52 protein-coding genes, 1 pseudogene and 1 riboswitch are annotated in these 48,761 nt (G+C 65.0%); of the genes and pseudogenes, 16 read left to right on the top strand and 37 right to left on the bottom strand.

The window, feature by feature from the left end; translation table 11 throughout:
* Positions 1–551: 551 nt before the first annotated feature.
* The 15 genes from P5705_RS19030 to cobO all read right to left on the bottom strand — a co-directional run bounded on the left by P5705_RS19030 (position 552) and on the right by cobO (position 13,113).
* Positions 552–1,103 (bottom strand): glutathione peroxidase, encoded by a 552-nt coding sequence (locus P5705_RS19030; protein WP_277462505.1) that lies wholly within the window; start codon positions 1,101–1,103, stop codon positions 552–554.
* 46 nt (positions 1,104–1,149) lie between these two features.
* On the bottom strand, positions 1,150–1,272 hold the full coding sequence (locus P5705_RS19025) for a hypothetical protein (RefSeq protein ID WP_277462504.1): 123 nt from the start codon (positions 1,270–1,272) through the stop codon (positions 1,150–1,152).
* On the bottom strand, positions 1,269–2,471 hold the full coding sequence (locus P5705_RS19020) for an MFS transporter (protein ID WP_011532683.1): 1,203 nt from the start codon (positions 2,469–2,471) through the stop codon (positions 1,269–1,271). Before P5705_RS19020 ends, P5705_RS19025 begins: the two co-directional genes overlap by 4 nt.
* 64 nt (positions 2,472–2,535) lie before the next feature.
* The gene (locus tag P5705_RS19015; protein ID WP_277462502.1) at positions 2,536–2,940 is read right to left on the bottom strand and encodes a MarR family winged helix-turn-helix transcriptional regulator; all 405 of its coding nucleotides are present in this window, start codon (positions 2,938–2,940) and stop codon (positions 2,536–2,538) included.
* Between the two features lie 54 nt (positions 2,941–2,994).
* A complete protein-coding gene (locus tag P5705_RS19010; protein WP_277462501.1) occupies positions 2,995–4,173 on the bottom strand; it encodes a glycoside hydrolase family 5 protein in 1,179 nt (392 codons plus the stop codon).
* A 174-nt stretch (positions 4,174–4,347) separates the two neighbouring features.
* Positions 4,348–5,082, bottom strand: coding sequence for an adenosylcobinamide-GDP ribazoletransferase (locus tag P5705_RS19005; RefSeq protein WP_277462499.1), 735 nt, complete (start codon positions 5,080–5,082; stop codon positions 4,348–4,350).
* Between the two features lies 1 nt (position 5,083).
* The gene (locus tag P5705_RS19000; protein WP_277462498.1) at positions 5,084–5,650 is read right to left on the bottom strand and encodes a histidine phosphatase family protein; all 567 of its coding nucleotides are present in this window, start codon (positions 5,648–5,650) and stop codon (positions 5,084–5,086) included.
* Positions 5,647–6,702, bottom strand: coding sequence for a nicotinate-nucleotide--dimethylbenzimidazole phosphoribosyltransferase (cobT, locus tag P5705_RS18995; RefSeq protein WP_277462497.1), 1,056 nt, complete (start codon positions 6,700–6,702; stop codon positions 5,647–5,649). The genes P5705_RS19000 and cobT overlap by 4 nt, the downstream gene beginning before the upstream one ends.
* Positions 6,699–7,220: a bifunctional adenosylcobinamide kinase/adenosylcobinamide-phosphate guanylyltransferase gene (gene cobU / locus P5705_RS18990; RefSeq protein WP_277462496.1), complete on the bottom strand. Its 522-nt coding sequence runs from the start codon at positions 7,218–7,220 to the stop codon at positions 6,699–6,701. The genes cobT and cobU overlap by 4 nt, the downstream gene beginning before the upstream one ends.
* Positions 7,213–8,676 carry a cobyric acid synthase gene (locus tag P5705_RS18985; protein ID WP_277462494.1) on the bottom strand — a complete coding sequence of 488 codons (1,464 nt, stop codon included), beginning with the start codon at positions 8,674–8,676 and terminating at the stop codon, positions 7,213–7,215. Before P5705_RS18985 ends, cobU begins: the two co-directional genes overlap by 8 nt.
* Entirely contained in the window at positions 8,673–9,665 is a 993-nt protein-coding gene (gene cobD, locus P5705_RS18980) for a threonine-phosphate decarboxylase CobD (RefSeq protein ID WP_277462492.1), read from the bottom strand. Before cobD ends, P5705_RS18985 begins: the two co-directional genes overlap by 4 nt.
* Entirely contained in the window at positions 9,658–10,566 is a 909-nt protein-coding gene (gene cbiB / locus P5705_RS18975; RefSeq protein WP_277462490.1) for an adenosylcobinamide-phosphate synthase CbiB, read from the bottom strand. Before cbiB ends, cobD begins: the two co-directional genes overlap by 8 nt.
* Positions 10,563–11,213 (bottom strand): 5,6-dimethylbenzimidazole synthase, encoded by a 651-nt coding sequence (bluB, locus tag P5705_RS18970; protein ID WP_277462487.1) that lies wholly within the window; start codon positions 11,211–11,213, stop codon positions 10,563–10,565. Before bluB ends, cbiB begins: the two co-directional genes overlap by 4 nt.
* Complete coding sequence (locus P5705_RS18965; protein WP_277462485.1) at positions 11,210–12,505, bottom strand: cobyrinate a,c-diamide synthase; 1,296 nt, start codon at positions 12,503–12,505, stop codon at positions 11,210–11,212. The genes bluB and P5705_RS18965 overlap by 4 nt, the downstream gene beginning before the upstream one ends.
* Positions 12,502–13,113: a cob(I)yrinic acid a,c-diamide adenosyltransferase gene (cobO, locus tag P5705_RS18960; protein WP_277462484.1), complete on the bottom strand. Its 612-nt coding sequence runs from the start codon at positions 13,111–13,113 to the stop codon at positions 12,502–12,504. The genes P5705_RS18965 and cobO overlap by 4 nt, the downstream gene beginning before the upstream one ends.
* A 111-nt stretch (positions 13,114–13,224) precedes the next feature.
* A riboswitch (cobalamin riboswitch) is annotated at positions 13,225–13,444 on the bottom strand.
* 151 nt (positions 13,445–13,595) lie between these two features.
* Here cobO and P5705_RS18955 point away from each other — a divergent pair.
* The gene (locus P5705_RS18955; protein WP_277462483.1) at positions 13,596–14,174 is read left to right on the top strand and encodes a hypothetical protein; all 579 of its coding nucleotides are present in this window, start codon (positions 13,596–13,598) and stop codon (positions 14,172–14,174) included.
* A 20-nt stretch (positions 14,175–14,194) separates the two neighbouring features.
* Here P5705_RS18955 and P5705_RS26260 read toward each other — a convergent pair whose 3' ends face one another.
* The 8 genes and pseudogenes from P5705_RS26260 to P5705_RS18920 form a co-directional block, all read right to left on the bottom strand.
* The gene (locus P5705_RS26260) at positions 14,195–15,475 is read right to left on the bottom strand and encodes an ADP-ribosyltransferase (protein WP_346780511.1); all 1,281 of its coding nucleotides are present in this window, start codon (positions 15,473–15,475) and stop codon (positions 14,195–14,197) included.
* Between the two features lie 486 nt (positions 15,476–15,961).
* Positions 15,962–16,513: pseudogene (locus tag P5705_RS26255) on the bottom strand (dermonecrotic toxin domain-containing protein); the annotation flags it as partial.
* Positions 16,488–16,649 (bottom strand): hypothetical protein, encoded by a 162-nt coding sequence (locus tag P5705_RS18945; protein ID WP_277462479.1) that lies wholly within the window; start codon positions 16,647–16,649, stop codon positions 16,488–16,490. The pseudogene P5705_RS26255 and the gene P5705_RS18945, both read right to left, overlap by 26 nt.
* A 111-nt stretch (positions 16,650–16,760) precedes the next feature.
* Positions 16,761–17,297, bottom strand: a complete 537-nt coding sequence (locus P5705_RS18940) for a C40 family peptidase (protein ID WP_277462477.1) — start codon at positions 17,295–17,297, stop codon at positions 16,761–16,763.
* Positions 17,298–17,443: 146 nt separating this feature from the next.
* Complete coding sequence (locus P5705_RS18935; protein WP_044487806.1) at positions 17,444–18,079, bottom strand: C40 family peptidase; 636 nt, start codon at positions 18,077–18,079, stop codon at positions 17,444–17,446.
* 126 nt (positions 18,080–18,205) lie between these two features.
* Positions 18,206–18,910 carry a DnaA regulatory inactivator Hda gene (hda, locus tag P5705_RS18930; protein ID WP_277462476.1) on the bottom strand — a complete coding sequence of 235 codons (705 nt, stop codon included), beginning with the start codon at positions 18,908–18,910 and terminating at the stop codon, positions 18,206–18,208.
* 231 nt (positions 18,911–19,141) lie between these two features.
* A complete protein-coding gene (locus P5705_RS18925; RefSeq protein ID WP_248919041.1) occupies positions 19,142–20,215 on the bottom strand; it encodes an AI-2E family transporter in 1,074 nt (357 codons plus the stop codon).
* Positions 20,216–20,227: 12 nt separating this feature from the next.
* Positions 20,228–21,280, bottom strand: a complete 1,053-nt coding sequence (locus P5705_RS18920) for a DUF2066 domain-containing protein (protein WP_277462475.1) — start codon at positions 21,278–21,280, stop codon at positions 20,228–20,230.
* Positions 21,281–21,624: 344 nt separating this feature from the next.
* Between P5705_RS18920 and purM the strand changes: the two genes are divergently transcribed.
* The 4 genes from purM to P5705_RS18900 all read left to right on the top strand — a co-directional run bounded on the left by purM (position 21,625) and on the right by P5705_RS18900 (position 24,514).
* Entirely contained in the window at positions 21,625–22,683 is a 1,059-nt protein-coding gene (gene purM / locus P5705_RS18915; RefSeq protein WP_277462472.1) for a phosphoribosylformylglycinamidine cyclo-ligase, read from the top strand.
* Positions 22,683–23,336, top strand: a complete 654-nt coding sequence (purN, locus tag P5705_RS18910) for a phosphoribosylglycinamide formyltransferase (RefSeq protein ID WP_277462470.1) — start codon at positions 22,683–22,685, stop codon at positions 23,334–23,336. Before purM ends, purN begins: the two co-directional genes overlap by 1 nt.
* Before the next feature lie 8 nt (positions 23,337–23,344).
* Entirely contained in the window at positions 23,345–24,055 is a 711-nt protein-coding gene (locus P5705_RS18905; protein WP_277462469.1) for a DUF3108 domain-containing protein, read from the top strand.
* A 276-nt stretch (positions 24,056–24,331) separates the two neighbouring features.
* Positions 24,332–24,514, top strand: a complete 183-nt coding sequence (locus tag P5705_RS18900; RefSeq protein ID WP_277462468.1) for a hypothetical protein — start codon at positions 24,332–24,334, stop codon at positions 24,512–24,514.
* 46 nt (positions 24,515–24,560) lie between these two features.
* On the opposite strand, the gene P5705_RS18895 is transcribed toward P5705_RS18900, so the two are convergent.
* From P5705_RS18895 to P5705_RS18865, 7 genes are all read right to left on the bottom strand, one after another.
* Positions 24,561–25,100: a DUF2058 domain-containing protein gene (locus P5705_RS18895; protein WP_277462466.1), complete on the bottom strand. Its 540-nt coding sequence runs from the start codon at positions 25,098–25,100 to the stop codon at positions 24,561–24,563.
* Between the two features lie 26 nt (positions 25,101–25,126).
* Positions 25,127–25,960, bottom strand: coding sequence for a nucleoside triphosphate pyrophosphohydrolase (gene mazG, locus P5705_RS18890; RefSeq protein WP_277462465.1), 834 nt, complete (start codon positions 25,958–25,960; stop codon positions 25,127–25,129).
* Positions 25,961–26,067: 107 nt separating this feature from the next.
* Entirely contained in the window at positions 26,068–28,308 is a 2,241-nt protein-coding gene (relA, locus tag P5705_RS18885) for a GTP diphosphokinase (RefSeq protein ID WP_248919035.1), read from the bottom strand.
* Between the two features lie 99 nt (positions 28,309–28,407).
* Entirely contained in the window at positions 28,408–29,766 is a 1,359-nt protein-coding gene (gene rlmD / locus P5705_RS18880; protein ID WP_277462464.1) for a 23S rRNA (uracil(1939)-C(5))-methyltransferase RlmD, read from the bottom strand.
* Positions 29,766–30,665, bottom strand: a complete 900-nt coding sequence (cysM, locus tag P5705_RS18875) for a cysteine synthase CysM (protein ID WP_277462463.1) — start codon at positions 30,663–30,665, stop codon at positions 29,766–29,768. The genes rlmD and cysM overlap by 1 nt, the downstream gene beginning before the upstream one ends.
* A gap of 213 nt (positions 30,666–30,878) precedes the next feature.
* The gene (locus tag P5705_RS18870; RefSeq protein ID WP_277462462.1) at positions 30,879–32,222 is read right to left on the bottom strand and encodes a sensor histidine kinase; all 1,344 of its coding nucleotides are present in this window, start codon (positions 32,220–32,222) and stop codon (positions 30,879–30,881) included.
* 3 nt (positions 32,223–32,225) lie between these two features.
* The gene (locus P5705_RS18865; RefSeq protein WP_277462461.1) at positions 32,226–32,942 is read right to left on the bottom strand and encodes a response regulator transcription factor; all 717 of its coding nucleotides are present in this window, start codon (positions 32,940–32,942) and stop codon (positions 32,226–32,228) included.
* Between P5705_RS18865 and P5705_RS18860 the strand changes: the two genes are divergently transcribed.
* The 5 genes from P5705_RS18860 (at position 32,926) to P5705_RS18840 (ending at position 37,936) form a co-directional block, all read left to right on the top strand.
* Positions 32,926–33,156, top strand: a complete 231-nt coding sequence (locus P5705_RS18860; protein WP_277462460.1) for a hypothetical protein — start codon at positions 32,926–32,928, stop codon at positions 33,154–33,156. The two genes, P5705_RS18865 and P5705_RS18860, sit on opposite strands and share 17 nt — an antisense overlap.
* A 78-nt stretch (positions 33,157–33,234) precedes the next feature.
* On the top strand, positions 33,235–35,991 hold the full coding sequence (locus P5705_RS18855; RefSeq protein WP_277462458.1) for a response regulator: 2,757 nt from the start codon (positions 33,235–33,237) through the stop codon (positions 35,989–35,991).
* Positions 35,992–36,078: 87 nt separating this feature from the next.
* A complete protein-coding gene (locus tag P5705_RS18850) occupies positions 36,079–37,065 on the top strand; it encodes a 2-hydroxyacid dehydrogenase (protein ID WP_277462457.1) in 987 nt (328 codons plus the stop codon).
* A 31-nt stretch (positions 37,066–37,096) separates the two neighbouring features.
* Entirely contained in the window at positions 37,097–37,531 is a 435-nt protein-coding gene (locus tag P5705_RS18845) for a hypothetical protein (protein ID WP_277462456.1), read from the top strand.
* Positions 37,532–37,936, top strand: coding sequence for an META domain-containing protein (locus tag P5705_RS18840; protein ID WP_213659933.1), 405 nt, complete (start codon positions 37,532–37,534; stop codon positions 37,934–37,936).
* Positions 37,937–38,055: 119 nt separating this feature from the next.
* Here P5705_RS18840 and P5705_RS18835 read toward each other — a convergent pair whose 3' ends face one another.
* Positions 38,056–38,523 carry a TlpA disulfide reductase family protein gene (locus P5705_RS18835; RefSeq protein ID WP_277462455.1) on the bottom strand — a complete coding sequence of 156 codons (468 nt, stop codon included), beginning with the start codon at positions 38,521–38,523 and terminating at the stop codon, positions 38,056–38,058.
* Between the two features lie 86 nt (positions 38,524–38,609).
* Here P5705_RS18835 and arsC point away from each other — a divergent pair, with 86 nt between their 5' ends.
* The 3 genes from arsC to P5705_RS18820 are packed head-to-tail and all read left to right on the top strand — an operon-like array spanning position 38,610 to position 39,971.
* Positions 38,610–38,963 (top strand): arsenate reductase (glutaredoxin), encoded by a 354-nt coding sequence (gene arsC, locus P5705_RS18830; protein WP_277462454.1) that lies wholly within the window; start codon positions 38,610–38,612, stop codon positions 38,961–38,963.
* Positions 38,960–39,565, top strand: coding sequence for an NAD(P)H:quinone oxidoreductase (gene wrbA, locus P5705_RS18825; protein WP_213659931.1), 606 nt, complete (start codon positions 38,960–38,962; stop codon positions 39,563–39,565). Before arsC ends, wrbA begins: the two co-directional genes overlap by 4 nt.
* The gene (locus P5705_RS18820) at positions 39,558–39,971 is read left to right on the top strand and encodes a DUF2069 domain-containing protein (RefSeq protein ID WP_277462453.1); all 414 of its coding nucleotides are present in this window, start codon (positions 39,558–39,560) and stop codon (positions 39,969–39,971) included. The genes wrbA and P5705_RS18820 overlap by 8 nt, the downstream gene beginning before the upstream one ends.
* Positions 39,972–40,028: 57 nt before the next feature.
* On the opposite strand, the gene P5705_RS18815 is transcribed toward P5705_RS18820, so the two are convergent.
* Together P5705_RS18815 and ttcA are read right to left on the bottom strand one after the other, a co-directional pair.
* Positions 40,029–40,700 (bottom strand): DNA-3-methyladenine glycosylase I, encoded by a 672-nt coding sequence (locus P5705_RS18815; RefSeq protein WP_277462451.1) that lies wholly within the window; start codon positions 40,698–40,700, stop codon positions 40,029–40,031.
* Positions 40,701–40,704: 4 nt separating this feature from the next.
* Positions 40,705–41,529, bottom strand: coding sequence for a tRNA 2-thiocytidine(32) synthetase TtcA (ttcA, locus tag P5705_RS18810; RefSeq protein WP_011532643.1), 825 nt, complete (start codon positions 41,527–41,529; stop codon positions 40,705–40,707).
* Between the two features lie 263 nt (positions 41,530–41,792).
* Between ttcA and P5705_RS18805 the strand changes: the two genes are divergently transcribed.
* Positions 41,793–42,392 (top strand): Yip1 family protein, encoded by a 600-nt coding sequence (locus P5705_RS18805; protein ID WP_011532642.1) that lies wholly within the window; start codon positions 41,793–41,795, stop codon positions 42,390–42,392.
* A 140-nt stretch (positions 42,393–42,532) separates the two neighbouring features.
* Positions 42,533–43,027 (top strand): SprT family zinc-dependent metalloprotease, encoded by a 495-nt coding sequence (locus tag P5705_RS18800; RefSeq protein WP_277462445.1) that lies wholly within the window; start codon positions 42,533–42,535, stop codon positions 43,025–43,027.
* A gap of 166 nt (positions 43,028–43,193) precedes the next feature.
* Here P5705_RS18800 and P5705_RS18795 read toward each other — a convergent pair whose 3' ends face one another.
* The 4 genes from P5705_RS18795 to P5705_RS18780 form a co-directional block, all read right to left on the bottom strand.
* On the bottom strand, positions 43,194–44,516 hold the full coding sequence (locus P5705_RS18795) for a dicarboxylate/amino acid:cation symporter (RefSeq protein ID WP_277462444.1): 1,323 nt from the start codon (positions 44,514–44,516) through the stop codon (positions 43,194–43,196).
* Positions 44,517–44,927: 411 nt separating this feature from the next.
* Positions 44,928–46,274 carry an ATP-binding protein gene (locus P5705_RS18790; protein WP_277462442.1) on the bottom strand — a complete coding sequence of 449 codons (1,347 nt, stop codon included), beginning with the start codon at positions 46,272–46,274 and terminating at the stop codon, positions 44,928–44,930.
* Positions 46,271–46,948, bottom strand: coding sequence for a response regulator (locus P5705_RS18785; protein WP_277462441.1), 678 nt, complete (start codon positions 46,946–46,948; stop codon positions 46,271–46,273). The genes P5705_RS18790 and P5705_RS18785 overlap by 4 nt, the downstream gene beginning before the upstream one ends.
* A gap of 127 nt (positions 46,949–47,075) precedes the next feature.
* The gene (locus tag P5705_RS18780; RefSeq protein WP_240066266.1) at positions 47,076–47,681 is read right to left on the bottom strand and encodes an outer membrane protein; all 606 of its coding nucleotides are present in this window, start codon (positions 47,679–47,681) and stop codon (positions 47,076–47,078) included.
* Positions 47,682–47,815: 134 nt separating this feature from the next.
* Here P5705_RS18780 and P5705_RS18775 point away from each other — a divergent pair, with 134 nt between their 5' ends.
* Entirely contained in the window at positions 47,816–48,607 is a 792-nt protein-coding gene (locus P5705_RS18775) for a dienelactone hydrolase family protein (protein ID WP_277462440.1), read from the top strand.
* Positions 48,608–48,761 lie beyond the last annotated feature (154 nt).

Genomic DNA, 48,761 nt, shown 5'->3' with positions numbered 1-48,761 from the left:
CGGCGCCTGGACTATCGCGCATCAAGATCAAAAGCCGGGCGAGACGCTACGCGCTCGCAGAAGCAAAGAGCAAAGATCTTGATAGCTACGTAATGCTGCAATGGATGGGGTGTTTGTACCATTGGTTCGCCGGCAAAGCCGGCTCCTACAATAGTGCGGCGTGCACCCTCCGGTAGGAGCCGGCTTTGCCGGCGAATGCGGACTGAAGGCCACGAGTAAGCAGCTAGCGACAGCTGCGCCTGCCCAGGCGCCGCCCGTAACTTCGCGACTTCAGGAGGCTGAGCGCAGGCGTCTGGAGGGCCAGGTGCGCAGCACCCTTCGGCGTTAGCCGAAGGCGCGAGATGTAGACTTGCGCAGCAAGTCGTAGGCCGCGCGGGCCCGGAAGGCGCCGGAGCGAAGGGACCCGGAGCGTAGCGGAGGGCCGTATGATGGAGCGAGCGGCTTTTGGTTACTTTTGGCCAAGACCAAAAGTGACCCGCCGTAAGGGCGGAAAGGTGAGTCAGCGTCTCCATCGCCAATGGATATGCTCAAAAAACCCAAAACCCAAACAATCAAAGCGGCGAAGCGATCGCCTTGTCGATGGCCGCCCTGAACGCCGGATCATCCGGCTTGGTCAAACTGGAAAAACTCCCGATCACCTTCCCCTGCCGATCCACCACATACTTGTAGAAATTCCACTTCGGCGCACTGCTCTGCCGAGCCAGCTCGACGAACAACGGAATCGCATCCTTGCCCCGCACCGGCTGCGCCTTGGTCATGGTGAAGGTCACACCGTAATTGGCGTAACAAACCTTGGCCGTCTTGTCGCTATCGGCATCTTCCTGCTTGAAATCGTTGGACGGCACCCCGAGCATTTCCAACCCCTTGCCGTGGTAATCCTTGTACGTCGCCTCAAGCCCCTCGAACTGCGGAGCAAAACCGCAGTAGCTGGCGGTGTTGATCACCACCAGCGGCTTGCCGGCAAAACGCTCGCACAGGTCGATCTGCTCCTTGCCGCGCAACTCCGGCAGGCTGCCCTGGAGCAGTGCCGGGCAATCCGCCGCCCAGCTCGAGGTGGCGACCACCAGGGCCAGAACGGGTATCGTCAGCCAGCATGCACGCATCATGAAGTTCTCCTGCAAGACATTCCCTGAAGGTGCAGGGTAGCGCCTAACACAGGCTCATGCCCAACTGCATCAACGCCAACCCGCCCTTCTGCCAGCCCCACCAAGCCAGTGCCACCACCAATAGCCCGGCAATGACCAGCAGCGCCCGCCCCAGCACGCGATTCATACCGCCTGGGCCTGCAAACGCGCCACAGGGCGCTCCCGCACCGGCCAGTTGAGCGCGGCCGCCAGCAAGCTGAGCAAGATCGATATCTGCCAGACCAGGTCATAGTTGCCGGTCCGGTCATACACCACGCCCCCCAACCAACCGCCCAGGAACGCGCCCAACTGGTGGAACAGGAACACGATGCCACCCAGCATGGACAGGTTGCGCACACCAAAAAGCGTGGCCACGGTGCCATTGGTCAACGGCACCGTGGACAACCACAACAGGCCCATGGCAATACCGAACAGGTAGGCGCTGAACTGAGTGACCGGAGCCCAGAGGAACAGCACGATCACCACCGCACGCAGCAGATAGAGGCCGGTCAGCAGACGCGGCTTGGACATCCGCCCGCCAAGCCAGCCCGCCGTATAGGTGCCGACGATATTGAACAACCCCACCAGCGCCAGCACCGTGGTACCGGTAGTCGCCGCCAGGTGCTGGTCTACCAGGTAGGCCGGCAGGTGCACCCCGATGAACACCACCTGGAAACCACAGACAAAGAAACCCAGCGCCAGCAACCAGAAGCCGGAGTGCGTACACGCCTCACGCAGCGCCTGGCCGAGGGTCTGCTCGACGCCCTGGCTGGGCAGCGGACGATCACGCAGCAAGCTGACAAACGGTACGATCAACGCCACCAGCAAGCCCAGCACCAGCAGCGCCGCCGACCAACCCAACCACTGGATCAGCCCCTGGGTGCCCGGCAGCATGGCGAACTGGCCGAACGACCCCGCCGCACTGGCGATGCCCATGGCCATGCTGCGTTTTTCCGGTGCCACCGCGCGCCCCACCACACCGAGAATCACCGAGAACGAAGTACCGGACAGGCCAATACCGATCAATAGCCCTGCGCTCAAAGACAGCGACCAAGGCGAGTCGGACACGGCCATCAGCAACAACCCGGCAGCGTAGAGAATGCCGCCGATGATCACCACCTTCGCCGCGCCAAGACGGTCGGCAAGGGCGCCGGAGAACGGCTGGGCAAGGCCCCAGATCAGGTTCTGCAGGGCGATGGCGAAAGCGAACACCCCGCGCCCCCAGCCAAAGTCGGCGCTCATCGGCGCCAGGAACAGGCCGAACCCATGCCGCACCCCCAGGGACAACGCCAGGATCAGCGCCGCCCCCAGCAACACCCACCCGCTGGTCCGCCATACGGAAGTCATTGTCGTTCTCTCCAGCACATCGCAAGGTTTATACGGGTATATACCCGCTTTTAGTCATACCCAATCACGCCAGGTGCTCCAGCATCCGCACCAGCACATCACGCTGCCCTTCACCCAGTTGCTCGACCAGCTGTGCCTGCGCCAGCTCCCAGGCCGGGTGTGCCGCCTCCAGCCGTGCCCTGCCCGCCTCGCTCAGCAAGACTACACGGTTACGCTGGTCGTCACCTTCCGCCAGCTGTACCAGGCCGTCCGCCTCAAGCACCCGCAAGTTGCGTCCAAGCGTGCTGCGTTCCAACCCCATGGCCTCGGCCAGGCTGGTGATACTGGGGCGGTCGAGCCGCTGCAGGTGTCGCAGCAGCGAAAACTGGGCAACGTTGATGCCGAAACCGGCAAGGGCTTCGTCGTAGTGGCGGCTCACCCCACGGGCGGCACGACGCAGGTGGGTACAGATGCATTCACTGGTCAACATGGATACGTGTATATACCCGCGATATGGATGTTGCAAGAAGTTTCAAAGCGCTACTCAAGGCCGCAAACGCCGGGCAATCGGCTCGAAAGCCGTTGTCGCCGTGCGTTCAACGGGGTCAGGAGTGCCCTGCTCGGCAGCCTGCCAATAGCCCCACGGTACCTTCTTCGTGCCCAGTTCATAGTCCATGCCATCCCAGCTGTCCTCACGGAAGCTGTAGAACGCCCAGTGCAACTGTTCACGGTCGAGCACCGTGAGGACATCCTCCAGGTACTGCCGACAACCGGCAAGCCGTCGCATGCAGCCGAACTCACCGACCACCAGCCTTGAGCGCGGCAGTTTGATTCCATCCGCCCAGGCCAGGGGCTGACGCAGGTAATCCGCGACCCGTTGCGCATCCCATTGTTGCACCTGGCCGGCAAAGGGTACTTGGCCAGGATACGGGTAGGGGTGTTCACGGGCCAGGTTCGGCGCACTGGTGGCGGCATAGGGCTCATACATGTGCACGCTGTATAGCACGCGCGGGTCGTCCAGCGCTTCGGGCCAGTAACCGAAGGCATCGGCGGCGGCGTACCAGCCAGCATCGAGCATCACCGGTGTCTTGCTGTCGACTTCACGAACAGCCGCCAGCAGTTGCCTGTACAAGGCTGGCAGATCACGCGCGTTGCCCTTCTGCTGGGCATACCAGCGTTTCATCTGTCCTGGATCGGCATGCTCGGCCAGGCTGCCCTGCTTTTCCGGCGCGGGCTCGTTGATCAGGTTGTAGGCGGCGATGGCTGGATGGTTTTTCAGTGCCCCGGCCAGGTCACGCCAGAAGCGAGCCGACTGCTCCCAGAAGCGCTTCTCCTGCCACAGGCGATCGTCGAACTGGCCGTTGTTGTTCTGCGCCCAGCGCATGCCGGGCAGCGACAGCGGTGTGATCACAACCTTGAGGCCAGCGGCATGGGCGCGGTCGAGCACGGCAACCAGTTGCTTCAGGTCGGCCTCGACCAGCCCCTTGTAGTCGTCGGCATCGCCCAGCAGAAAGTCGCGCTGCGCCGGCTGCCACTTGTCGTAGGAGAGCCGCACCCAGCTGGCGCCGTATCCATCGAGCGCGTCGAAATAGGCTTGTTCGGGGGGCAGGCGGTTGAAGCTGTTGCCGCCGTGGCGCGGCGTGTTCCAGAAGTCGATGAGATCGGCGGCATTCAGTGGAGACGCTCCGAGGGCCAGCAAGCAGGCGAAGATCCAGTGGTGCATGCAGTACTCCAGGCAAAGAGAAGAGACGCCCGAGGATAAGCCAGGTTACCCACGGAAACCTCCGAAGCATCAGCAGGCAGTGCCCCTTTCGCCGGCAAGCCGGTCCCTATGGAAGAGCACATCTCCTGTAGGAGCCGGCTTGCCGGCGAAAGAGGCGGTACTGCCCCACCAAGCTCAGACCATCAACGCCAAGCCCACTACCACCACCAGCTCCAGCAATTCCACCATCGCCCCGGCCGTATCTCCGGTACTGCCGCCCAACCGCTTGCACATCAGCCGCCGCAGCCACAAGAACACCCCAAGCGACAGCAACAGCACCCAAAGCCCGGGCAAGCCCGCCAGCACAACGCAAGCCAGCACGCTGCCCAGCAGCACCCACCCAGCGGCCCGGCGCGGCAGATGCTCGGCCAAGGCCGCCCCCAAACCACCCTGGCGCACATAGGGCGTGCCCATGAACAAACCCAACATCGCCGCCCGCCCGACCACCGGCGCCAGCACCAGCCAGCCAGCGGCGCCACACTCGACCAGCACCCATAGCGCACAGAATTTCAGCAACAGCACCAGCACCAGGGTGACCACGGCAATCGGCCCGCTGCGCGGATCCTTCATGATCTGCAAGGTGCGCTCGCGATCACCGAATCCGCCCAGCCAGGCATCGGCGCTGTCGGCCAAGCCATCCAGGTGCAAGGCGCCACTGAGCAGCACCCACAGCGCCAACAGCAACGCCGCATGCAGCGGCGCCGGCGCCCCCTGAAGCAGATGGCTGGCCAGCCACAGCAGCAGCCCGAACAGCAGCCCGACCACGGGATAGAACAACAGCGAGCGCCCCATCTGGTTCGGTGTCGGCATGCCCGGCAGGCGTACCGGCAAGCTGCTGAGAAACTGCAAGGCGATCCAGAACGGCAGCATCTCAATCCACCTCGCGCAACTGGTCGCCTGCGCAGACCAGCCGTTTCAACGCAGCATGCCCGACTTCGACTTGCAGCAACTGCTCCCGTGGCAAACCACGGGCCTGTGCCAACAGCAGCCGCATCACACCACCATGGGTGACCAGCAGCACACGCTTGCCCGCGTACTGGCACGCCAGCCTGGCGACTGCCGCCTGTACCCGTTCGGCAAATGCCAGCACCGGCTCGCCGCCGGGCGGCGTGAAGGCATAAGGGTCATTCCAGAACAGGCCAAGGGCATCGGCTTCGGTCTGCATGATCTGCGCCGCACTGCGCCCTTCCCAGTCACCAAAATGCAGTTCGCGCACATCCGCCTCGCGCTGCACCGCCAGCCCCAGGCGTGCGCCCAGCTCATCAGCGAACAACCCGCAGCGTTGCAGCGGCGAGCTGACCAGCACATCCCAAGGGCCGGCCTCGGCCACCGCCTGGCGCATCTGCGTCCAGCCAAGCGGTGTCAGGGCATCGTCCAGGCTGCCGCGCAGGCCTCCGCCGAGCACCGTCTCACCGTGGCGCAGCAGGTCGAGGATCATGCCGGGCGATCCGCCACCGCGGCTTCGGCGAAGGTCGCCATCTGCCCGTGCAGGGCACAGGCCAGGCGAATCAGCGGCACGGCCAGGGCAGCGCCACTGCCCTCGCCAAGGCGCAGCCCCAGGGCCAACAGCGGCTCGGCTTGCAGGGCGGCAAGCAAAGCCTTGTGCCCAGGCTCGGCGCCCTGGTGAGCGAACAGCAACCAAGGCCGGCACTGCGGATTGAGGCGCACCGCCACCAGGGCGGCGACGCTGCAGATAAAACCATCGACCAGCACCGGCAGCCCGTGCTGGGCACAGGCCAGGTAGGCGCCCACCAGTGCGGCGATCTCGAAACCGCCGACATGACCCAACGCACGTAGCGGCTCGTCGGCACGCAGCCCGTGCAGCACCAGGGCACGTTCGATCACCTCGGCCTTGTGCCGCACACCAGCGCTGTCCAGGCCGGTACCCGGCCCGCTCAGCTCACGCGCCGGGCACCCCATCAGCGTGCAGGCCAGGGCGGCGGCGGCCGTGGTGTTGCCGATACCCATCTCACCGCCGATGAACAGTTGGCCACCCTGTTCGAGCGCGCGCAGGGCGCTGTCGCGGCCAGCTTGCAAGGCGGCAGCCAACTGGGCGTCGGTCATCGCCGCCTGGCGGGCGAAGTTGCTGGTGCCCGCCCCCAGGCGCAGATGGCGCACGCCCGGCAGGTCCAACGACGGGTCGACCGTACCGAGGTCGACCACTTCCAGGCTCGCCTCCAGCTGGCGTGCCAGCACGCTGATCGCCGCGCCGCCCGAGACGAAGTTGCGCAGCATCTGCCCGGTCACGGCCTGTGGATAGGCAGAGATACCCTCCTCCACCACGCCATGGTCACCGGCGAATATCGTGATTGCCACCTGTTCCAAGGTGGGGCGCTCCCGCCCTTGCAACCCGGCCAGGCGAATCGCCAGGCCTTCGAGCTGGCCAAGGGAGCCAGTGGGTTTGGTCAGTTGCTGCTGACGGGCGCGGGCCTGATCCATGGCGGCGGTGTCGAGGGGTTGGCAGGCGTCGCGCCACCACGTCTGGGTCATAGAGCAGGTCCTTTGAGCATGAGAGGTAGGCCGGCCACGGTGAGCACCACGCGCTGGCAGCGCGCGGCCACGGCCTGGTGCAGCAGGCCGGAAAGGTCGACGTAGCGCCGGGTCAGTTCGCCCATGGGCACCACGCCCAGGCCGGTTTCGTTGCTGACCAGGATGATCGTGCCGGGCAGTTGCTCCAGGCAATCAAGCAGCGCATCGCGCTCCTGGGCCAGACGCTGGTCATCTTCGAGCATCAACAGGTTGGTCAGCCATAAAGTGAGGCAATCCACCAGCAGGCAGCGCCCTGCAGCGGCCTCGGCGCGCAGCACGGCGGCCAGGGCCAGGGGCTCCTCGATCAGCCCCCAGTCGGTCGGGCGGCGTTCGCGGTGCAGGCGCACCCGCTCGCTCATCTCGCCGTCCCGGGGTTCGCTGGTGGCGATATAGGTCACCGGCAAGCGGCTGTCCGTGGCCAACTGTTCGGCCAGGCGGCTCTTGCCGGAGCGGGCGCCGCCGAGGATCAGGTTACGCATCAGCGGTCACCCCACACAGTTGGCGCAGGCGCTCGGTATCCAGGTGCTGCTCCACCAGATCGGCCAGGCGCTCGATATCGCGCTCGCGCAGGGCCTCGTAGTCGATGGCCTGGGCGTCCGCGAGCCCGGCCCAGCGCAGCAGCGCGGCGCATGACTGGCTGCCTTCGAACAGCCCGTGCAGGTAGGTGGCGAGGATCTGGCCGTCGGCGCTGATGGCGCCATCGTTGCGGCCATCGTCCAACTGGATGGCCGGATGCTCAAGGCCCAGACCGTGGGTCACACCCGCATGGATCTCATAGCCGGACACCGCCGCCTGCTCCAGGTCGAGGGTACCGGCGACATTGCGCAGCTGCTTTTCAGCTTCCAGCACGGAGCTGTAGTCCAGCAGGCCAAGCCCGGCGCTGGAGCCCGCCGGCCCTTCCAGGCCCAGCGGGTCGTGCACTTCATGGCCGAGCATCTGCAAGCCGCCGCAGATACCGATTACCTTGCCGCCATAACGCAGGTGCCGGGCGATGGCACTGTCCCAACCCCGCTCGCGCAATTGCGCCAGGTCGGCGCGCACGCTCTTGGAGCCGGGCAGGATGATCAGGTCGGCGGGCGGGATCGGCTGGCCCGGGCCGATGAACTGCAGGTCCACCTGCGGGTGCAGGCGCAGGGGGTCGAAGTCGGTGTGATTGCTGATGCGTGGCAATACCGGGACGATCACCTTGAGCACGCGCTCGCCCTTGACCGCCTGGCGCACGTCGATGGCATCCTCGGCTTCCAGGTGCAGGTCGGTGACATAGGGCAGCACCCCCAGCACCGGCTTGCCGGTGCGCTGCTCCAGCCAGTCGAGGCCCGGTTGCAGCAAGGCGATGTCACCACGGAAACGGTTGATGACAAAGCCCTTCACCCGCGCCTGCTCACTCGGTGACAGCAGCTCCAGGGTGCCGACCAGGTGGGCGAACACGCCACCCCGGTTGATGTCGGCGACCAGGATCACCGGGCAGTCGACCGCCTCGGCGAAGCCCATGTTGGCGATGTCGCCGGCGCGCAGGTTGATTTCGGCGGGCGAGCCGGCCCCCTCCACCATCACTACCGGATAGGCCTGGCGCAGGCGCTCATGGGAAGCCAGCACCGCCTGCATGGCGATGACCTTGTAGTCGTGATAGGCCACGGCGTTCATGCTGGTGACCGCGCGCCCATGCACGATCACCTGGGCGCCGGTGTCGCTGTTGGGCTTGAGCAGCACCGGGTTCATGTCGGTGTGCGGCGCCAGCCGGCAGGCCTGGGCCTGCACCGCCTGGGCCCGGCCGATCTCGCCGCCATCGGCGGTGACTGCGCTGTTGAGCGCCATGTTCTGCGGTTTGAACGGCACCACGGCGACGCCCTGGCGCAGCAGCCAGCGGCACAGGGCGGTGACCAGCGTGCTCTTGCCGGCATCGGAAGTGGTGCCTTGCACCATGAGGGTGGTCATGCCGAATCCTTCTGGTAGTCCGCCAGGGCCTGGGCCAGGCGTTGTTCGTCCGCCGCGCTGGCGGGCAGGCCCAGGCGCACGGCAGGCGGTTGCTCGAACAAGCGGACGAGGATGCCGCGCCGGGCGAGAAAATCATGCAGGTGCGCGGCGCGTTCGCTGCGCACGTACTGGAACAGGTCGCAGCCACCGCTCGGCGCCAGGCCGGTGTTTTGCAACATCACCGCCAGACGCTGGCTGGCCCGCGCGCAACGTTCGATCTGCCCTTGGTGCGCAATGATGTCGGTGAAACAAGCCTGGCCGATCATCCGCGTCGGGCCGCTGACCGTCCAGGGCCCCAGCAGGTCGGCCAGCTGTTGCAACAGTGTTTTTTCGGCGACCACGAAGCCAAGCCTCACGCCAGCGAGCCCGAAAAACTTGCCGAACGAGCGCAGCACAATGAGCCCTGGGCACTCGGCGCAGTCGACAATGCTGTGCTCAGGCGTGTTGTCCATGAACGCTTCATCGACCAGCAACCAGCCGCCCCGCGCGGCCAGACGCGCGTGCCAGGCCAGCAATTGAGCGCGGGGGAAACGGCGCCCAGTGGGGTTGTTGGGATTGACCAGCAGCAACACATCAAGGCTGTCGAGGGCGCCCTCCACCTGGGCCTCGTCCAGCTCGACGAGCGTGTGCCCGGCACGCCGCCAGGCATAGGGGTGCTCGGCATAACACGGCGACAAAACGCCGACCCGACCAGCCGCGCGCAAATGCGGCAACGCCTGGATAGCCGCCTGGGAGCCGGCCACCGCCAGCAACTGGCGCACGCCATAGTACTGCCGCGCAGCGGCTTCCAGGCCATCCTCGGTTTCCGGCAAGCGCGCCCAGGCATCCTGCGGGATCGCGGGGATCGGGTAGCTCCACGGCGCGATGCCGCTGGACAGATCGAGCCAGTGCTCACGGGCGATCCCGTAGTGTTTTACCGCACGCAGCAGGCGCCCACCGTGCTCAAGCATTCAAGTAGCCTCCCAGGCAGATCACCAGCAGCCACAGCCACACACCACGCTGCACCAGGCTCCAGCCACGCTCGATCGCGTCGGCGTCGGCCATGGGGCCGTCCCCCAGGCGAGGGCGCTCATGCAACTCGCCGTGATAGACCGCCGGCCCGCCCAGTTCCACACCCAGCGCGCCTGCGCCGGCGGCCATCACCGGGCCGGCGTTGGGGCTGTCCCATTGCGGCCCCTGCCGGCGCCAGCAATTCATCGCCAGCCGGGTCTTGCCCAGCAGCGCGTAGGTCAGCGCCACCAACCGGGCGGGCAGGTAGTTGAGCCCATCGTCGATACGCGCCGCGCACCAACCGAAACGCTCGAAGCGTTCGTTGCGATAACCCCACATGGCATCCAGGGTGTTGCTCAGGCGATAGAGCACCACACCGGGCGCGCCGGCGATCACGAACCAGAACAGCGCGGCGAACACTGCATCGCTACCGTTCTCCAGCACGGACTCGGTGGCCGCCCGGGCTACTGCGGGCTCGTCCAGCTCGCGGGTTTCCCGGCTGACCAGGTAGCCGACCCGCCGCCGCGCCTCTTCGAGGTTGCCCTGGCGCAATGCCTGGGCCACCGGCAGCACATGCTCGCCCAGGCTGCGCAGGCCAAGCGCGCAGTACAGCGCCAGCACATCGACGATCCAGCCGATATAGGGCAACCAGGAGAGGATCAACGCCACCAGGGTCAGCGGCACCACGGCCAGGAACCAGGCACTGACGCCATGGCTGCGCCAGCCGCGGCCGCCGGCATTGAAACGCCGCTCCAGGCTCTTGGCCAGGTTGCCGAAGCCCACCAGCGGATGCCGCCGTTTCGGCTCGCCGAGCAAGGCGTCCAGGGCCACGCCCGCGACAGTCAGCAGGGCCATGCTCATGGCCGGTCTCCCCATTGGTTCTCGTAGAGCATTTCATGCAACGGCCGTTGCTCGGCCCAGTCTTCCAGCACCAGCATCGGTGCGGGATAAAACGCGGTTACAGGCCCCAGGCACAGCACCGCCACCGGCTTGGCGCCTGCCGGCATGCCCAGCAGTTCAGCCAGGGCCTGCGGATCGAACAACGACACCCAGCCCATGCCCAGCCCTTCTGCGCGGGCCGCCAGCCACAGGTTCTGGATGGCACAGGCGAGCGAGGCCAGGTCCATCTCGGGCAGGGTGCGCCGCCCGAAGATATGCGGCTCGCGGTTGTCCATCAACGCGGCGACCAGCACCTCGGCGCAGTCGCTGATGCCCTCGACCTTGAGCTTCATGAACTCATCCGCGCGCTCGCCCAGCGCCTCGGCGGTACGCACCCGCTCCTCTTCCACCAGCTCTTGGATGCGCATGCGCAGCTCGCGCTGGCTGATGCGGATGAAGCGCCACGGCTGCATCAACCCCACGCTGGGGGCCTGGTGCGCAGCGGCCAGCAATCGGCCGAGCAGTTCCGGCGCGACTTCGCCACCGGCGAAATGACGCATGTCGCGACGTTCGCCGATGGCGCGGTAGATGGCCGCGCGCTCGACCGCGCTGTAGGCGTGCTCGCTCATGGTCGCAGCAGCGCCGCCGCCGCGTCGGGGTTGGAGGGGAAGTAGAAATGCACGTAGGAGGCGGTCAAGCGGCCCAGGCGGTAGACCGCTTCGTTGCCGCGACCACCATTGGGGCTCAGGCCTCGGGCAATCGGTTCGAGCGCCGTCTCGGTCAGCGAGTGGTGATAGGTATGACCGCGCAGGGTGCCTTCCGGCAGCTCGACCGCCTGCAATGCCAGCGCCGCCAGGCGCTTCTGCATGGTTGCCTCGCCCGGCAGCAGGCCGAGCAGCGCGGCACGCTCGCCAGCCACGTCGGTCAGTGCATCGAGCAGATAAAGCATGCCACCGCACTCGGCCAACAGGGGCTTGCCTTGGCCATGGTGGTTGCGGATCGCCTCGAGCATTGGCGCATTGGCCGCCAGGGCATGATGATGCAGCTCCGGGTAGCCGCCTGGCAGGTACAGGCTGTCGATCACCGGCAGCTCACGGTCATGCAGCGGCGAGAAGAATTCGATCCGTGCGCCGAGGTTGCGCAGTAGCTCAAGGTTGGCGCCATAGGTGAAGGCGAAGGCTTCGTCGCGAGCCACGCCGATACGCACACCGGCCAACGAAGTCCCGGTGTCGAAGCGCTCTGGCGCGGCAAACGCCACCGGCGGCGGCAGGGCCGCATCGCAACTGGCTCCCAGTGCCTCGGCGGCGGCATCCAGGCGGGCATCCAGATCATTCAGCTCGCTGGCCTGCACCAGCCCGAGATGACGGCTGGGCAACTCGATGCCGCGCTCGCGGGACAGCCCGCCGTACCAGCGCAGTCCCTCGGTCAGGCTGCCTTCGAGCAGTTGCGCATGACGCAGGCTGCCGACCCGATTGGCCAGTACGCCGGCGAACGGCAGGTCGGGCTGATAGCGCGCCAGGCCCAGGGCCAGGGCGCCAAAAGTCTGGGCCATGGCCGTGCCGTCGATCACCGCCAGCACCGGCACGCCAAAGTGGCGTGCGAGGTCGGCGCTGGACGGGGTGCCGTCGAACAGCCCCATCACGCCTTCGATCAGGATCAGATCGGCCTCACCGGCCGCCTCCCACAGCAGGCGCCGGCTCTCTTCGGCGCCGATCATCCACAGGTCCAGCTGGTAGACCGGCGCGCCGCTGGCGCGCTCGAGAATCATCGGGTCGAGGAAGTCCGGCCCGCACTTGAACACCCGCACCTTACGCCCGAGGTTGCGGTGCAGGCGGGCCAGGGCGGCGGTGACCGTGGTCTTGCCCTGGCCGGAGGCCGGCGCGGCGATCAGTACCGCCGGGCAATGGCAAGCGTCACTCACAGTTCGACGCCCTTCTGCGCGCGGATACCCGCCTGGAACGCATGCTTGAGCATGCCCATCTCGGTCACGGTGTCAGCCAGTTCGATCATCTCGGGCTTGGCCGCACGGCCAGTGACGATCACATGTTGCATCGGCGGACGGGCCTGAATGTCCGAAAGCACCTGGTCGAGGTCGAGGTAGCCGTGCTTGAGAGCGATGTTCAGCTCATCGAGCACGACGAACTGGATCGACGGGTCCTGCAGCAACTGGCGCGACACGGCCCAGGCGGCCTCGGCGGCGGCGATGTCGCGCTGGCGGTCCTGGGTCTCCCAAGTGAACCCCTCGCCCATCACGTGATAGCGCACCTGTTCGGGAAAACGCCGGAAGAACAACTCTTCGCCGGTGCTGTTGCGGCCCTTGATGAACTGCACCACGCCGCATTGCATGCCATGCCCCAGCGCGCGGGCGAGCATGCCGAAGGCCGAGCTGCTCTTGCCCTTGCCATTGCCGGTCAGCACCAGCAGCAGGCCGCACTCGTTGGGGGAATTGGCGATGCGTTCGTCGATGATCGCCTTCTTGCGCTGCATGCGCGCCAGGTGGCGTTCGTCGCGGTCGGTGGATTCGCTCATCAGGGTTCTCCGCAGGCTGCCACCGACAGGTGACAGGTAATAGGCGGGCACACGGAGAACGCGCAGGGACCGTGGCGCAGGCCACATCGCACCGCGCATCACCCTCCGTGATGCCGTTGGCAGTGACAGGCCGGTCTCCGGGCTCATGAGTGGGGCCATGCCCAGGCCACGCGCCTTCCCGGATCACGAAATCCAGTGGCCATGCGCAGCCGTCGACTCATCTACCGTTGCGGGGGCAGCGCCGGAATCGCGCCTTGCTGGCGCCCACCGGCTTCCCAGTTTCACCCTGCCGAACCTGGGTTCGCAGGGCACCTGAAACACGCCGCGAAGGTTAGAGGGTTGTACCGGGAGCGTCAATCGAACGAGGGCCGATCTGGCCTGGATCAATGGCCGATCCGCCAGCTTGTGCCACACTCAAAACAGTGATATCACATAGCCACCATTTCGGCTGACCTCGATCACAATGACAAGGAGAGCGCAGCATGCAAGGCCTGATCATCAACAACCCGAGCCTGGAGTTCCTGCGCCCGGCCCTCGAGCGCTGGGTCGACTGCATCGATCGCTTCAACCAGATCCAGGGCGACAACGAAGCGCCTTACTGGCATGGCGCGGCCGCCAACGTCGGCGTGCTTGCGGCGGCTGCCTGGCAAGGCGAACTGGTGGCGCTGGAACACTATGCGAGCAAGAAACAGCGCGACGAGGGTGAACGCGAGGGGCGCTGCGACCTGTCGATCAGCAGTGCCGAGGCGACCGTGCACCTGCATGCCAGCCAACGCTGGCCGCGCATCGCCCGCCTGGACCTGGCGGCGGCCCTTCAGGAAGCCGCCACCCTGGCCAAGCCAATTGCCTATGCCAGCCAACTCAAGGCCGGCGCGCTGTTCGTCACCCCGTGGAAGGCCGGCCAGCACGCCAGCCCCGAGGAACTGCAGGACCTGGTCGACGACCTGCAAAAACACACGGCCTGCGCGATCGCCTGGTACTTCCCTTACGCCTACCGCAAGCTGCACAACGAGCTGGGGCAGTATTTCCCCGGCGTGGCGCTGCTGCTCAAGCAGGCCTGAGGACACACCACGCCGAGCGGCTACGCCTCAGCGCCGGCCAAGGCTGGCGGGAAGAACCGGTCCACCACCGCCTGGCTCCTGAAACGCCCGCGGTAGGCCTCCTGGTTGAAAGGTTGACCGGTCCGCAGGTCATATACGGTCGCCGTGCCGGGCTCGGCCACCCGAGCCAACTGCACATGAATGAAGCGATAGCCCTCCCCATATACCTGCTGTAACCCCTCTATCCGGAAGTAATGCCCCGGCAGGAACAGGGTTTCAGCTTCCATCGGATAGAGCGAGAACGGACTGATCGGCGTACCGTCTTGATAACGCTGCGCCGGCAACTCGAAGATCACCGAGCTGTCATCGAACGCGCGTATCACGCCATCATCCTCTGCGCCACTGCTGGTCGATGCGAACTCGCAGGCCTTATAGGGGTTCTCGGTGAAAGAACTCAGGTCGGTGTTGACCAGGATATCGCCCACTTGCAGGCGACCACTGCGATAACCTTCGCCACCGGTGCCCCGTGCGGCGTTACCACCGCGATACAGCGTGACGGCATTGCTCTTGGGCAACGCCTCCAAGGTGTCGGCAAGACGGCCGATGTAGTCATCCATGTCCGGATTTGCATAGGTGCCATAGCGAAATACATCGTTGCACTTAGAGGCCTCGTGGGTGTAATCCTCGATCAACGCATTGGCAAACTGCCGCCCCTGGCGATAGGAGTACACCGGCTTGCCTGCGACCAGGATACACGGCAGGCCCTGGGCATCCAGGTCGTACACCTGACCGGGCAGCAGCTCGACAACGCCCGCACCGATCAACAAATCCTTCTGCCGGACGATGGCCTTGGTCGACAGCTTGGCGCTCTGCCACAGGTCTGTCCGGCTATAGGTATCCCAAAGTTCCGAGCGCAGGCTGGCTAGCTCCGCCTGTACCGGAGGGGCCCCAGCCAGCAGCCGTGGCGGCTCCAACAGCTCCCATTCGCCCTCATCGCTCAGACGCACCGGGTGCAGCGCGATGAACGCGAACGGGTTGTCCGGCGGCACGATCAGCCAGACAGACAACTCATGGCTATAGCGCACCCGATAGATCAAGCCGTTGAGGGTAATCCAGCAACTGCCATCATTGCCTACGCGCACACCACGCAAACGGCCACTTTGCAGCAGCTCACTGGCCACCAGCGTGTTGGCCTCCAGCCCTTCAACCGGCAAGGTGGCGCTGCGCACCTCATGCCATTGTCCAAGTGACACCCTGAACTCATGGGGCGGCGCTTCGTAAGCCAGCGAGGCGAAGCTTGAAGTGAAGCTGATATCGACCATGTTCAAGGCCGTGTACAGGCTGTCGAGCATGGCCTCCCGTAATGCATTGCGGCGGGCCTGCTCGTCCAAGGCATGGACCGAAGCGTCAACATCCAACCCCACCTTGCCAACACCGGCTCCCAGCAGGGCCAAACTCATAGGCCAGCCCAGGGGGGCAAAGCCACCGAATACCTTGAGAAACGCCGACAGGTAACCCCGCCACATTGCCTTGCGCAGGTCCGCATTACTCCGAATGACCTCGGCAGTCTGCTGCATCTCGATCGAAACCTGATCGACCAGAACCTCGAACAACGCCTTGCCCGGCTCACGTTTGAACAACGAGAGCGCCACCATGGCCATCTCGTCGGAACGACTGTCGGCAACGCCTTGCAGGTGTACCTTGATCAGTCTCCTGCCGCTATCATCTCGCGGATTGGCGTGCGCCCCGTCGACAAATTCCTGCAGCGCCTGGGCCGATTGCAGGTGCTGACGCAACCAGCGGGCCATGGCCAATTCGGAATCGAACCCACGCACCGCCTCATGCGACCACGGCATATACAGTACGACGCGCCCATCCGTAGCCGTCAGCCGGTACAAGCTACCGCGGTCCGCTTCGCCGAAGGCATAGCGGCTGACGGTCAACGGCGAGCGGGTCGCGTCCTGCTGCAACAACGCCAGGGTCGGTAGTACGCCCGCCGTCAGGCCATCCGCTGCCACCGCACGCAGCCGCAGCCAGTCGAGCTGGCTGATCAGATCGCTGTCCAGAGCCTTGGCGGCTTGCCCAAGCAGGTTGATCTTGGCGATGACCCGGAAATGCCGGCCATAGCCGGACCAGAAATGCTCGATTGCGGCTCGATAGACCTCGGCGAAATCCAGCGCCCACAGGTCCTTTTGAACCTCGCGCGCCAACAACCGAACTTCATTGCGCTCATCGAACTGGCCGACCCGCGCGCCCTGCCGGTAGAAGCCTCCGACCTGATCCAGCAGGTCAGGTGCATCTTGAAACTGCACATCGAAGCGCTCGATCACCAACTCAACCAGGCGCATCGACTTGGTCGGTGTCCCGGAATGCTTCCAGCCATTGAAGGTACGCGAGCTGCTGCTGCCACTGTATCTCCTCCACCAGGGCCGCCAGCGGCCGCCCGGCGTCCAGTGCGGCGAGGCTGCGCTCGACCCGTTCCTTGATGGTGCTCATGAACCGCTCCAGGGATGTCGTTATGGGACAGACATCCTGATCGGCAAAGCGCAGGGAGTAGCGGTAGAAGAATAGTGCGGGGCGGTCCCGATCAGGGGCACGCCCACCTGGTCAAGGGTTCTGCGCCAAGTGGCCAGGCGGCAGCACGCGCTTGGCCTGCAGGTAGGCGCGGGACCAGTAATTGCTGGACAGGTAGTCCAGGCGCACGGTGCCGCCGGTGGACGGCGCATGCACGAAGCGGCCCTCGCCCACGTAGATTCCGGCATGGCTGACCTGCGAACCACCACCAGTGGCGAAGAACACCAGGTCGCCCGACTGCAGGGCGTTGATATCCACGTTCGGCGCACGCATCACGATCATGTCGCGGGTGGTACGCGGCAGGCTGATGCCGGCGGCATCACGGTAGACGTAGCCGATCAGGCCGCTGCAATCGAAGCCGGAGTCCGGCGTGTTGCCACCCCAACGGTAGGGCGTGCCCACCAAGCCGATGGCGCGGAACAGCACATCGTCCGCGGCTGGCGAGGAGGCCGGCTGCTGATTGAACGATACCGGGGGCTTGGACGTCGGCGCAGGCGCCGGGGCGCGGCTCGAACAGGCGGCGAGCAGTGCCGCGAGGGAAAGGAGTGCGAAGCGCGCCAACATCGCCATGATGGTAACGTCCTGTCGAAGACCGTCCGGCCGCAGCCGAAGCCAAAAGAGTTGAGAGATTAGATTAGACACTTTCTGTAAATGCGCACGGCGGCGAGCTTTTTCAGCTACGCCGCCGTGCGAGGTTACAGCATTTTGATATCAAATCAATTGCGCGAGATCGTGGTCGGCGCCATGGCGAGCGCGCGCTTGGCCTCGATGAAGGTCTTGCTCCAGTAGCGATCGCCAAGGCTGTCGATACGCACGCCACCGCTGCGGCGGCTGCTGGAGTGGATGAACTGGTTGTCACCCAGGTAGATGCCGGCATGGCTCACACGGCCACGGCCATTGGTGCTGAAGAACAGCAGGTCGCCTGGCTTGAGCTTGTTGCGAGCCACCTTGGGGGCGTCGACATTGATCATCTCGCGGGTCGAGCGCGGCAGGTTCATGCCCGCTTCCTCACGGAAGAGATAGCCGATGAAGCCGCTGCAATCGAAGCCCGACTGCTCCGAGGTGCCGCCAAAGCGGTAGCGGGTGCCGATCAAGGCCATGCCGCGCTCGAGAATGCTGTCGGCCAGCACAGGCAGCTGATAGGGCTTGCCATTGCTGGAGAATGCGTCCATGTCTTCTTCGGTGGCCAGCTCTTCCTCACTGAATACGGAAGAAGCAGAAGCCTTCGAGTTGATCGACTGGGCGGCGATGTGGTGTTGATCCTGCTGCTGCGAGACCGGGCCTTGGGAGGCGCAACCGAACAACAGGGTCACAAGTGCAAGTGGCACGAGGGGTGCGAAGCGCTTCAGCATGGGCACGACCGTGTCTGTAATCCTTTAGAAGGGGGAAACTATGCCTTCTATCGGGACCATTTGCAAATTTTATCGAAAAACATGTGACTTTTCTGGTTCGAGGCTGCAAGCCCCTGTTTGAAGGGCTTACCAGCCCAGGGTTTCCTTGAGGAACGGGATCGTCAGCTTGCGCTGGGCTTGCAGCGAAGCCTGGTCGAGGCGCTCGAGCAAGTCGAACAAGGCGCTCATGCTGCGCGTGCCGCGGGTCAGGATGAAGTGGCCGACCTCGTCGGTCAGGTGCAGGCCGCGGCGCGAGGCGCGCAACTGCAAGGCACGCAGCTTGTCTTCATCGGACATGCCGCGCATCTGGAAAATCAGCGCGAGAGTGAGCCGGGACTTGAGGTCCGCCAGCTTGATCGGCAGTTCGCGAGGTGAACTGGACGCGGCCAGGAGCAAGCGTCGACCGCTGTCACGCAGGCGGTTGAACAGGTGGAACATGGCCTCTTCCCAGTCCGCCCTGCCCGCGATCACATGCAGGTCGTCGATGCACACCAGTTCGTACTGTTCAAGATGGTCGAGCAGCTCGACGCCACGCTCGAGCAATTGCGCGAGCGGCAGATAGACAGCGGGCTCGCCCAACTGCTGGAAACGGTGGGTGGCGGCCTGCAGCAGGTGGGTACGACCAACGCCCTGCTTGCCCCATAGATAGATGAGGCTCTCGGTCCAGCCGGCGTCGGCTTCGCACAACCGCTCGACGTAGCCCAATGCCGCGGCATTGGCGCCCGGGTAGTAGTTGATGAAGGTGGCGTCATCGCGCAGACGCACACCCAGGGGCAACTGGATCGGTTTCATGCTCGCGGGCGGTCGCGGGGACCGCAGGGGGCCTTTGGTGAACAGTGTGCAAAGTCTATACCCGCAACGCGGGCGGCACAATCGGCGAGGGGAATAGCACATGTAAAATCAAGAAGTTGCATGGTTTTACCTGGCATTGGGGCTGCCCAGCAGCCCATCGACGGCAAGCCGGCTCCTACCCTCCGCAGGCGGCGCGGTACCTGTAGGAGCCGGCTTGCCGGCGAACAATTGCTAAAGGTCCGGGTCAATCTCCCCGGCATACATGTCCGACTCCTTGTACAGGTCGTGCACATGCCGCAGCAGCACCATGATCACCGCCGCCACCGGCAGGGCCAACAGCACGCCAGTGAAGCCGAACAGCTCGCCACCGGCCAGGATGGCGAAGATCACCGCCACCGGGTGCAGGCCGATGCGGTCACCCACCAGCAGCGGCGTCAGCACCATGCCCTCGAGCGCCTGCCCGACCATGAACACCGCGACGATGCCCAGCATCGGGTACAGCTCGCCACCGAACTGGAACAAGCCCGCCACCAGCGCCGCGCCGATCCCGATGATGAAGCCCATGTACGGCACGATCGCCGCCAGCCCTGCCAGCATGCCGATCAGCAGGCCAAGTTCCAGGCCCACCAGCATCAGGCCAGTGGAATAGATGACGCCCAGGGCGAGCATCACCAGCAGTTGGCCACGCACGAACGCGCCGAGCACCTCATGGCACTCCCCCGCCAGCCCCACCACCTGCGGCTCGCGCTGACGCGGCAGCAGGCTGCGTAGCTTGGCCATCATCAGGTCCCAGTCACGCAGCAGATAGAAGCCCACCACCGGGATCAGCACCAGGTTGGCCAGCCAACCGATCAGCGCCAGGCTCGAGGCGGTGGCCTGGGACAGCAGCACACCGACGATATCGGTGGTCTGGCCCATGTGCTCGCCGATGGCGGCCTTGATCTTGTCGAATTTCCAGAAGCCGTCGGCCAGGCCCAGCCGGCTCTGCGCCCAAGGCAAGGCCACGTGCTGCAGCCAGTCGAGCATCTGTGGCGCCAGTTCGTACAGGCGCAGCAACTGCTTGGCCAGCATGGGGATCAACACCAGCAGCAGAGCCAGGAAGATCAGGGTGAACAGGCTGAACACCACCACCACGCCCCAGGTTCGCGACAGCCCTGCCCGCTCCAGGCGGTCGACCAGTGGATCCGCCAGGTAGGCGAGAAGAATGCCCACCAGGAACGGTGAAAGAATGTTGTGCAGCAAATACAGCAACACGGCGATCAGCAGGGCAGCGCCCAGCCAGATCCAGCGACGCAGTTCGATCATGCAGGTTACTCCTTACCAGCGAAAACGCAGGCCGTCGAACGGCCTGGTTGGCGTGGGCAACGCCACGCCAGGCTCAGCCTGAGACGCCGCGGGCGGCGTTGCAGGCACCTGCTCGGCAGGCAGTTCCTGCAATTTGGCCAGGCCCAGCTGGGCGCGCAATTGATCGCGATTGCCGGTGACGGCGTAGGTCAGGGTCGCGCCCTCGACCCTCTGCAGGCGCGCGCCATAAGGCTCGAGCACGCGGGCAAGCTCGGCGTAGCGCTGCAGGTTCATGCCCTGCACCTGGACTTGCAGGTCACTGCTGGCACCCGGACGGGTGACGTAGCGTGGCGCCAGTCGATTGCTCACCGCCAGCATCAGCGCGTCGGCCAGGGCAGCCTGGTCGGCGCCTTCGGCACTGCCCTGCTCGCGCTGGTCGCCCAACCACAGCTGCCACTTGCCCTGCCACTTGCCCTCGGATTCGTGAGCATGCACCGCCAACAAGGCGTTGGCGCCATAGCGCTCGGACGCTTCACGCAAGGGCCCGGGCTCGCTGCCTTCAAGTTGCTTGGCATTGGCGACCAATTGTTCCTGCAGGTCGGCCAATGGCAAGCGCAGCGGCAGGCCGCGGTGCTGCGCGGCGCGGCGCAGGGGTTCGGCGCTGCCCTGGCCGTCACCGACCAGGCTGCTGCCGTCGACATTGTCGTTCAGCCACCAGACCAGAATCGACGGCCGATTGTTGCCCCACAAGGCCAGGCCTGCCTGGCGCAAGGCGCGCTCGGTACTGCCGGGGTCGAACTCGACCAGCACCGACTCGGGCGGCCCGGCCTCGGTGCCGACCTGGTTGATGATCTGCTGCGGATCCTTGCGCAAGGCAGCCAGCGCAGGGCTCTGAGGTGCCTTGGGGTCGCCGGTCAGGCGCAGCACCAGCGTGTCCAGGGCCTTGCTGGTGGCCTGGGCGCGGGCCTCGCCGCCCTGCCCTTCGAGCGGCTCACGCACCTGGTAAAGGCCGGAAACCTTGTCGGCTTGCGCCGCGACAGCGACGAACGCCAGGCAACCTGCGGCGAGGTAGTTGAGAAGACGCATTGAGGATTCCTGTCCAGATAACCATGGGGCGGCGCGTGCCGGCCGTTCGACTCTGACCGCGCCGGGCCGGAAAATGCTTCATGAGCCCGGCCATGTGCACCCGTCGCCATGGGTATACCTTATACAGGCACAGGCGCGGCAACCAGTCGCACACTTTGAAACACTGTCTCCGCCGACATTTTCCGGCCAGCCCGTCGGCCTGAGGATGGCCGCTGAGGGGCAACCCTGATAAAATCGCGCGCCTTCGCAGACCAGAGACGAACAGGCAGCCGCCGCACCTTGCAGCCGGCCTTGGCCGTCCCGGTCGTTTTCCACGAATCCCTCCCTCTTAAAGGCCTGGATCAATGAGCAAGCAACCCTCCCTGAGCTACAAGGACGCCGGTGTAGACATCGACGCCGGCGAAGCACTGGTCGAACGCATCAAGGGCGTCGCCAAGCGCACCGCACGCCCTGAAGTCATGGGTGGCCTGGGCGGCTTCGGCGCCCTCTGCGAGATCCCGGCCGGCTACAAGCAGCCGGTGCTGGTCTCCGGCACCGACGGCGTCGGCACCAAACTGCGCCTGGCACTTAACCTGAACAAACACGACAGCATCGGCCAGGACCTGGTCGCCATGTGCGTCAACGACCTGGTGGTGTGCGGCGCAGAACCGCTGTTCTTCCTCGACTACTACGCCACTGGCAAGCTCAACGTCGACGTGGCCGCCACTGTGGTCACCGGCATCGGCGCCGGTTGCGAACTGGCCGGCTGCTCGCTGGTCGGTGGTGAAACCGCTGAAATGCCAGGCATGTACGAAGGCGAGGATTACGACCTGGCCGGTTTCTGCGTCGGCGTGGTGGAAAAGGCCGACATCATCGACGGCTCGAAAGTGGTCACCGGCGACGCCCTGATCGCCTTGCCGTCCTCCGGCCCGCACTCCAACGGCTACTCGCTGATCCGCAAGATTCTCGAAGTGTCCGGCACCGACATCGACAACACCCAGCTCGATGGCAAGCCGCTGGCCGACCTGCTGATGGCCCCGACCCGCATCTACGTCAAGCCGCTGCTGCAACTGATCAAGCAGACCGGCGCGGTCAAGGCCATGGCCCACATCACTGGCGGCGGCCTGCTGGACAACATCCCGCGCGTCCTGCCAAAAGGCGCCCAGGCCGTGGTCGACGTGGCCAGCTGGCAGCGCCCGGCGGTATTCGACTTCCTGCAGGAAAAGGGCAACGTCGACGAGCATGAAATGCACCGCGTGCTGAACTGCGGCGTGGGCATGGTCATCTGCGTGGCCCAGGACCAGGTCGAAAACGCCCTGAACGTACTGCGCGCCGAAGGCGAACAGCCTTGGGTGATCGGCCGCATCGACGTGGCCGCCGAAGGCGCCGCCCAGGTCGAGCTGCACAACCTCAAGGCACACTGATGCCGGGCAAGACCTGTAACGTGGTGGTGTTGCTGTCGGGCTCCGGCAGCAACCTGCAGGCGCTGATCGACAGTACCAGCGCCAGTGACAGCCCAGCCCGCATCCGCGCGGTGATCTCCAACCGCGCCGATGCCTACGGCCTCGAACGCGCCAAGGCCGCCGGCATCGACACGGCCGTGCTCGAACACACCGGTTTCGATGGCCGCGAGGCCTTCGACGCGGCGCTGATGGCGCTGATCGACGGCTTCGCCCCCGACCTGGTGGTGCTGGCCGGCTTCATGCGCATTCTCAGCGGTGGTTTCGTGCGTCACTATCAAGGCCGCCTGCTCAACATACATCCGTCATTGCTGCCGTTGTACAAAGGCCTGCACACCCACCAGCGCGCGCTGGAGGCTGGCGACCGGGAACATGGCTGCAGCGTGCACTTCGTCACCGAGGAACTCGATGGCGGGCCTCTGGTCGTACAGGCTGTGGTTCCGGTGGTTGCGGGCGACACACCGCAGACACTGGCCCAGCGGGTACATGTGCAGGAACACCTGATCTACCCGCTGGCGGTGCGCTGGTTCGCCGAAGGACGCTTGCGTCTGGGCGAACAGGGTGCATTACTGGATGGCCAGCCGCTGGCGGCCAGCGGTCACTTGATTCGAAATTAGGAGAATTTATGCGTCGCGCCCTGCTCTTGGCTCTCGCCGTGCTTGCCCTGCCGCTCCAGGCAGCTGACCTGAAGCCGTTCGCGGCCAGCTACACCGCCGATTGGAAGCAGCTGCCCATGAGCGGTACCGCCGAACGCAGCCTGGTCAAGAACGCCAACGGCACATGGGACCTGAACTTCAAGGCCTCCATGATGATCGCCAGCCTGACCGAGCAAAGCACCCTGAAGCTCGACAACGACACCTTGCTGCCGCAGAAGTACCACTTCGAGCGCGGTGGCCTGGGCAAGGCGAAGAAAGTCGACCTGAGCTTTGACTGGAACAGCAAGAAAGTCACCGGCAGTGACCGTGGCGATGCTATCAGCCTGCCACTCAACCGCGGCGTGCTGGACAAGTCGTCGTATCAACTGGCCCTGCAGCACGATGTGGCGGCGGGCAAGAAGAGCATGACCTACCAGGTGGTCGACGGTGACGAAATCGACACCTACGACTTCCGAGTCCTGGGCAGCGAAAAGATCGCCACCAAGGCTGGCCAGGTCGAGGCGATCAAGGTCGAGCGCGTGCGCGACCCAAGCCAGAGCAAGCGCATCACCGAGCTGTGGTTCGCCAAGGACTGGGACTACCTGCTGGTGCAACTGCGCCAGGTCGAGACCGATGGCAAGGAATACGTGATCGTGCTGCAGGATGGCACGGTCGATGGCAAGGCGGTCAAGGGCAACTGATACCGTCGCCAGCTACACTCCAAGCCCCGCCTTGTGCGGGGCTTTTTCATGCCTGATGAGCACGCCCCTTGTAGGAGCCAGCCTTGCTGGCGAACCCGGCAACGCAATATCCGGCATCGGCGTGAAGCCATTCGCCAGCAAGGCTGGCTCCTACAGGGGCACCAGCGCATCATGAAACTTGTTTCATCGCCGTTTTATTTACTTAGCCTGCTAACAAATTCTATAAAGAAGGCCTGCGACAGAGTGCCGCAGCCAACCAAGCAGTGGAGTTTGACGATGACAGTCCAAGTAACCGAACGCGACGAATCGAAAATGTCCCACGAAGGCCAGGCCGCTGGCCTGCGGATCTGGGACGTGCATCAGCAAGGCCAACTGGTCGGGATGTTCCACAACGAACAACAGGCTCACCAGTACCGCATGGAGCTCGAGTACCTCGAGAACCAACGCCCTTCGCCATGATCCCGTCTTGAAATGAAAAACCCCGCCAAGGCGGGGTTTTTCATGCTTACCACATCAGATCGTCAGGGATCTTGTAGGCGGCGTAAGGATCATCTTCGTCCGCTTCCTCTACGTGAGTGTTGAGCAGCAGGATGCGGTTAGGGTCGCGCTCCTGGATCTTCACCGCTGCCTCGCGCGGAATCACCTCGTAGCCACCGCCATGGGCGACGATCGCCAGCGCGCCGTTGCTCAACTTGCTGCGCATCAGGGCGTTGACGGCGATGCGCTTGACCTTCTTGTCATCGACGAAGTTGTAGTAGTCCTCGGTGGTCAGCTTGGGCAGGCGGGTCGCTTCGATCAGTTGCTTGACCTGCGCGGCACGGGCTTTCTGCTCGGCCTTTTCCTGGACCTGGCGGTTCAGCTCCTGATCCTTTTTGGCTTTATCGGCCATGGCTTCCTTGGCCAAGCGCTGCTGGCTGTCGTCCACCTCGACCTGGCCTTTGTGCTCCAGGCGTTTCTGTTTCTTCTCAGCCTTGTTGGTCTGAGAAACCTGTTTCTGGTTGACCAGACCGGCTTTGAGCAATTGGTCGCGAAGGGAAAGGCTCATCGGTGTTCACTCACTTATGCATCAGCTCAGCCGCAGCTGGGCAGGTTCTTTTCCTGACGCTTGGCCTCGCCCCAGAGGGCGTCCAGCTCGTCGAGGGTACGATCTTGGATGGACAGGCCCTGCTCGCGCAATGCCTGCTCGATAAAACGGAAACGCCGCTCGAACTTTCGATTGGCCCGACGCAGGGCGTTTTCCGGGTCGTGCTTGAGGTGCCGGGCGAGGTTGACGGTGGCGAACAGCAGGTCACCCAGCTCATCCTCCAGGGCGTCGCTGTCGCCATCGGCCATGGCTTGCAGGACTTCATCGAGCTCCTCGCGCACCTTGTCCAGCACCGGCAGCGCCTCGGGCCAGTCGAAACCGACCGTGGCTGCGCGCTTCTGCAGCTTGGCGGCGCGGGACAGCGCAGGCAATGCCGCGGGTACGTCATCCAGCAGCGACAGCTGTTCGGGCTCGCTCTTTTCGGCGCGCTCCTCGGCCTTGATCTCCTCCCAGCGCGACTTGACCTGGGCCTCGCTCAGCGCGGGGGTGTCCAGCGGCGCGTAGAGATCGCCCGTGGGGAAGACGTGGGGATGGCGGCGGATCAGCTTGCGGGTGATCGCATCGACCACGCCGGTGAATTCGAAACGCCCTTCCTCCCGCGCCAGCTGGCTGTAGTAGACCACCTGGAACAGCAGGTCGCCCAGTTCTCCCTGCAGGTGCTCGAAATCGCCGCGCTCGATGGTGTCGGCGACTTCGTAGGCCTCTTCGAGGGTGTGCGGGACGATGCTGGCGTAGTCCTGCTTCAGGTCCCACGGGCAGCCGTGCTGCGGGTCGCGCAGGCGGGCCATGAGGTGCAGCAGGTCTTCAAGGGTGTAGGTCATTGTTGGGCAGGTCCTTCGGTAGAGGCTTCTTCGCGGGTAAACCCGCTCCTGCAGGTATCGCGCAATCCTGTAGGAGCGGGTTTACCCGCGAAGAGGCCACCTCGGTATCAAGGGGTACGGTTACGCCGCGTCTCGATGATGTTCGGCAACTGCGAGATCCGCCCAAGCAAACGCCCAAGGGCATCCAGGCCAGGGATCTCGATGGTCAGCGACATCAATGCGGTGTTGTCTTCCTTGTTCGAGCGGGTGTTGACCGCCAGCACGTTGATCTTCTCGTTGAGCAGCACCTGCGACACGTCGCGCAGCAGGCCCGGGCGGTCGTAGGCGCGGATGACGATATCCACCGGATACGTCTGCACCGGGATCGGCCCCCAGCTGACCTGGATCATCCGCTCCGGCTCCTTGCCCGCCAGTTGCAGCACCGAGGCGCAGTCCTGGCGGTGAATGCTCACGCCGCGACCCTGGGTGATATAACCGACGATGGCGTCGCCCGGCAGCGGCTGGCAGCAGCCAGCCATCTGCGTGAGCAGGTTGCCGACGCCCTGGATCTGGATATCGCTGCGCTTGCCGGCGCGGATACCCCGGGCCTGGCGCGGGATCAGCTCGACCGGCTCGATGCGCTCGGGCTCGAGCAGTTGCTGGGCGGCGTTGACCATGTGCGCCAAGCGCAGGTCGCCCGCGCCCAGGGCGGCGAACATGTCCTCGGCGGTCTTGACGTTGGCCTTCTCCGCCAGGCGCTCGAAGTCCACCTGGGGCAGGCCCAGGCGGCTCAGCTCGCGCTCGATCAGGGTCTTGCCGGCGGCGACGTTCTGGTCGCGGGCCTGCAACTTGAACCAGTGAACGATCTTGGCTCGCGCCCGCGAGGTGGTGACATAACCGAGGTTGGAGTTCAGCCAGTCGCGGCTCGGGCTACCGTGCTTGCTGGTGATGATCTCCACCTGCTCGCCGGTTTGCAGGCTGTAGTTGAGCGGTACGATGCGCCCGTTGATCTTGGCGCCACGGCAGTTGTGGCCGATCTCGGTGTGCACGCGGTAGGCGAAGTCCAGCGGCGTGGCGCCTTTGGGCAGGTCGATGGCATGGCCGTCCGGGGTGAACACATAGACCCGGTCCGGTTCGATATCGACCCGCAACTGTTCAGCCAGCCCGCCAATATCGCCCAGCTCTTCATGCCACTCGAGCACCTGGCGCAACCAGGAGATCTTCTCCTCGTAGTGGTTGGAGCTGGGCTTGACGTCGGTGCCCTTGTAGCGCCAGTGGGCGCAGACGCCCAGCTCGGCTTCCTCGTGCATCGAGTGGGTGCGAATCTGCACCTCCAATACCTTGCCCTCGGGGCCGATCACCGCCGTGTGCAGCGAGCGGTAGCCATTCTCCTTGGGGTTGGCGATGTAGTCGTCGAACTCCTTGGGGATGTGCCGCCAGAGGGTGTGCACGATGCCCAGCGCGGTGTAGCAGTCACGGACCTCCGGCACCAGCACGCGCACTGCGCGCACGTCGTAGATCTGGCTGAACTCCAGGCCCTTGCGCTGCATCTTGCGCCAGATCGAATAGATGTGTTTGGCCCGGCCGCTGATGTCGGCATTGACGCCGGTGGCCAGCAGCTCGTTCTGCAATTGGTTCATCACATCGCTGATGAAGCGCTCGCGGTCCAGCCGCCGTTCGTGCAGCAGCTTGGCGATCTGCTTGTACTGGTCGGGCTCGAGGTAGCGGAACGACAGGTCCTCGAGTTCCCACTTGATATGGCCGATACCCAATCGGTGCGCCAGCGGCGCATAGATATCGAAGACTTCGCGAGCCACGCGCAGGCGCTTCTCGTCATCGGCGGCCTTCACCGCACGAATGGCGCAGGTGCGTTCGGCGAGCTTGATCAGCGCAACGCGCACGTCGTCGACCATCGCCACCAGCATCTTGCGCAGGTTCTCGACCTGCGCCTGGGAGCCCAGCACCAGCGACTGGCGCGGGCTGAGGCTGGCGCTGATGGCGGCCATGCGCAGCACGCCGTCGATCAGCTTGGAGACGACCGGCCCGAAACGCTGGCCGACTTCGGCAAGGGTCACCTTGCCTTCGCGCACCGAGCGGTAGATGACCGCGGCCACCAGCGAGTCCTGGTCGAGCTTGAGGTCCGCGAGGATCTCGGCGATTTCCAGGCCCGCCTGGAAACTGGACGTCCCGTCCGCCCAGGAATGCTTGGCCGGGTTGCCCTTTTTCTCGACCTCATGGGCGAATTCGCAGGCGTCCTTCAATGCCGCGCGATCGAGCTGCGAATCGACGCTCACCACATGATCGAGCCATGCCTCGAGATTGATACTGCCGTCGTTGTTGACCGGCTGGTGCACTCTCACCTGTACCATCTTTGTTTTACCTTCCCATACAGCGCACCACGCAGGTGCGCTGGCTTTCACCTGTGCCGCCTCCACTCCCTGGACACGGCACCAAGAGGGCCAGCCTGGCTAGCCCGCCTCGAATAACGCCATGGCCTCGACATGCGCCGTCTGAGGAAACATGTCGAGAATCCCGGCCCTTTTTAACCGGTACCCCTGCCCGACCAGCACCTGCGTGTCTCGCGCCAGCGTGGCCGGGTTGCACGATACGTAGACCAGCCGCTTCGCGCCGAGCCGGGCGATGCCTTGCACCACCTCGTAGGCCCCGTCGCGCGGTGGATCCAAGAGTACCGCAGAAAAGCCTTCGGCGACCCATCCGGCGCCCGCCAAAGGCTGCGATAAATCGGCCTGAAAAAACCGTGCGTTATGCACATTGTTACCGTGGGCATTGGCTTCGGCACGCTCGACCATCGCCTGCACGCCTTCCACCGCCACCACTTCACGCGCCTGCCGGGCCAGCGGCAGGGCGAAGTTGCCCAGGCCGCAGAACAGGTCCAGCACCCGCTCATGGGCCTGTGGCGCCAGCCAGGCCAGGGCCTGCTGGATCATCAGGGTATTGACCTGGGCATTGACCTGGACGAAGTCGCCCGGCCGCCAGGCCAGCTCCATCCCCCAGGGTTCCAGGGCAAAACCCAGCTTCTGCGCGGCGTCCACGGGCGCCGGTTCGCCTTCGCCCTGCAACCAAAGCTGAGCGCCGGCTTCCCGGCAGAATGCCTCCAGGCGCGCCAGGTCTTCAGCAGGCAATGCTGCCACGTGCCGGACCAGTACCGCTTCAGCCGTGCCGCTGAACAACTCCACATGCCCCAGTGCCTGGGGCTTGCTCAAGCTGCGCAGCACGGTCGGCAGGTGGCGCATGATCGCCTGCAAGGGTTGTACCAGTACCGGGCAGTCGTCGATGGCAACGATGTCCTGGCTGGCTTCGGCACGAAAACCCACGTCAAGCTGACGTTGTTTCACATCCCAGCGCACCGCCACCCGCGCCCGCCGCCGGTAGCCGAACTCAGGCCCACACAGCGGCGCGGCCCATTCGTCCGGCTGCACGCCGGCGACGCGCTGCAACTGCTCGGCGAGCAGACGCTGCTTGAGCGCCAGTTGGCCGTCATGGGGCAGGTGCTGGAGGTTGCAACCACCGCAGCGCGCGTAGTGCCGGCACGGCGCCTCGCGCCGCTCGGGGCTGGCCTGGAACACCCGTTCCAGGCGTGCCTCGACCACCTTGCCACGGGCGCCCAGCACCCGCGCCTCGACCTCTTCGCCGCCCAGCGCGCCACTGACGAACCAGGTGCGCCCTTCGAGGAAGGCAATGCCGCGCCCATCGCCGGCCACGCGCTCGATCAGCAGGCGCTGCTTCTTGCCCAGCGGAATTTGTGTGGCACGGTTGCCACCGGTCGGCTGGAAACGCAGGCCGCCGTTGCTTTTCTTTCTGGACATCAGGTCGGGTCGAACAGGCCGGTGGACAGGTAGCGATCGCCGCGGTCGCAGATGATGGCGACCATCACCGCGTTCTCGACTTCACGGGACAGGCGCAACATGGCCGCCACCGCACCGCCGGACGACACGCCGCAGAAAATGCCCTCTTCACGGGCCAGGCGGCGCGTGGTTTCCTCGGCTTCCTGCTGGGACATGTCCATCACGCGGTCGACGCGGGCCGCGTCGAAGATCTTCGGCAGGTATTCATGGGGCCAGCGGCGAATCCCCGGAATGGCCGAACCTTCCATGGGTTGCAAGCCGACGATCTGCACCGCCGGATTCTGTTCTTTCAGGTACTGCGAGCAGCCCATGATGGTGCCGGTGGTACCCATGGAACTGACGAAGTGGGTGATGGTGCCGTGGGTTTGCTGCCAGATTTCCGGGCCGGTGCTGTTGTAGTGGGCGATCGGATTGTCGCCGTTGGCGAACTGATCGAGGACCAGGCCACGGCCTTCGGCCTGCATTTTTTCAGCGAGGTCGCGCGCCCCCTCCATGCCCTCTTCCTTGGTGACCAGGATCAGCTCGGCACCGTAGGCGGTCATCGCCGCCTTGCGTTCGGCGGTGGAGTTGTCGGGCATGATCAGGATCATCTGGTAGCCCTTGATCGCCGCCGCCATCGCCAGGGCAATGCCGGTGTTGCCGGAGGTGGCTTCGATCAGTGTGTCGCCAGGCTTGATCTGGCCGCGCAGTTCGGCGCGGGTGATCATCGACAGCGCCGGGCGGTCCTTGACGGAGCCGGCCGGGTTGTTGCCTTCGAGCTTGAGCAGCAAGGTGTTGCTGGTGGCCCCGGCCATGCGCTGCAGGCGAACCAGAGGCGTGTGGCCGACGCAATCGGCGATGGTTGGGTACTGCAGGGTCATGGGCGTTTTCGCAATCCGGACGGCAGGGGCGACTATCATACCGGCAAACCCTGCGCGGCCATATCACGCAATCGTTGGAGGATATAGCGAGAGGCTATAAGCACTATCGCCGAGGCACCTGTAGGAGCGGCTTCAGCCGCGATCACCCGCAAAGCGGGTGCCTGACACCACGTTGCCTGCATCGCGGCTGAAGCCGCTCCTACAGTCTGCGCGTTACATCACGGCCGCCAGGCGCATGCACACCTGCAACCCGCGCTCACCATTGACCGCCCACACCCTGCCGCCCTGGCGCTGGATGGCGCTGCGGGCGATGCTCAAGCCCAGGCCGAAACCACCATCGCCGGGCCGGGAGCCGTCAAGCCGGGTAAACGGTGCGAAGATGCGTTCCAGATCGTTTTCGGCCACGCCGCCACCTTCATCTTCCAGGTCGAGCCGCCAGCTACTGCCTTCACGCCGCCCACTCAAGCGCACCACGCCACCCGCTGGCGAATGACGAATGGCATTGCGCAACATGTTCTCCAACGCCTGGGCCAGGTGATTGAGGTTGCCGTGCACCCAGCAATTGGCCGGCAACTCACAGCGCAGCCGCTCCGACGCCCAGCCGCTTTCATAACAGGCGTTCTCGCTGAGCATCTCCCACAACGCCTGGAGCTGGATCGGCTCCAGGTTCATCGGCGCCCGCTCGGCGTCCTGCCAGGCCAGTTGCAGGGTGTCCTCGACCAGTTGCTGCATGCCATCCACCTCGCGGTGCAGGCGCTCGCGCAGGCGTTGCAGGTCGGTCTCACCATCACAGGCCACGCGCAGACGGCTGAGCGGGGTGCGCATTTCGTGGGAGAGGTCGCGCAGCAGTTGCTGTTGCAGCGCCACGGTACCTTGCAGGCGCTCAGCCATCTGGTCGAAGGCTCGCGCCAGTTCGCCCAGCTCATCCTGGCGCTGGGTGGTACGGGGGTCGAGGCGCGCCGAAAGCTGGTCGGCGCGCCAGGCGTTGGCCTGCTCGCGCAGTTGGTTGAGCGGTACGATCAGCATGCGGTAGAGGCCCACACACAGCAGCAAGGTGAAAAGCCCGGGAATGATGCCATTGGTGATCACCCGCCAGAACAGACGGTACTGCCCCGGGCTGAAGCGCTCGGGAAGCTCGATCACCAGCATCCCCTGCTCCGGCGCCTGCGGGAACGGCAGGCGCAGCCAAGGCTGGCCGATGGCGCGTCGGCTCATGGGCCAATCGACCCCTCGCAGGCGGGTCAGGTGCTGCACTTCGCCTCCCGTCAGTACCGCACTGTCCAACGGCTGGAGATCGCCGTCGAGCACGCCCAACCAAGTGGTTTCGCGCTGACGCATGCCCGCCAGCCAGCGGTCCACGCCCTCGCGCCCCCCTGTGCGCCAGGCCTGCTCGGCCTCGCTGGCATAGCCACGCAACACCTGCCGGGCGGGTTCGGCGAGGAAGGCGTTCTGGGTTTCCATGTGCCGACCCCAGGTGTAGCTCAGGCCGATCATCAACAGGCAGAAACCCACCAGCAGAATGGCCAGTTTCCAGAACAGCGAATGGCGGTCGAGCACGCGTCAGTCCACCTCGCCCGCGCCGAATACATAGCCTTTGCCCCACACCGTGCGGATCTGCCGCTCGTGGTAGCCGATGGCCTTGAGCTTGCGACGGATCTGGCTGACATGCATGTCCAGGCTGCGGTCATGGCGCGAGTAGCCGCGCTGCAGTACCTGCTGATAGAGGAAGGGCTTGCTCAGCACCTCGTCCTGGCTGCGGTGGAGCAGGTCGAGCAGGCGGAACTCGCTGGGCGTCAGCCCCGCCGAGGCGCCGGCCAGGCTGACGTCGGTGAGCTGCTCGTCGAACTGCAGCGTGTCGCTGCTGCACTCCCGTGGCGCCTGATGCCGGCGCTCGATGGCCACCCGCCGCAGGATCGCCTCGATACGCACACGTAGCTCGGCAAAGCTGAAAGGCTTGGGCAGGTAGTCATCGGCGCCACGCTGGAAACCGGAGATCCGGTCCGCCTCCGCGCCCAGCGCCGACATCAGGATGACCGGCGTGGCACTGTGCCGACGCAGGCGGGCCAGCGCATCGAGGCCGTTAAGCCCCGGCAGCAGGATATCCATGAGCACCAGGTCGAACACCTGCCGCCCCGCCGCCTCCAGCCCCTCGAGACCATTACGGCACCAGGTCACCTGGAAACCGCCACGTTGCAGCTCCTCGTGCAGGTAGGCACCGAGCACGGGGTCGTCTTCGATGGCAAGGATACTGGTGGCATGAATGGCTACGGGATTCATTGGCAACTGTCATCAATTCTCAGTTGCGCGATTATTGAGCATGCCACCCGGCCAAGGCAACCGGGCCACGACCAGTGCATTCGACTTCTCCTTTGCCGCATGCTTGCTGGCGATGCAAGGCATCGTCTTTGAATATGCAGGGGATTGGTTCGCCAGCAAGCTGGCGCCTACGGAAACGGCGAGTGCCGCCGAAAACAAAAACAGATACAAATAAGTGCATTGCTATCAATCGCGGAGTAACGTTCCCCGCTGAAGCGCAACAGCGCATATAAGCACATGACAGGAGATAGGTGTGCTCGACCGTTTGGGAATCCGCAGCCGCGTGCTGTTGCTCGCCCTGCTGCCCGCCAGCTTGATGGCCTTGGTGCTCGGCAGCTATTTCACCTGGCTGCAGCAGAATGAATTGCGCACGCAGCTGCTGCAACGCGGCAAGATGATCGCCGAACAGCTGGCACCGCTGGCGGCACCGGCCCTGGCCCGCCAGGCGCCCGCGCAACTGGAGCGCATCGCCGCCCAGGCGCTGGAACAGACCGATGTACGCGCCGTGGCCTTCCTCGCCGCCGACCGTGCACGCCTGGCCCACGCCGGCCCGAGCATGCTCAACCAACCGCCCAGCGGCGGCACCGGCACGCAACTGCTGCAACGCACTGGCAACGATGCCACCCGCTACCTGATGCCGGTATTCGGCCACCACCGCGACCTGGCCACCGATGCCGTGCCCGCCGAAGCCGAGCGCCTGCTGGGCTGGGTCGAGATCGAGCTGTCCCACGACGGCACCTTGCTGCGCGGCTACCGCAACCTGTTCACCAGCCTGCTGCTGATCATCGTCTGCCTGAGCCTGACGGCGCTGCTCGCCGTGCGCATGAGCCGCACCATCAACGGCCCGATCAACCGCATCAAGCACACGGTCAACCAGCTCAAGGACGGCCACCTGGAAGAGCGCCTGCCCGCGATGGGCAGCCATGAGCTCGACGAACTGGCCGCCGGCATCAACCGCATGGCCGAAACCCTGCACAGCGCCCACGAAGAGCTGCAGCACAGCATCGACCAAGCCACCGAGGACGTACGCCAGAACCTGGAGACCATCGAAATCCAGAACATCGAGCTGGACATGGCGCGCAAGGAAGCCCTGGAGGCCAGCCGCATCAAGTCCGAGTTCCTGGCCAACATGAGCCATGAGATCCGCACGCCGTTGAACGGCATCCTCGGCTTCACCCACCTGCTGCAGAAGAGCGAACTCACCCCTCGCCAGCTCGACTACCTCGGCACCATCGAGAAATCCGCCGACAACCTGCTGGGGATCATCAACGAGATCCTCGACTTCTCCAAGATCGAGGCCGGCAAGCTGGTGCTCGACAGCATCCCGTTCAACCTGCGCGACTTGATCCAGGACACCCTGACCATCCTCGCCCCGGCCGCCCACGCCAAACAGCTGGAACTGCTCAGCCTGGTGTACCGCGACACCCCGCTGTCGCTGGTCGGCGACCCGCTGCGGCTCAAGCAGATCCTCACCAACCTGGTGAGCAACGCCATCAAGTTCACCCGCGAAGGCACCATCGTCGTGCGCGCCATGCTCGAGGACGACCAGGAAGACACCGTGCAACTGCGCATCAGCGTGCAGGACACCGGCATCGGCCTCTCGCCCCAGGATGTGCGCACCCTGTTCCAGGCCTTCAGCCAGGCCGACAACTCGCTGTCGCGCCAGCCGGGTGGCACCGGCCTGGGGCTGGTGATCTCCAAGCGCCTGATCGAGCAGATGGGCGGCGAGATCGGGGTCGACAGCACCCCCGGCGAGGGCTCGCAATTCTGGATCAGCCTCAACCTGCCACGGGCACATGACGACGCCGAAGAGCAACCCGTGCAGGTGCTGGTGGGGCGCCGGGTGGCTATCGTCGACGGCCATGACCTGGCCCGCCAGGCCCTGGAGCACCAACTCGAGGATTGCGGCCTGACGGTCAGCCTGTTCGCCTCCTACGACCAGATGCTGCAGGGCGTGCAGGCTGCCGCGCAGGCCGGCCAGCCGTTCGAGTTCGCCGTACTCGGCGCCAACCTGGGCAGCCTGGCGCCGGAACAGCTCGGCCAGTATCACCAGCAGCTCGAGCGCCTGGGTTGCCAATGCGTGGTGCTCTGCCCCACCACCGAACAGCCGCTCTACCACCCCTACCTGCCCAACGCCCACGGCCAGTTGCTGGCCAAGCCGACCTGCACCCGCAAGCTGCGCCGGCTGCTGGTCGAGCTGATCCAACCGCGCCGCCCCGCCAGCGAACAACGCCCCGGCAATGGCCAGCGCGTACCGAAGATCCTCTGCGTCGACGACAACCCGGCCAACCTGCTGCTGGTGCAGACCTTGCTCGAAGGCATGGGCGCCGAGGTGCTGGCGGTGGACAACGGCTATGCCGCGGTACAAGCGGTGCAGGACGAGCCCTTCGACCTGGTGCTGATGGACGTGCAGATGCCCGGCATGGATGGCCGCGCCTGCACCGAACAGATTCGCCAGTGGGAAAGCAGCCAGCGTGGCCAGCCGCTGCCGATCGTCGCGCTTACCGCCCATGCCATGGCCAATGAAAAGCGCGCCCTGCTGCACAGCGGCATGGACGACTACCTGACCAAGCCGATCAGCGAGCGGCAGCTCGCCCAGGTGGTCATGAAGTGGACCGGCCTGAGCCTGGGCGCGCCGCCACCGGAACGCACCAGCGAACGCCCGGCCGACAGCACGGAACTGAAAGTCCTCGACCCGGAGGAAGGCCTGCGCCTGGCCGCCGGCAAGCCGGACCTGGCGGCGGACATGCTGGCCATGCTGCTGGCGTCGCTGGAGTCGGACCGCGACGCCATCCGCGCGGCCCGCGAAGCGGCCGACCGCACCGCGATGATCGAGCGCGTGCATCGCCTCAACGGCGCCTCGCGTTATTGCGGCGTGCCGCAGCTGCGCGCGGCCTGCCAGCGCAGCGAGACCCTGCTCAAGCAGGACAGCCCCCAGGCGCAAGTAGCGCTGGACGAACTTGACCGGGCCATCGACCGGCTCGCGGAACACGCGCGCCAGAGCGCCTGATGTTCGCCGGCAAGCCGGCGCCTACGCCCGAAATCGTGTAGGCGCCAGCTTGCCGGCGAACAGCCCCCTCATTCAAGGAGCCCCGCCATGCGCACCCTGTTGTTCAGCAGCCAGCACTACGACCAGGAAAGTTTCACCCGCGCCGCCAACGGCACCTTCGACCTGCACTTCCAACCCACTCGCCTGACCCTCGATACCGCTCCCTTGGCCCAAGGCTTCGAGGTGGTCTGCGCCTTCATCAACGACGAGCTCGACGCCCAAGTCCTCGAACGCCTGGCCGCTGGCGGAACGCGCCTGGTCGCCCTGCGCTCGGCCGGCTACAACCACGTCGACCTGGCCGCCGCCAAGCGCCTGGGCCTGGCCGTGGCGCGAGTGCCGGCCTACTCGCCCCACGCCGTCGCCGAACACGCCGTGGCACTGATCCTGGCCCTCAACCGCCGCCTGCACCGCGCCTACAACCGTACCCGCGAGGGCGACTTCACCCTGCACGGGCTGACCGGCTTCGACCTGCACGGCAAGACCGTCGGTGTGGTCGGCACCGGCCAGATCGGCGCCGCGTTCGCCCGCATCATGGCCGGTTTCGGCTGCCAGCTGCTGGCCTATGACCCCTACCCCAATCCCGAACTGCTGGCCCTGGGCGCCCGTTACCTGGAGTTGCCCGAGCTGCTGCGCGAGTCGCGGATCATCAGCCTGCACTGCCCGCTGACCGAGCAAACGCGCCACCTGATCAACGCCCGAAGCCTGGCCCAACTGCAACCCGGCGCCATGCTGATCAACACCGGCCGCGGCGCGCTGGTCGACACACCGGCGCTGGTCGACGCGCTCAAGAGCGGCCAGCTCGGCTACCTGGGGCTGGATGTGTATGAAGAGGAGGCGCGACTGTTCTTCGAGGACCGCTCCGACCTGCCGCTGCAGGACGACGTGCTGGCACGCCTGCTGACCTTCCCCAACGTGATCGTCACCGCGCACCAGGCGTTCCTGACCCGCGAGGCGCTGGACGCCATCGCCAGCACCACCCTCGACAACATCAGCCGCTGGGCGGCAGGCAATCCGCAGAACATCGTCGAAAGTTGATGCTAGGATACGCGGCAATTCTGGAGGACCCATGGTCGAACACGATTTCCGCTACACCCTTTTCAACCCGCAACACACCCTGATCGAGTGCCGCGCACTGGTGCCAGGCCGCTACCAGGTCACCGGCAACGGCGGCTCGATCCAGAAGGACGACGTGCTCCTGGTCACCCTCAAGGGCAGCAAGGACCTGTCCATGCGCCTGACGGTCGAGACCGTGCGCCACCTGATCAACCCGCGCGGCCAGTGGGTCGCTGTGGCCAAGGGCCCGGCGTTCAACGAGCTGGAAATCCTCAACTGGCAGGTCAAGTGCGACAGCTGCGAAGCGGTACTGGACTTCGAGTTCGCCGTCGACGCCAAGCTGGGCAAGAAAGGCCATGCTACGGCTGCCAGTGCCCGCGTGGCGGAGCTGGGTTGGACCAGCCAGAGTGACAAGCACCTGTGCCCGCAGTGCAGGGAGCGTGCCTGAGTGAAACAGCTGCTGACCACCGCGCTGATTGCCGCGGCCCTGGCCGGCTGCGCGTCGGAGCCTTCGAAGCTGCAACAGGAGCAGAGCTATGTGCTGGAGTGGATCGGTGAACGACCACTGATCGACTACAGCCACCTGACGCTGACCCTGGCCAACGACGGCCGCGCCTACGGTAACGCGGGCTGCAACCACTGGTTCGCCCCTTACACGCTGGAGGGCGAGCGCATCAGCTTCGGCAAGGTCGGCAAGACCCGCAAGCTGTGCGCACCGGCGTTGATGGACCAGGAGAAACGCTTCCTGCAGGCACTGGAGACGGTGCAGCGCTGGGATGTGTCGCCGATCGAACAGATCCGCTTCTGGCCAGTTGAAGGCAAGCCGCTGCGCTTCTGGCCTGAGGAAGGCTGATTATCGCCGGGGCCGCTGCGCGGCCCTTTCGCGGCACAAGGCCGCTCCTACAGGCTTTCGCGTTCCTCTGTAGGAGCGGCCTTGTGCCGCGACAGGGCTGCGCAGCAGCCCCAGACATTTCAGGCGCCGCCTTTCAAGGCCTTGATCTTCGCCTGCAGCCCTTCGAGCGTCTGCTCGCCCATCAGTTGCTCACGCACCTTGCCCTTTTCATCGATGATGTAGGTCACCGGCAACGCCTCGCTGCGCGGCAGCTCGTAACGTTCGGCCGGGTCCTGGGCGAGCACAGTGAAACCGATGCCCAGCGTGTCGGCGGCGGTCTTGAGGTCCGGCCCCTGCAGGCCATCGAAATTCACCCCCACCACCCGTATACCTTGGGCCTCCCACTGCTTGGCAGCGGCATTGAGCTCGGGGATTTCCGTACGGCACGGGCCGCACCATTCCGCCCAGTAATTGAGCACCAGCCAGTGCCCGTCGATCTGTTCGGCCTTTACCGTATTGCCGTGCTGGTCCACGCCGTAGTCCGCACCGCAGCCGCCGAGCAACAGGCTCGCGGTGATGGCCAGTGCAGCTGCCAAACGCCTTGCCATGGGTCAATCCTTCTCGAAGTTTTCAAGCATTGAAGTCGGTCGCTGCGGTTAGAATAGCCGCCACACCCAGCTGGATGCGACCCGTCATGACCGATCTGACCCTCTATCATAACCCGCGCTGCTCGAAATCCCGCGGCGCCCTGGAGCTGCTCGAGGCACGCGGCCTGGCGCCGACCATCGTGCGCTACCTCGAAACCCCGCCCGATGCCGCCACCCTCGCGCAACTGCTCGGCAAGCTGGGCATCGACGCACGCCAACTGCTGCGCACCGGCGAAGACGAATACAAGGCCCTCGACCTGGCCAACCCAGCACTGACCGACGCCCAGCTGATCGATGCCATGGCCAAGCACCCCAAGCTGATCGAACGCCCGATCCTCGTCGCGGGTGACAAAGCCGTGGTCGGTCGCCCACCGGAAAAAGTCCTGGAGATCCTGCCGTGAGCGAGCCCTACATCCTGGTGCTGTATTACAGCCGCCACGGTTCGACCAGCGAAATGGCCCGGCATATTGCCCGTGGCGTAGAGATGGCCGGCCTGGAGGCGCGCCTGCGCACCGTGCCGGCGATCTCCACCGAATGCGAAGCCGTGGCCCCGGACATCCCGGCCAGCGGCGCGCTGTACGCCACCCTCGACGATCTGCGCCACTGCGCGGGCCTGGTGCTGGGCAGCCCAACCCGCTTCGGCAACATGGCCGCGCCCCTCAAGTACTTCCTCGACGGCACCAGCAGCCTGTGGCTGGGTGGCGAACTGGTGGGCAAGCCGGCCGGCGTGTTTACCTCCACCGCCAGCCTGCATGGCGGCCAGGAGACCACCCTGCTGTCGATGATGCTGCCGCTGATGCACCACGGCATGCTGGTGATGGGCCTGCCCTACAGCGAATCGGCGCTGCTCGAGACCCGCGGCGGCGGCACGCCCTACGGCGCCAGCCACCATGCCGGCGCCGACGGCAAGCGCGAGCTGGACGCGCACGAGATCACCCTGTGCCGTGCCCTCGGCCAACGCCTGGCGAACACCGCCAAGGCCCTGGAGGGACAACGTGGCTAGGAAGCCCAAGGTACTGCCGCCGCTGGACTGGCTGGCGCCGCGCGTGCGCTTCACCCGGGCCCTGAGCCTGGCCTGCTTCTTCAGCTTGATCGCCCTGCTGGTGGTGAACAACCTGTGGTTCGCCGACCTGCATGGGGCGCGGGTCGAGGTGATCATGGCCATCGAGCTGATCCCCCTGCTGCTATTGCTGCCAGGCATGCTCATGGGCAGCGCCCGGGCGCATGCCTGGACCTGCTTCGTGGTCAACATCTACTTCATCAAGGGCGTGCTGGCGGCGTTCGACCCGGCGCGAGCGGTTTTCGGCTGGGTGGAGGTGCTGGTGAGCCTGGGGTTGTTCGTCAGCGGCTTGCTGTTCGTGCGCTGGAAGTTCCAACAGGAGCGGCGCCTGGCGGGCGAAGCAAGCTGAACGCCATCGCGGCGGTGCGCCGATGCGACTTGCCCCGCGATGGCATTACCACTGATCTCAATGATTGACGGTATGCGCCAGCATCACCGACAACTGGCACAGCGGCCGGCCGCTCTCTGCATGCCACTGGTTGAACGCCTGCTGCACCAACGCCAGGTCGCGCTGGCTGGTCGGTGGCTTGTCGATGATCTTCTGCGCAATCAACGCCGCCGCCATGTCGTCAGTCGGGATGAAGGTATCCTTGCCGACCATGCGCAAGAAGCGCGGCGCCGACAACCCGCCCAGCTGGTTGCCATGCTTGGCCAGGTACTTCCACAGCCCGACGATATCAGTCGCTGGCCAATCGGCGATGAACGCGCCGAAACTGCCCTTCTCCTTCGCCACGTCCAGCACCATCTGCGCATTGCGCGGCACGCTCTTGAGCTTGCCCAGGTGGCGGATGATGCGCTCGTCGTGCATCAGCCGCTCCAGGTGCTCGGCGCCCATCAGCACGACCTTTTCCGGGTCGAAACCGAAGAACACCTGCTCGAACGCCGGCCACTTCGCGTCCACCAGGCTGTGCTTGAGCCCGGCGCGGAACACGCGCAGCGCCAGCGTCGACAGGTAGCGGTCATCAGGGATGTCGCGCAACTGCGCAGACGTACGCGGCTGCGGCAGGAAGGCTTCCAGCGCCTGGGCCGAACCGAAGCGGTTCAGGCAATACGCGTGCAACCACTGATAGTCGCGCATGCGGTCAGATGTTCAGCACGTCGAGGAAGCGCGGGGTGGCGCTCTCGTCGATCTTCAGGCTGGTGAAATCGAACAGGTTGCGGTCGGCCAGCTGCGACGGCGCGACGTTCTGCAGGGCGCGGAAGATGCTTTCAGTGCGGCCCGGGTGCTTGCGCTCCCACTCCACCAGCATATCCTTGACCACCTGGCGCTGCAGGTTCTCCTGCGAACCGCACAGATTGCACGGGATGATCGGGAATTCCTTCATGTCCGAGTAGGCCTGGATATCCTTCTCACTGCAGTAGGCCAGCGGGCGGATCACCACGTTGCGACCGTCGTCGGCGCGCAGCTTCGGTGGCATGCCCTTGAGCGCGCCGTTGAAGAACATGTTGAGGAAGAAGGTTTCGACGATGTCGTCGCGGTGATGCCCCAGGGCCATCTTGGTCGCGCCGATCTCGTCGGCGAAGGTGTACAGGGTGCCGCGGCGCAGGCGCGAGCACAGCGAGCAGGTGGTCTTGCCCTCGGGCACCAGTTCCTTGACCACCGAGTAGGTGTCCTTCTCGACGATGTGGTACTCGACGCCCAGTTCTTTCAGATAAGCGGGCAGCACGTGCTCGGGGAAGCCCGGCTGCTTCTGGTCCATGTTCACCGCGACGATGTCGAACTTGATCGGCGCCACCTTCTGCAGGTGCAACAGAACGTCGAGCATGGTGTAGCTGTCCTTGCCGCCGGACAGGCAGACCATGACCTTGTCGCCATCCTCGATCATGTTGTAGTCGGTGATGGCTTCGCCGGCGAGACGACGCAGGCGTTTTTGCAGTTTGTTCTGGTTGACCGAAAGGGTGCCCATAGCGCTTGGATCCGCGAGGTGTGACAAAAGCCGGCTATTTTACGCACAAACCTGGCAGTGCAGTAGGGCATTCCGATAAAGACTTCAAGGGAATCAGCACCGGGCCTGACAGCGCAATTTGCTCTAAAAAGCCGATTTTCTGCCGGGATCCGCTTCCTATACTGCGACATAAGGCCACATGACCGCTTGCATCGGTGTTCAGGCCTCGGGCCACAAGCGCTCCATCTGGGGGGCGTTTGGCAACGACGATAGGAGTGACCGGCATGATTCATCACGTTGTAGGGCTGTTTACCCACCCTGACCAGGAGTGGCGGGAGATTCGTGGCGAGGAAGAAAGCATCAGCCACATGTACCTGACCCACACGCTCATCCTCGCGGCGATCCCCGCGGTGTCGGCGTTCATCGGCACCACCCAGGTCGGCTGGGTGATCGGCGACCGGCCAGCGGTGATGCTGACCATGGAAAGCGCCCTGTGGATGAGCATCATGTCGTACCTGGCGATGCTCGCCGGGGTGGCGGTGATGGGTGCCTTCATCCACTGGATGGCCCGCACCTACGACGCCAACCCGAGCATGGCGCAATGCATCGCCTTCGCCACCTACACCGCCACCCCGCTGTTCATCGGTGGCCTCGCGGCGCTGTACCCGCACCTGTGGCTGGGCATGCTGATCGGCACGGCGGCCATCTGCTACACCGTGTACCTGCTGTATGTCGGCTTGCCGACGTTCATGAACATCCCGTCGGACGAAGGCTTCCTGTTCTCCAGCTCGGTGCTGGCGGTAGGCCTGGTGGTACTGGTAGCGATCATGGCTGCGACCGTGATCATCTGGGGACTGGGCGTGGGGCCCGTCTACACCAACTGACGCATCACAATCAGATCCAACCAACACTGGGGCATCACCCGAAGCCGCCGCAAGGCGGCTTCGTTTCGTGTGCCTGACCGGCGGCTCGGCAGCCGCCCGTCGCCTACGGCATAATGCCCGGTCAGGAGAATTGCCCCGCCATGCCCGAGCTGCTCACACAACGCGTCGAAACCTGTTACCAGCAAGCCGAGATGTTCTTCAAACGCCCCTTCCCGCGCCCGCAGGTCAGCTTCAAGCTGCGCGGCCAGAAGGCCGGCGTCGCCCACCTGCACGAGAACCTGCTGCGCTTCAACCTGCAGCTGTACCGCGAGAACCAGGAGGATTTCCTGCGCCAGACCGTGGCCCATGAAGTGGCGCACCTGGTGGCCCACCAGTTGTTTGGTGACAAGATCCAGGCCCATGGCGAGGAATGGCAGCTGATCATGCGCGGGGTGTACGAGCTGCCGCCGAATCGCTGCCACAACTATGAGGTGCAACGGCGAGTGGCGACGCGCTACATCTATCGTTGCCCATGCCCACAGAGCGATTTCCCGTTCACTGCGCAGCGGCACAAGCTGGTGCGCCAGGGGCGGCGGTACCTGTGCCGGCGGTGTCGGGAGATTCTGGTGTACAGCGGCGAGACCCGGGTCGAGTAGCCACGATCGTTGTAGGAGCCGGCCTTGCGGGCGAACACCGGCGCAGCCGGTGCCATGCATCGCGGCGCCTGGTTCGCCAGCAAGGCTGGCTCCTACGGATCGGATCGCGGGACAGCGGTACAAAAAAGGCGACCCGAAGGTCGCCTTTTGGCATTTCACACGTCGATCAACGCGCCGGGCCTTCGGCCACACCCAGGTCGTCGGTCGGACGGGTGTCGACCAGCGGCGCGCCACCGGACGCCAGCTCCGCCTGCAGCTTGTCGGTGTCCAGCTCCTTGACCCACTTGGCGACCACCACGGTGGCCACGGCGTTGCCGATCAGGTTGGTCAGGGCGCGGGCTTCGGACATGAAGCGGTCGATACCGAGGATCAGCGCCAGGCCGGCAACCGGCAAGTGGCCGACGGCCGACAGGGTCGCGGCGAGGACGATGAAGCCCGAGCCAGTGACGCCCGCGGCACCTTTGGACGCCACCAGCAGCACCAGCAGCAAGGTGATCTGGTGGGTGATGTCCATGGTGGTGTCGGTGGCCTGGGCGATGAACACTGCGGCCATGGTCAGGTAGATCGAGGTACCGTCGAGGTTGAACGAGTAACCGGTCGGAATCACCAGGCCAACCACGGACTTCTTCGCGCCCAGGCGCTCCATCTTGGCCAGCATGCGCGGCAAGGCCGATTCCGAGGACGAGGTGCCCAGCACGATCAGCAGCTCTTCACGGATGTAGCGGATCAGCTTGATCACGCTGAAGCCGTGGGCGCGGCAGATGCCACCCAGCACCACCAGGACGAACAGGATGCAGGTGATGTAGAAGCAGGCCATCAGGTAGCCCAGCTGTACCAACGAGCCCACGCCGTACTGGCCGATGGTGAAGGCCATGGCACCGAAGGCACCGATCGGCGCCAGCTTCATGATCATGTTGATGATGTTGAACATGACATGGGCGAAGCGGTCGATCAGGTCCAGCACCGGCTTGCCGTAGCTGCCCAGGCGGTGCAGGGCGAAGCCGAACAGCACCGAGAACATCAGCACCTGCAGAATGTCGCCGTTGGCGAAAGCGCCGACCACGGTGTTGGGGATGACGTTGAGCAGGAAGCCCACGGTGGTCTGCTGCGCGCCGGCGGCGGCATAGGCGGCCACGCTGCTGGCGTTCAGGGTGCTGACGTCGACGTGCATGCCGGCGCCCGGCTGAACCACGTTGACCACGACCAGGCCGATGATCAGGGCGATGGTGGAAACGATCTCGAAGTACAGCAGCGCATAGCCGCCGGTCTTGCCGACCGACTTCATGCTCTGCATGCCGGCGATGCCGCTGACCACGGTGCAGAAGATGATCGGCGCGATGACCATCTTGATCAGTTTGACGAAGCCGTCACCCAGGGGTTTGAGGGCGACGCCGGTCTCCGGGTAGTAATGGCCGAGCAGGATACCGATGGTGATGGCGACCAACACCTGGACATACAGGGATTTGTACAGCGGCTGACGTTTCGTCATGGCTCATTTTTCCTCAAGTGTGCCGGCGCATCCTTCCCAGGATGTCGGGGCACCTGAATCGCGAACCCTCCTGCACCCGGAGGGATTTGTCGTTGTGGTCGAGCGCCTGGTCAGGCCTCTGCCAGGTGAATAGCAAGGGCGATGCCAAAGTGCCCGCTTGAGGTGCACGGCCAATGATTTCAGGTGTGTATGCCCTTGGACGGGGCAAAGGCTTACAAGAAGAATGGCGGTTTTCCGCCCGATGGCGGAAAACGTACAAGGGGCGTTGGCGGGAATCCGCCTGAGGTGTATGCACCTGTTCTGACTGCACGCCCCCCTGTAGGAGCGGCTTTAGCCGCGAAACAAGCGACGCGGAGCCTGGCACCGGCTACGCCGGTGTTCGCGGCTGAAGCCGCTCCTACAAATGCGGGGTCATTCCAAACGGAAGGCAATCCGGAACGCAGCGCCACCCAGCACCGAATCCCCCAGGCTCAATTCGGCGTCATAACTGTCGATGATGTCCTTCACCACCGCCAGGCCAATCCCCTGCCCTGGATGCTGGCGATCCAGCCGCTCGCCACGCTCGAGAATGCGCTCACGCTGGTGGGGCGGCACACCCGGGCCATCGTCCTCGACCCACAACTCCAATTGCCCTGGCACTTCGCGCAAGCTCACCCGCACGTGCCCCAGGCACAGCCGGTAGGCGTTCTCCAGCAGATTGCCCAGCAGCTCCAGCAAGGCGCCCTGCTCCATGGGCACCCGTGCCTGGACTGGCAAATCGAAACTGACCTCGACGCGCTTGTCGCGATAGACCTTGGCCAATGTGCTGCACAGGCTGTCGAGCAATGGCTTGAGCTCGACCTGGTGGCGCACCAGGCCGCTCTTGCGCAGGCTGGCGCGCTGCAACTGGTAGTCGATCTGCTGGCTCATGCGGTCGATCTGGCTTTGCAGCACTCGCGCCTGCTCAGGCTCGCTCTTGCCCTGGGCCATGCCCTCGCCCACACCCTGCAGCACCGCCAACGGCGTTTTCAGGCTATGGGCTAAATCATCGAGGGAATCGCGATAGCGCTGGCGCTGCTCACGCTCGCTGCGCAGCAGGCGGTTGAGCGAGCCCGTCAGGCGCAACAGTTCGCGTGGATGTTCGCGGCTCAAACCGTCGCGGGCGCCGGACTCCACCTCGTCCAGCTCGCGGCTGAGCCGGCGCAGCGAGCGCAGGCCCCAGGTCAGCCCGGCCCAGAGCAGTACCATCAACGCCAGCAAGGCAGCGCCGAAACCCAGGTACAGCTTTTCGCGCAATCCGCTCAGGGTGGCGTGGTATTCACTCACCGGTTGCAGCGCCACGATGCTGAATGCCGCGCTCTTGCCTCCCAGCAGCTTGACCTCCACGTCATAAACGAAGAACTCATCGCCATCGGTCTGGTGGATACGCGCGAACTCGTTGCCGCGCCCGTCGTAGCGCGGCTGGTAGTTGATGTTCTGGTTGCGCGTGGCCCGTGACTGCCACACCAGCGTGCCCTGGCGATCGAAGATATAGCCCAGCAGGCCGGTGTACGGCAGGTTGAAGCGCTCGTCGGGCAACAGGGCCGGCATCTGCAACTGGCCATGCTCGATACGCGCCGCGGAGATCAGGGTGGTCACGTCCGAGGCCAGGCGCTGCTCGATCGACTCCTGCAGCGCCAGGCTGAAGGCCTTCTGCAAGGCCGGCAGCAGTGCCAGCATGAACAGCAGCGCCAGCACCGCCGCCGCCAGCATCAGGCGCACGCGCAGCGAGCGGATCATCGGCAGCGCTCGGTGAACAGGTAGCCCAGGCCACGCACGGTGTCGATCGGCTTGAAGCCGCTATCGCCCTCGAGCTTGCGCCGCAGGCGGCCGACCAGCACCTCGATGACATTGGGGTCGCGCTCCTCGTCATCCGGGTAGAGTTGCTCCATCAGCCGGTCCTTGGCCACCACCTGCTGGTGGTGGCGCATGAGGTATTCGAGGATGCGGTACTCGTAGGCGGTCAGCGCCAGCGGCGCGTCGTCCAGGGTGGCCTGCTTGCGGTTGAGGTCGAGCACCAGGGGGCCGGCGGCGATGGTCGACTGGGTGAAACCGCTGGAGCGGCGCAGCAAGGCGTTCAGGCGCGCCTCAAGCTCTTCGAACTGGAAGGGCTTGACCACATAGTCGTCGGCCCCGGCGGCCAGGCCCTCGACCTTGTCCTGCCAGTTGCCGCGAGCGGTCAGTATCAGGATCGGGAAGGTCTGGCCGAGGCTGCGCAATTGGCGGATCAAGTCCAGCCCGCTCATGCCCGGCAGGCCCAGGTCGATCACCGCCAGGTCGTGGTTGTACTGCTCGGCCTGGTACAGGGCTTCCTCCGCGTTAGCCACCGCCTGGACCACGTGCCCGCCTTCGCCCAGGCGCGTGAACAGGTGATGACGCAGCAGCGCCTCGTCCTCGACCACCAGCAATTTCATGCGGATCTCCTTTCTATCGGGAATGCCTGTGCCGGCCTCATCGCGGGTAAACCCGCGCCTACAGGGTTGTGCACCACCTGTGGAACGGGTTTACCCGCGATGAAGCCGGTATAGGATAACAGCGGCCTCAGAACTTGTAGGTAGCCGCCAGGTACGTCTGTGCGCTGCTGGTCAGGCGCAGGGTGCCATCTTTCGGCCCGCCGTGGCTGCCGATCTCGGTGCTGGCATTGCTGCGCAGGTAACGGTAGCCCAGCTCCACCGAGGTGTTGTCGGTCACTTCCTGGATCACACCGGCCTGCAGGCCGACGGCGTAGCCGTAGTCGGTGTCGCGGCGCGCGCCGGGCGAGTCCTGGGTCAGCTTGGTCATGCCCAGGCTGCCGCCGCCGAACAGTTTGGTGGTATCGCCGATCGGCAGGAACAGGTCGTAGCTGCCGAGCAGGTTTTCCTGGCGCAGCTTGACGCCGCTGTGGTCGCCCGAGACGTTGTCGTAGGTCATGTAGTAGCGACCCTGGTCGTTGATCTTGCCCACGCGCACGCCCCAGGTGTCGTCCTTGCCGATGATGCCGTCGGCGTTCAGGTGGTCGGTATTGCGCTGCAGCAGGCCGGACTTGCGCACCTTGTCGCTGGTCTGGCCGTAAGTCAGGCTGGCGAAGTTGTCATCAGCCTGGGCGGCGGTGGTGAGGCCAGCGGCGCAAACGGCCATGGCGGCGATCAAAGTATTGAGGGTTTTCATGGTTCAGGTACTCCCGTTGAATGCGTTGTTGCTGTCTGGGGGCTAGAGTAGGGAGGACGCCCTGAACCGCCGCTGAACCCAGCCTGAACCTCGGCTGAACGAACCGATCGATGTCGAAAGAAGGAGCTTTGACCATGCGTTACCTGCTTGCGTTGGCCCTGCTGTGCAGTACCGCCCTCGCCCAGGCGGCGGTGCAGACCCGCGAGATCCGCTATCAGGATGCCGACGGCACCGCCCTGATCGGCTACTACGCCTATGACGACGCCCTCGACGGCAAGCGCCCCGGTGTGCTGGTGGTGCATGAATGGTGGGGGCTGAACGACTATGCCAAGCGCCGCGCCCGGGAACTTGCGGCGCTGGGCTACAACGCCCTGGCCATCGATATGTACGGCGAAGGCAAGCAAACCGAGCATCCCGCCGAAGCCCAAGCGTTCATGGCGGCAGCGCTGAAAGACCCGGAGGCGGCGGCCCGGCGCTTCGATGCGGGGCTGAAGTTGCTCAAGCTGCAGCCCAATACCCGGCAGCATCAACTGGCCGCCATCGGCTACTGCTTCGGTGGCAAGGTGGTGCTCGATGCCGCGCGCCGGGGCGTGAAGCTCGACGCCGTGGTGAGCTTCCATGGCGCACTGGTGACCCAGACGCCGGCCAAGCCGGGAGTGATCCGGGCGAAGATCCTGGTGGAGCATGGCGAGGCCGACAGCATGGTCACGCCGGAGCAGGTGGCGGCGTTCAAGGCGGAAATGGAGGCGGCCGGGGCGGACTACAAATTCGTCGGGATCCCCGGGGCCAAGCACGGGTTCAGCAACCCCGATGCCGACCGCTTGGGCCATGGCGAGCATGGCGGGCCGGATATCGGCTATGACAAGGCGGCGGATGAAAGCTCGTGGAAGGATATGCAGGCGTTTCTCAAGACCGCGTTCGACTGAGGCACGTCGGGGGCGCTGCGCGCCCCATTCGCCGGCAAGGCCGGCTCCTACGAGGGCGGCGCTGAACCTGTAGGAGCCGGCCTTGCCGGCGAATGGGCTGCAAAGCAGCCCCAAAATCTCCGCCCCACCACCCGCTCAGGCGCTGGCACAATAC

The organism is Pseudomonas entomophila (genome assembly GCF_029478665.1).
GTDB classification, from domain to species: Bacteria; Pseudomonadota; Gammaproteobacteria; order Pseudomonadales; family Pseudomonadaceae; genus Aquipseudomonas; species Aquipseudomonas entomophila_F.
This window is presented reverse-complemented; position numbering and strand designations above follow the sequence as displayed.

Bases quoted from the DNA above. Each gene is read 5' to 3' on its own strand.
- P5705_RS19030 (WP_277462505.1), bottom strand. From the start codon at position 1,103: ATGCGTGCATGCTGGCTGACGATACCCGTTCTGGCCCTGGTGGTCGCC.
- P5705_RS19025 (WP_277462504.1), bottom strand. From the start codon at position 1,272: ATGAATCGCGTGCTGGGGCGGGCGCTGCTGGTCATTGCCGGGCTATTG.
- P5705_RS19020 (WP_011532683.1), bottom strand. From the start codon at position 2,471: ATGACTTCCGTATGGCGGACCAGCGGGTGGGTGTTGCTGGGGGCGGCG.
- P5705_RS19015 (WP_277462502.1), bottom strand. From the start codon at position 2,940: ATGTTGACCAGTGAATGCATCTGTACCCACCTGCGTCGTGCCGCCCGT.
- P5705_RS19010 (WP_277462501.1), bottom strand. From the start codon at position 4,173: ATGCACCACTGGATCTTCGCCTGCTTGCTGGCCCTCGGAGCGTCTCCA.
- P5705_RS19005 (WP_277462499.1), bottom strand. From the start codon at position 5,082: ATGCTGCCGTTCTGGATCGCCTTGCAGTTTCTCAGCAGCTTGCCGGTA.
- P5705_RS19000 (WP_277462498.1), bottom strand. From the start codon at position 5,650: ATGATCCTCGACCTGCTGCGCCACGGTGAGACGGTGCTCGGCGGAGGC.
- cobT (WP_277462497.1), bottom strand. From the start codon at position 6,702: ATGACCCAGACGTGGTGGCGCGACGCCTGCCAACCCCTCGACACCGCC.
- cobU (WP_277462496.1), bottom strand. From the start codon at position 7,220: ATGCGTAACCTGATCCTCGGCGGCGCCCGCTCCGGCAAGAGCCGCCTG.
- P5705_RS18985 (WP_277462494.1), bottom strand. From the start codon at position 8,676: ATGACCACCCTCATGGTGCAAGGCACCACTTCCGATGCCGGCAAGAGC.
- cobD (WP_277462492.1), bottom strand. From the start codon at position 9,665: ATGCTTGAGCACGGTGGGCGCCTGCTGCGTGCGGTAAAACACTACGGG.
- cbiB (WP_277462490.1), bottom strand. From the start codon at position 10,566: ATGAGCATGGCCCTGCTGACTGTCGCGGGCGTGGCCCTGGACGCCTTG.
- bluB (WP_277462487.1), bottom strand. From the start codon at position 11,213: ATGAGCGAGCACGCCTACAGCGCGGTCGAGCGCGCGGCCATCTACCGC.
- cobO (WP_277462484.1), bottom strand. From the start codon at position 13,113: ATGAGCGAATCCACCGACCGCGACGAACGCCACCTGGCGCGCATGCAG.
- P5705_RS18955 (WP_277462483.1), top strand. From the start codon at position 13,596: ATGCAAGGCCTGATCATCAACAACCCGAGCCTGGAGTTCCTGCGCCCG.
- P5705_RS26260 (WP_346780511.1), bottom strand. From the start codon at position 15,475: ATGGTCGATATCAGCTTCACTTCAAGCTTCGCCTCGCTGGCTTACGAA.
- P5705_RS18945 (WP_277462479.1), bottom strand. From the start codon at position 16,649: ATGAGCACCATCAAGGAACGGGTCGAGCGCAGCCTCGCCGCACTGGAC.
- P5705_RS18940 (WP_277462477.1), bottom strand. From the start codon at position 17,297: ATGGCGATGTTGGCGCGCTTCGCACTCCTTTCCCTCGCGGCACTGCTC.
- P5705_RS18935 (WP_044487806.1), bottom strand. From the start codon at position 18,079: ATGCTGAAGCGCTTCGCACCCCTCGTGCCACTTGCACTTGTGACCCTG.
- hda (WP_277462476.1), bottom strand. From the start codon at position 18,910: ATGAAACCGATCCAGTTGCCCCTGGGTGTGCGTCTGCGCGATGACGCC.
- P5705_RS18925 (WP_248919041.1), bottom strand. From the start codon at position 20,215: ATGATCGAACTGCGTCGCTGGATCTGGCTGGGCGCTGCCCTGCTGATC.
- P5705_RS18920 (WP_277462475.1), bottom strand. From the start codon at position 21,280: ATGCGTCTTCTCAACTACCTCGCCGCAGGTTGCCTGGCGTTCGTCGCT.
- purM (WP_277462472.1), top strand. From the start codon at position 21,625: ATGAGCAAGCAACCCTCCCTGAGCTACAAGGACGCCGGTGTAGACATC.
- purN (WP_277462470.1), top strand. From the start codon at position 22,683: ATGCCGGGCAAGACCTGTAACGTGGTGGTGTTGCTGTCGGGCTCCGGC.
- P5705_RS18905 (WP_277462469.1), top strand. From the start codon at position 23,345: ATGCGTCGCGCCCTGCTCTTGGCTCTCGCCGTGCTTGCCCTGCCGCTC.
- P5705_RS18900 (WP_277462468.1), top strand. From the start codon at position 24,332: ATGACAGTCCAAGTAACCGAACGCGACGAATCGAAAATGTCCCACGAA.
- P5705_RS18895 (WP_277462466.1), bottom strand. From the start codon at position 25,100: ATGAGCCTTTCCCTTCGCGACCAATTGCTCAAAGCCGGTCTGGTCAAC.
- mazG (WP_277462465.1), bottom strand. From the start codon at position 25,960: ATGACCTACACCCTTGAAGACCTGCTGCACCTCATGGCCCGCCTGCGC.
- relA (WP_248919035.1), bottom strand. From the start codon at position 28,308: ATGGTACAGGTGAGAGTGCACCAGCCGGTCAACAACGACGGCAGTATC.
- rlmD (WP_277462464.1), bottom strand. From the start codon at position 29,766: ATGTCCAGAAAGAAAAGCAACGGCGGCCTGCGTTTCCAGCCGACCGGT.
- cysM (WP_277462463.1), bottom strand. From the start codon at position 30,665: ATGACCCTGCAGTACCCAACCATCGCCGATTGCGTCGGCCACACGCCT.
- P5705_RS18860 (WP_277462460.1), top strand. From the start codon at position 32,926: ATGGCTACGGGATTCATTGGCAACTGTCATCAATTCTCAGTTGCGCGA.
- P5705_RS18865 (WP_277462461.1), bottom strand. From the start codon at position 32,942: ATGAATCCCGTAGCCATTCATGCCACCAGTATCCTTGCCATCGAAGAC.
- P5705_RS18850 (WP_277462457.1), top strand. From the start codon at position 36,079: ATGCGCACCCTGTTGTTCAGCAGCCAGCACTACGACCAGGAAAGTTTC.
- P5705_RS18845 (WP_277462456.1), top strand. From the start codon at position 37,097: ATGGTCGAACACGATTTCCGCTACACCCTTTTCAACCCGCAACACACC.
- P5705_RS18835 (WP_277462455.1), bottom strand. From the start codon at position 38,523: ATGGCAAGGCGTTTGGCAGCTGCACTGGCCATCACCGCGAGCCTGTTG.
- arsC (WP_277462454.1), top strand. From the start codon at position 38,610: ATGACCGATCTGACCCTCTATCATAACCCGCGCTGCTCGAAATCCCGC.
- P5705_RS18815 (WP_277462451.1), bottom strand. From the start codon at position 40,700: ATGCGCGACTATCAGTGGTTGCACGCGTATTGCCTGAACCGCTTCGGT.
- ttcA (WP_011532643.1), bottom strand. From the start codon at position 41,529: ATGGGCACCCTTTCGGTCAACCAGAACAAACTGCAAAAACGCCTGCGT.
- P5705_RS18805 (WP_011532642.1), top strand. From the start codon at position 41,793: ATGATTCATCACGTTGTAGGGCTGTTTACCCACCCTGACCAGGAGTGG.
- P5705_RS18800 (WP_277462445.1), top strand. From the start codon at position 42,533: ATGCCCGAGCTGCTCACACAACGCGTCGAAACCTGTTACCAGCAAGCC.
- P5705_RS18795 (WP_277462444.1), bottom strand. From the start codon at position 44,516: ATGACGAAACGTCAGCCGCTGTACAAATCCCTGTATGTCCAGGTGTTG.
- P5705_RS18790 (WP_277462442.1), bottom strand. From the start codon at position 46,274: ATGATCCGCTCGCTGCGCGTGCGCCTGATGCTGGCGGCGGCGGTGCTG.
- P5705_RS18785 (WP_277462441.1), bottom strand. From the start codon at position 46,948: ATGAAATTGCTGGTGGTCGAGGACGAGGCGCTGCTGCGTCATCACCTG.
- P5705_RS18780 (WP_240066266.1), bottom strand. From the start codon at position 47,681: ATGAAAACCCTCAATACTTTGATCGCCGCCATGGCCGTTTGCGCCGCT.
- P5705_RS18775 (WP_277462440.1), top strand. From the start codon at position 47,816: ATGCGTTACCTGCTTGCGTTGGCCCTGCTGTGCAGTACCGCCCTCGCC.